This window comes from Pseudomonas sp. RGM2987 (genome assembly GCF_022952855.1).
Classification (GTDB): domain Bacteria; phylum Pseudomonadota; class Gammaproteobacteria; order Pseudomonadales; family Pseudomonadaceae; genus Aquipseudomonas.
Genome location: NZ_JALJDX010000215.1, coordinates 57,672 through 114,385, shown reverse-complemented (window position 1 = coordinate 114,385; position 56,714 = coordinate 57,672). Strand labels below are relative to the sequence as shown.

The window sequence follows — 56,714 nt, the reverse complement described above, 5'->3', positions numbered from 1 at the left end:
TTCGCTGATCACCATCGTGGCGATGCTGGCCCTGGGGTTCCTCACGCGATACTCCGGCCTGGATGCCACCATGGGCCTGGCCTTCGCCGCGACGGGGATTTTCTATCCGATGTTTGGCACCCTGCTGGGCTGGCTGGGTGTGGCACTGACCGGGTCGGACACAGCCTCCAACGTGCTGTTCGGCGGTTTGCAGCGGGTGACTTCCGAGCAGATGGGCCTGAGCCCGGTGCTGATGGCGGCGGCGAACAGTTCCGGTGGGGTAATGGGCAAGATGGTCGATGCCCAATCGATCGTGGTCGCCTCCACCGCGACCCGGTGGTACGGCCATGAAGGGGAAATCCTGCGCTACGTGTTTTTCCACTCGGTGGTGCTGGCGATTCTGGTGGGCGGCCTGGTGACGTTGCAGGCGTACGTGGCGCCGTTCAGCCATATGGTGGTGGGCGGTCGCTAATAGGCTTTTGTGGCGAGGGAGCTTGCTCCCGCTGGGACGGTCCGACGCCTCGGGCGGAAGCGGCCCCAAAAAAAGCGGTGAGCGCTTCGCACTCAAGCGGGAGCAAGCTCCCTCGCCACAGGTTTCAGCCGGGTATTACTGAACGCTTTTCAGCTTGATCACATCACCGGACACCGAGGTGGTGTAGCCGTTCAGGACCCAGGCCCAGAACCAGCTTTCCTGTACCTGGGTGTTGATCATCGCGTCGCCGCCCTTGGCCTGGATCGCGGCGGTCTGCGCGCGGACGAAACGGCTGTTCTGGCGGATCGGGATCAGGCCGAACAGCATCAGGCCGGTGGCCGACGCTTCACTGTGGCCGACAACGGTGTATTGGCTGCTGTCGTACTGCTGGGATTTCATCGGGGCGCCGGTGCAACCCGCCAGGGCCAGGCCGAACAGTGCAGAAGCGACAACTTTGGTGAGGTGATTCATTGAATACTCCATGGATAAACGCCCGGGATCCATTTCTCGGGCGGCGCGTACTCTAACCGATCAGCATCAGATTGACATCAACCCCCTGGCGACCGCCCGTCAGCCTGAAGGGCTCGGCCCAGAGCCATCCGTCAGTTGCTCCTGCAGCGAAACACCTCCCTGTCGATAACCCAGTCACTGCGCCACGGAAGGCAGAATTGTCCCTTGCCGGCTGAGAGCCGATAAACAACGGCCGCCCCGTTGGAGCGTTTGACCATGATTGATATGACTGTCTGGAACATTACCCTGCCCATCCAAACCCCAGCGTTGACCGTGGTTACCAAAGCCATGCCAACCCTGCAGAATGCGTACTTCAACCGCACCGGCGAACGGATCATCTTCTGGGCGCCGGTCACCGGTTCCCACACCGGCAAGAGCGACTACCCGCGTTCCGAGCTGCGCGAGACCAGCAAGGACGGCAAGTTGCGCAACTGGCGCTACAACAGCGCGATCAATGCCCTCAACGGCACCTTGTCAGTGAACCAGGTGCCCTCGGAAGGTCGCGTGGTGGTGGCGCAGATCCACGCCAAGGATGCCCCTGCCCCGCTGCTCAAACTGGTGTATCGCTACGCCAAGGGCAGCGGCAACATCGACGTGGAATACCGGGTCAAACCCAAGGATGTGAAGAGTCCGGTGCTGTTCAGCGTGCCGAACATGGCCCTGAACAAGACCTTCACTTATTCCCTGGTGATGGACAAGCAGGGCAAGCTCACGGTGCTGATCAACAACCTCGGCAAGCAGGTGAAGGTCGACCCGTCGTGGTACGCGTACGACTTCTATTTCAAGGCCGGCGTCTACACCCTGGACAACGTCGGGTATGCCAGCGAGGGTGGAAAAGTGACCTACACCAAACTGGACGTCAGTCATAAATGACCGACGCCCAGACTGGCGCAAGCTTCAGGCCTTTGCCGCCGTGGCAGCCGGCTGCCGACCGCTGAAGCTGAACAGGAAGCAGACGAATACCAACAGGGCGAAACCGGCGGGGAATAACCAGATGCTGTGCCAGTCGTGACCTGCATCCAGGGCAAAATGGTCGGTCACCTTGCCCGCCACCCAGAAGCCCACCAGCATGCCCAGGCCATAGGTCGCCAGCGTGATCAAGCCTTGGGCCGAGCTGCGCAAGTGCCCCGGTGCCTTGGCGTCCGTGTAGATCTGGCCCGAGACAAAAAAGAAGTCGTAGCAGATGCCGTGCAACGCAATGCCGGTGAACAGCATGAACGCCAGGTCGCCGTTATTGCCATAGGCGAACAACAGGTAGCGCAACGCCCACGCCAGCATACCCACCAATAGCGCCAGCTTGATGCCGAGGCGCTGGATGAACAGCGGCAACAGCAACATGAACAACACTTCGGACACCTGCCCGATGGCCATCTTCGCCGTCGGGTTGGTCATGCCGGCCTCGGCCAGGAACGGGTTGGCATTCTGGTAATAGAACGCCAGGGGTATGCAGATCAGGATCGAGGCGATGAAGAACACCAGGTAGCTGCGGTCCTTCAATAAACCCAATGCATCCAGCCCCAGCAGCTGCTTCACCCCGCCACCGCTCGCCTGTGCCTTGAGCGGCGCCGTGGCCGGCAACGTGAAGCTGTAGATGCCCAGGGCCAGGGAGGCGATGGCCGCCATCAGGAAGGTGTTGCGCAAGCCGCCCGCCGCGATCGCTTCGCGCGAATCCCAGGCAAATACGAAGCTGATCACCAGCCCCGCCACAATCCAGCCGACGGTGCCCCACACCCGGATACGCGAAAACTCCAGCGCCGGGTCGCGCATCTGCCGGAACGCCACGGAATTGACCAACGCCAGCGTCGGCATGTACACCACCATGTACGCCAGCACATAGGGGTAGAACACGCTGAAATCCGCCGCCGCGTACAGCTGATAGAGCAACACCGCGCCCACCAGGTGCAACACCGCGAGAATGCGTTCGGCGTTGAAGAAACGGTCGGCGATCAGGCCGATCACGAACGGCGCAATGATCGCGCCCCACGACTGGGTGGAGAACGCCATGCCAACCTGCCCACCGCTGGCGCCCAGCGTGCTGGAGAGAAAAGTCCCGAGGGTGACGAACCAGCCGCCCCAGATAAAGAACTGCAGGAACATCATCACGCTCAGGCGTGCGTTCATCGTGGTCATGACAGTCACCGTTTTGATTGTTGTTTTTGAGTCGCTGACACCTAGTGGCCTGCGTAGCGAGGGAGCTTACCTGTGGCGAGGGAGCTTGCTCCCGCTTGAGTGCGAAGCGCTCATCGCTTTTTTGGGGCCGCTTCGCGCCCCAGCGGGAGCAAGCTCCCTCGCCACAAGCAAGCTCCCTCGCCACAGGGTCTGGCGTTACTTCAAAAGTCCCAGCAGTCGTCGATTGGAGTCTTCGTCCGCCGTCACGCTGGCGAAATCATCGAACGCCTTGCGGCTCTTGTTGATCATGTGCCGCTGGATGAAGGCCGCGCCTTCGGCCGCGCCTTGCTGCGAATCCTTCAGGCAGCATTCCCATTCCAGCACCGCCCAACCGTTGAAATCGTATTGGGTCAGTTTGCTGAAGATCGACTTGAAATCGATCTGCCCATCGCCCAGTGAGCGAAACCGGCCGGGGCGCTCGACCCAACCCTGGTAACCGCCATACACGCCGGAACGGGCGTCGGGCCGGAACTCGGCGTCCTTGACGTGGAACATGCGGATGCGCTCGTGATAACGATCGATGAAACCCAGGTAGTCCATCTGTTGCAGCAGCAAATGGCTGGGATCGTAGAGGATCGCCGCCCGTGGATGGTGATCGACCGCGGCCAGGAAGCGCTCGAACGAAGCGCCGTCGTGCAGGTCTTCGCCGGGGTGGATTTCGTAGCACAGGTCCACGCCGGCTGCGTCGAAGCAATCGAGAATCGGCCGCCAGCGCCGCGCCAGTTCCTCGAAGCCCTGCTCCACCAGGCCCGCCGGGCGCTGCGGCCAGGGGTACATGTACGGCCATAACAGCGCCCCGGAAAACGTCGCATGAGCCGTCAGCCCCAAGCGCTGGCTGGCACGCGCGGCAAGCTTCAATTGCTCGATGGCCCACTCGGTCCGCGCCTGGGGCTGGCCGCGCAGATGGGCCGGGGCGAAGTCATCGAACAGCGCATCGAATGCCGGATGCACCGCCACCAGTTGCCCTTGCAGGTGCGTCGACAGTTCACTGATCTCGACTCCGGCCTGGGCGCAGGTGGCCTTGAGTTCATCGCAATAGGCCTGGCTTTCGGCGGCCCGGGCCAGGTCGATGTATTGGGTGCCGCAAGTCGGCAATTGAATTGCCTTGTAGCCCTGGGAAGCAGCCCACTGGGCGATGCTGGCGAGGCTGTCGAACGGCGCCTCGGCGGACATGAACTGCGCCAGGAAAATACCCGGGCCGCGCAGGCCACCGGTGGTTGAGGAAATGGAAGTCACAGGATTCTCCGGATTCATGCCGTGCAGACCAGTTCGGTCCATTTGGCGTCGCCACGATGGTTGGCGATAGCGGCCTCGATGAACGCCATGCCGCGCAGGCCGATTTCGATGCCGGGCACGCCGGGCGCGTCGTGGCCTTCGACCTTGCCGCGAATGGCCCGGGCGAAGTCGCCGTAGAGGTTGGCCATGGCCTCCAGATAACCTTCGGGATGCCCGGCCGGCAGGCGCATGCGTTGGCGGGCCGCCTCACACAGCCACGGCTGGCCGACACCCGAGCGCAGCACGCGCAGCGGTTGGTCGACGGATCGATGGATCAGGCTCGCCGGATCTTCCTGGCGCCACTCCAGCGCGCCCTTGTCGCCGTAGACCCGGATCTTCAGCGGGTTTTCTTCGCCGGCGCAGACCTGGCTGGCAATCAGCACACCACTGGCGCCCTGGCTCATCTGCAACAACATCGCAGCGTCGTCGTCCAACTGGCGACCACTGACATGGGTACCCAACGCAGCGCATAGCCGCTCGATGGACTGGTCGGCGACGAATTCCGCCAGGGAAAAAGCGTGGGTGCCGATGTCACCGATGCAGCCGCCGATCCCGGATTGCCGGGGGTCGTCACGCCAGCCGGCCTGTTTGTTGCCCTGGGCGGCGACGTCCTGGCTGAGCCAGCCCTGGGGGTATTCCACCAGCACTTTGCGCACCGCGCCGATCACGCCGCTGCGCACCATGTCCCGGGCCTGCCAGACCATGGGGTAGCCCAGATAGGTGTGGGCCAGGCCGTAGAGTCGCTGGCTGCTTTGAACCACGGCCTTGAGGGTCAGCAACTCATCCAGGTTCAACGCCGCGGGCTTTTCACTGAACACATGGAACCCAGCCTTCAGCGCCTGCCCGGCAATCGGTGCATGCAAGTGATTGGGGGTCACGATGACCAGCAACTCCATGCGCTGGTCCGCCGGCAACGCCGCCTCGCTGTCCAACATGCGCTGCCAGTCGCTGTAGCAGCGCGATGCGGCAAGCCCCAGGGCCGCGCCGGTCTGCCGATTGTTTGCGGCATCACGGCTGAACGCGCCACAGACCAGTTCAAAACCCCCGTCCAGGCCGGCGGCCTGGCGGTGGGCCTGGCCGATGAACGCGCCCTCGCCTCCGCCGACGAAGCCCATTCTTATTTTTGGTGCTACTGGTTTCATCGCGATTGTCTTCCCGTCAGGATGATGATGTAACCGGTTACATCATGGCGAGAATCTAGGCTCATGTTTCCTGGGTGTCAAACCCCGCCGAGCATTTGTCAGTGGCTCGACCTGCGGTAAGCTCCCCTTCCATGCCACCGTTTCCTGGCGATTTATCGAGGTGATTTTGTCCAATATCCGTGAAGTGGCCCGGCTGGCCGGTGTGTCGGTGGCCACGGTTTCCAGAACGCTGAAATCGCCCGAGCGCGTACTGCCCGAAACCCGCGATAAGGTCAACGCGGCGGTGGAACAGGCCGGCTATCGACCGAACCTGATGGCGGTGCAGTTTCGCTCCCGCCGCACCGGCAACCTGGTGATCCTGGTGCCGGCCATCGCCAACACATTCTTCGCCCGGGTCATCAGTGGCGCGCAACAGGCGGCCCAGGCGGCGGGCTATCGCTTGCTGCTGTGCGACACCCAGGGCCGTGACGCCATCGAGCGCGAATTTGCAGCGCTGGTCTATGCCCACCAGGCGGACGGGGTGATTCAACTGCGCGCCAGCGACCCGTTCGAATCGATCGCTCCAGGCGTCGAACCGCTGCCGCTGGTCAACGCCTGCGAAGTGGTCAAGCACGCTCCCTACCCGACCATCAGCCTCGACAACCGAGCTGCAGCCCGGGCCATGACCGAGCATTTGATCGAATTGGGTCACCGGCGCATCGGCATCATCAAGGGGCCACGCAGCAGCCCGTTGACCCTGGACCGTGTGGCCGGTTACGAGGATGCGCTGCGCCTGGCCGGCATCGCCATCGACCCGAGCCTGATCTGCCATGGCGACTTCACGTTGAAAGCCGGTTACGACGGTGCCGGCGCGATGCTGGAATTGGCGGAGCGTCCCAGTGCGCTGTTTTGCGAGAACGACGAGATGGCCATCGGCGCGCTCAAGTGCATCAAGCAGATGGGCTTGCGCGTGCCTGAGGACATTTCCCTGGTGGGCTTCGATGACATTCCGTTCGCCGCGTACTGCGATCCACCGTTGACCACCATCTCCCAGCCCGCCGAGACTTTTGGTCAAAAAGCGGTGGAGATGTTGATCGCATTGATCGAGAAGAAACCGGTCGAGCAACGGCATGTGTTGTTGCCGTTTGAGTTGACGGTGCGGGGGAGTTCGGCGGCGGTGGCGAGGGAGCCTGTTGTCGCTGGGCGGGAAGCGGACGCAAGAGGAATCAAGACAACCTGACACACGGCGGTGTCAGGTTTTAGGGCTGCTGCGCAGCCCAGCGGGAGCAAGCTCCCTCGCCACAGGGGATGGTGTTGGTGGTTGATCAGACGAAGGTTGCACCGCGGGTGTTTACGAACAGCGAGTAGAGCGAATGGCTGCTGGCCATGAACAGCCGGTTGCCCTCGCGTCCGCCAAAGCACAGGTTAGGGCAACGCTCCGGCAGGGAGATGTGCCCGATGGCCTTGCCTTCGGGGTTGAACACCCGCACGCCGTCGAGCTTTTCCAGGTCGGCCTTGGGGTCGCCATTGCCGCCCCAGCCGCACCAGAGGTTGCCGCTTTCGTCGCATTTGATCCCGTCGAGGGCAGCGTAATCCAAGCCTTCAATGTGCTTGCGCCGCTCGCCCAGGGTGCCATCGTCCTTGACGGTGATGGCCCAGACCAGCCGGTTAGGCTTGGCCCGGCCTTCGACCACGTAAAGGATTTTCTCATCCGGGGAAAAGCACAGCCCGTTCGGCCCGGCCAGGTCATCGATCACGCGGGTCACCTTGCCGCTTTCGCCGTCGATGCGGTACACCGCGTGAGGTTGGACAGGCGTGACTTTGTGCCCTTCGTAGTTGTTGCCGGTCTGGAACGGTGGATCAGTGAACCAGACCGAACCGTCGCGTTTGCAGACGATATCGTTAGGCGAATTGAGTGGCTTGCCCTCGAAATTGTCGGCGAGCACAGTGATGCTGCCGTTGTGCTCGGTGCGGGTCACCCGCCGGCCTTCGCTGGCAGTGGTCGAGCCTTCGCACACCAGCAACCGCCCCTGGCGGTCACGGCACATGCCGTTGGAGAAGTTGGAGTTCTCGCGGTACACCGACAGGCCGCCGGTGATCTCGTCCCAGCGCACGATGCGGTTATTGGGAATGTCACTGACCAGCAGGTAACGACCGTCACCGACCCACACCGGCCCTTCTGCCCAACGCAGGCCCGTAGCGAGCTTCTCGACGCTGGCGTTGAAAATGCGCAAATCCATGAAGCTGGGGTCGAGGATATTGATCAGCGGATCCGGGTAACGCTGGCTCAAGGGCTCGGCCTGGGCGAGCCCGGGCAGGTTGCCTAAAGTGGCGGCCGCAGCCGAGACCACCAGGGATTTTTTCAGGAATATCCGACGGCCTTGATCGGCGGCGGTTGCAGATTGCGAAGCATCCATCGTGCGTCTCCGTTAATTTTATTATTGGACGGGACGACAGTTTTACTCCGTGATAAGACATCGTACAAGTTAGGCGCTGTTCTTTTGGGTTCCACCCTCAAAGCGGCTCAAGGGGAATGCGCACGCTGAACGTGGTGCCAGAGGTGGCGTCAGATCGAACCCCAATGGTGCCTTGATGCGCAGAGACAATGGCCGAGGCGATATACAGACCCAGCCCCAACCCAGCCCCAGCGCCATACTTGGCGTCATCATTGCCCACCCCTCGGACCATGGGATCGAAAATGTTGGCGAGTACCGCTTGCTCGATCGGCTGGCCTTGGTTGTTGACCGTGATGATCGCCATATTGCCTTGCGTCTCGAGGGATACGGTGATTGGCGTATTACTGTCGCCATGCTGCACGGCGTTGCCGATCAGGTTGGTAAACACTTGTTCCATCCGCGCCTGGTCGAACTGCCCCCTCAAGGTGCCGGTCGTTTCGAAAATGATCTGGCTGTCCGGATGATAGGCCCGGGCTTCCTCGACCATGCCTTCGCAGATCTTCACCAAATCACCTTTGACCCGCTGGACCGGAATGCCCGTGCCCAACTGAGTGCGGGTGAAGTCCAACAAGTCCCCGGCAATCTTCGTAGCTCGCTTGACACTGGTGTAGATGCGCGAGGCGATCTTGGTGGTCCTGGCCGGCAGGTCAACGGCGCGCAACAACACTTCAGAACTGAGCAAGATTGCGCCCAATGGACTGCGCAGATCGTGCCCCAGGATCCCGAGAAAGATATTGCGCGCCGCGTCTACCGCAGCCGAATAACTGACGACAGACTCCGCCAGGGCCTGGTCCACCGCTTCGTTGAAACGCATGATGTCGCCGATGGCGTGCTCGTCGGCCAGCGAGGTCCGGGGCATCCAGAGCATCAGCACGCTGGTGCGCAGCGCGCGGTATTCCGACACCATCTGGTCGACCGTAAAGCCCGACGACTGGCGAATGATCGCATGGGTTTCGGCGGCGCTCTCACCCTCCGTCGCCGGCGCCGCTCCATGGGACTTGGCAATGCGTTGCTGGCGAGTCTGGTCCGTACGCAGGTCAGCGGCAATGGTGCGCAGCATCTGCTCGGCATGGTCGCGCAGTGCCTCGGCGTCCATGTTGTCGGAAGCCGGCGCCAGGGTGCGGGCAAAATCCTCCCAGGCCTGGAGGATCGATTCGAGATTCTGCTCAATGAAGTCAGCCAGCCGCATGGAGTGCTCCGCAAGGAAAGAGGAGAACCAAGGGCGCAGAAGCTGTGAAACAACGCAACGGTCTGCCGGCCCGTCGGTTCAGATGAAGTTGTTGTACAGCAAACGGGGCCAACAAGCGCGCGCCATTTTCACACCAGGGCCATGCGCCTGATGCCGGTCAATCAAGCCTCCATTTCAGGAGCAACGCTTGCTCGCGATGAGGCAAGTCAGTCGATCTGTATTGGCTGGTCACCGCTGTCGCGGGCAAGCCTTGCTCCCACGGCGGCTTCGGGGATCCGCTTGTCCCTGAGGATCATATGCGGTACAAATTTCGATGTTGTACGACAACCGATAATTAAAACCACACCGAGGATGACCTTGGTGGCTTGCCTTAGAGAAACCCTGCCATGAATCAATCCCCTGCTGCGCCCACCCCATTGCCCCGCCATCTCGCGGTGCTTGTCCTGCTCTGCATGGGCTGCGCCTTCGCCGGTAATCATGTCGCCGCCCGGGCGGCGTTCGATGATGGCGCGGGTGTGCTGCTGGCGATTCTGCTGCGCTCGGGGGGCACGCTGCTGGTGCTGGCGGCGTTGGTATTGTGGCAACGCCAGAGCCTGCGTCTGCCGGCCGGTGCCTGGCGCTGGCAATTGACCCTGGGGCTGTTGATCGGTGCGCAAAGCCTGTGTCTGTACTCCGCCGTGGCGAGGGTGCCGGTGGCCTTGGCATTGCTGGTGGGCAACGTCTTCCCGATCCTGCTGGCCCTGTTGACCTGGGCGTTGGGCGGGCCGCGACCGACCGCTCGCACCGCCGCGTTGATGGGTATGATCCTGGTGGGCCTGGTGTTTGTGCTGGAGGTGCCGGACCGGCTGTCGTCCGAGCAGCAGGTCGGCCCGCAATGGCTGCTGGGCGTCGGCCTGGCGTTCTGCGCCGCCTGCGTATTCGCCTGTGCACTGTGGATCACCGATCATAAGTTGTCCCAGGTACGCGGCTCGGTGCGCAGTCTGTTGACGATCTTCATCGTATTCAGCAGCGTCAACCTCGCCGGCCTGACCGGCGCCCTCCCCGGCGGCTTCGACCTGCCGGCCAGCAGCACCGGTTGGTTCGCCCTCGCGACACTGGTGGTGCTCTACGGCACCGGGTTCATCGTGCTGTTCATTTCCGTGCCGCGCCTGGACATGCCCCGCAATGCCCCGGTGATGAACATCGAGCCGCTGGCAACGCTGCTGATCGGTTGGCTGGTGCTGGACCAGATGCTCAACCCGGGCCAGGTGCTCGGCGGCGCGATTGTGATCACCGGGATCGTGTTGCTGACTTATCGCAAGGCTGAACGGGTTGAGATGCCTGCTGCGGGAGCGGCTGCGGGTAACTGACCTGACTGAACACACCCCTGTGGCGAGGGGATTTATCCCCGTTGGACTGCGCAGCAGTCCCAAATTGTCTGACGCGGTACGCCAGGTTTATCGAGTTGACTGGCTTTGGGGCTGCTTCGCAGCCCAGCGGGGATAAATCCCCTCGCCACAAAAGCGGGCCGGCGAAGGCTTCGAGATAAGTATCAGCCCTGCTGAAACTTGTTTTCAAAGCCACAGTCCTACCCCAGCCGCAACACCTCGCCGATCCAGGCGATGCGTCTTGCGGTTGATCGGCGCCATGCCTGGCGCCATGGCAACTCCCCCTCCCGAGCCGTTCGTCCATGCGCCACAGTGTTCGCTCCTGCCGTCTCGCTTCGCTTTGCCTCATCACCCTGCTTCCCTTGTTTGCCAGCCCCGTCCAGGCCCGGGGCGAAGGGCAACTGCTGGAGGCGATCAACGATTACCGCAGCCAATCCCGGCGTTGTGAATGGCGCACGATGCGCGCCACGCCGCCCCTGGCGCTACGCTCCAGCCTGGCCTTGCCGATCGGCTTTCGCGGCGGCCTGCGGGAAACCTTGAAGGACGCCGGCTATCAAGCCCGGGCCGTGCGCAGCATTCGCCTGACCGATGCCCGGGACGCCGAGGAAGCTTTCGACCTGCTGACGGACGAGCACTGCTCAGCCCTGCTGGACAACCAGTACGCTGACATTGGCATCAACCGAGTCGGTGACGAATGGCGGGTGGTCCTGGCACAGCCCATGGGCGGTGCCCGGGCGAGCGATGTGGCCTCTTCGGATAAATCGTTGTTGGCCCAGGTCAACGCCGCCCGGGCCCGATCACGGATGTGTGGTGGTCAACGCTTCGCCGCCGCCCGCCCACTGAGCTGGAATGCCGCACTCGGAACCGCCGCCCAGGGGCACAGCCGGGCAATGGCGCGGGACAACTATTTCGCCCACCGCGACCCGGACGGCCGCTCCGTCGCCGATCGGGCCAAGGGTGCCGGTTTTCGTGGACGCAAGATCGGCGAGAACATCGCCGCCGGGCAAGGCTCGCCGAACCAGGCGATGCGCGACTGGCTCGCCAGCCCCGGCCACTGCGCCAACCTGATGAACCCGATGTTCACCCAAATGGGCGCGGCATCCGCCAGCGATTCGCGCAGCGATGCGGGGATTTACTGGACGATGGTGTTTGGGGCGCCTTGAGATTGGGCCACGGGGCCCCTTTGTGGCGAGGGGATTTATCCCCGCTGGCTGCGGAGCAGCCCTTACCAGACGCCTCGCTATGCCTGGTAAACCACAGGGGCGAGTATTGGGGCTGCTTCGCAGCCCAACGGGGATAAATCCCCTCGCCACAGGGGTTGCGGGGATCCAGGTTAGAGACGAATCTCAGCCGCCGGCACCACATCAATCCGCGACACCGCGCTGCTCAGGCGCCCCAACCGATTGTTGTGGTTGGCGATGATCTGCTCCGCCGTCATGCCGTTGTCCACGGTGGAGTGGGCATCGGCCGCCAGCACCACGTCGTACCCCAGGGCATGGGCCTGACGCACCGTGGCATTGACGCAGTAGTCGGTTTGCAGCCCGCAGACCACCAGCCGATCGATCTCGCGGGCTTGCAGCAGCGACAGCAGGTCGGTCTGGTAGAACGCGTCCGGCGTGGTCTTGCGCACCCGCAAGTCATCGGCAGCGGTGAGCAAGCCGTCAGCCAGTTGCCAACCGGTCGTGTTGTACTGCAGCGAGCCCTCCAGCTCTTCATGCTGGATCAGGATCACCGTTGAATCGGCGGCTCTGGCCCGGGTGCTGAGATCGTTGATGGTGCGGATCACGCGCTGAATGTCGAAGCAGGCCTCTTCTCCCGCGCACAGTGCGCTCTGGACGTCGATGATCAGCAAGGCAGCGTTCATGAATTCCCTCTCCGAAGTGGGCGTGGATTACGCCTTCCATCAATACCCCAACGACAGCCCGGTGCTGCGACGTGGATCGTTGGCCCCGTAGAAACGATTCTTGCCCACCGGCTTGCCACCCAGCGACGGCGCGCCGACCAGGATCGCGGCAATGTGGTTGGGGTCCTGTGGGCCGGCAAACTTATGGCCCCAGCTTTCCAGGATCTTTTGCGTGTCCGGGCTGGCCGCGAAAGTTTCCAGGTTGGTCTCCTCGGGCATCCACTGTTGGTGGAAACGCGGCGCATCCACCGCTTCCTGCAGGTTCATGCCATAGTCGATCACGTTGAGGATGGTCAGCAAGGTCGCGGTGATGATCCGGCTGCCACCCGGGGTGCCGACTACCATGACCGTCTTGCCGTCCTTGGTGACGATGGTCGGGCTCATCGACGACAGCGGCGCCTTGCCCGGAGCAATGGCATTGGCCTCGCCCTGCACCAGGCCATACATATTCGGCACGCCGACCTTGGCGGTAAAGTCGTCCATTTCATCGTTGAGGATGACCCCGGTCTTGCTCGCCATCACGCCGGCACCGAACCAGTCGTTGAGGGTGTAGGTGACGGACACCGCGTTACCCCACTGGTCGACGATCGAGTAATGCGTGGTGTTGCTGCCCTCATGGGGGGCCACGCCGGGCTTGATCTTCTGCGAATCGCCCGCCTTTTGCGGGTCGATGGCCGCGCGCAGCTTGGCGGCGTAGTCCTTGTCCAGCAGATGGTCGATGGGATTCGTCACGAAATCCGGGTCACCCAGGTAGCTGTTGCGGTCCACGTAGGCGTGGCGCATGGCTTCGATCTGGTAGTGCATGCCCTGGGCCGAATGAAACCCCAGGTCCTTCATCGGGTAACCGTCGAGGATGTTCATGATCTGGCACAGCACCACCCCGCCGGAACTGGGCGGCGGCGCGGAAACGATGTGGTAGCCGCGATAGTCACACTCCACCGGGGCCAGTTCGCGAGTCTTGTACTTGTCCAGGTCGGCCTGGGTGATGATGCCTTTGTTGGCCTGGCTGGACGTCACCAGCGCATCGGCGACCCAACCTTTATAGAAGCCATCGGCGCCCTTGCTGGAGATTTCCCGCAGGGTCTTGGCGAGGTCTTTCTGCACCAGTTTCTGGCCGACCTGCATCGGCTCGCCGTTGTGCAGGAAGATGGCGCCGGAGTCGCGCATGTCCTTCTTGAACACATCGGTGGCGGTTTCCAGCAGGTCGACATCACCCTGCTCCAGGGTGAAGCCTTCCTCGGCCAGACGGATGGCCGGGGCGATCAGTTCCGCCCGTGGCTTGCTGCCGTACTTCTGCAACGCCAGTTCCATGCCGGACACAGTGCCGGGTACGCCCACTGCCAAGTGCCCGCGAGTGCTGAGGTCGGGGACGACGTTACCGTCCTTGTCCAGATACATGTTGGCCGTGGCGGCCAGGGGCGCTTTTTCGCGGAAGTCCAGGAAGGTCTTGCGGCCGTCGGCCAGTTGCAGCGTCATGAAGCCGCCGCCTCCCAGGTTACCCGCCGCTGGATACACCACCGCCAGGGCATACCCCACCGCCACCGCCGCATCCACGGCGTTGCCGCCGTTCTTGAGGACATCGACGCCGACGTGGGTCGCCAAGTGCTGCGCGGTGACCACCATGCCATTCTCGGCAGCCACTGGCGCCTGGGAGGCGGCCTGGGCGTTAAGGCAACTGAGGGTCAGGGACGTGGCGATGAGGGTCCGGGCCAAGTATTCGAACTTCATGAGTCAGGTCTCTTCTTGTTTTGGGACCTAGGCAGTATGGCCGGGTTTGCCGAATGTGCCTGTTGCGATAGTCTCGCGCAGATCATTCCCCCGCATATGGATAATGCCGATGACGCTACGAATCGAACGTACGGACGCTCCAACCGACGAAGAACGCCAGGCCATTCTCGCGCCGCTGCGCGCCTATAACACAGCCAAGACCGGCGGTACGGTACCCGAACTCGTCGCCTGGCTGGTGCGGGACGAACGGAGCGATGAAGTGGTCGGCGGCCTCTACGGGCGGGTGTTTTTCCGTTGGCTGTATATCGAGTTGCTGGTGGTGCCGGAGCAGGCCCGGGGCCAGGGGACTGGTTCGAGCCTGATGCAAATGGCCGAGGAGTACGCCCGTGAGAAGGGCTGCGTGGGCATGTGGTTGGACACCTTCGATTTCCAGGCGCCGGTGTTCTACAGAAAACACGGTTTTACGGAAATCGGCCAGATCGACGATTACCCGCCGGGCCATCAGCACTTTTTCTTCCAGAAGCGCCTGTAAATGTCTAACTGAAACACCATCCCCTGTGGGAGCGGGCTTGCTCGCGAAAGCGGTGTATCAGCTTGCAAATGGACTACTGACACACCGCATTCGCGAGCAAGCCCGCTCCCACATTCGATCGTGTTGCTCCGAGCTGTTTACAAACAAGTCGCCAACGCCGCCAACCGGCGCTTGGCGACGAAGTCGTCATGCTGGGCGTAGTAGTTCAACGTGGTGCCGTTGGCACCGGCTTGAACATCGACAAACGATTCGGCCGAGCGGGTGTACACCGTCAGGCCACCTTTCTCACCGGGTTGCAGGTAGGCGGCGGCATCGACGCCGAACACGGCTTCGTCCTGCCAGGAAAACTGCACGCACTGGGCGACGACCTGTTCGGTTTTGTCCGAGGTCAGGGTCTTGTAAGGGGCCTGGGTCCGGGCCTGGTTCATCGCCGAACCGGCGCAGCCGACCAGCAGGGTCGCGGCCAGGGCCACCGTCAACATTCGCATTGCGTTCTCTCACCGAAAAAAACCGACTGTAGCATTGCGACCCGAACCATCGCGCTGCTTTACTGAAAATTACCCGCGACAGCAGCCGGCGATTCGCGCAACCTGTGGGTCTTCAATCAAGGAGTCACCATGGCGGCAACCGAACAGCAACACGAACGGGCCCTGGAAAAATTTCTCGATGAGCGCCCACAACTGCGCCTCGAACTGGATAACCTCAACCCGCTGCTGGCCCAGGCCAAGGGTGAGACCGCCGCGCAGTACCGCGCCGAGCGCCTGCACGAAGCGTTCGAAGCCGAGGCCGAACGCCAGGGCCTGTTTGCCTGGGAACTGACCCTGCAACTGACCGCCGCCTCTGCCCAGGAGTACCAGGCCCAGCGCCTGGAAGTGCACAAGGAAGTGGCGGAAATGGCCGGGATGGATTGGGCAGAGTATTGCGAGTTGCACGGCCTCAAAACCGAACACTGAGCCCTTTTGAGAACACTGGGCCTCTGTGGCGAGGGAGCTTGCTCCCGCTGGGCTGCGAAGCAGTCCCCAATTCATATTGTCTTAAGAGGTTTTGGGGCCGCTGCGCGCCCCAACGGGAGCAAGCTCCCTCGCCACAGAGCCCCCTCGCCACACTAGAACATCATCCCAACCTCCCCGGCAATCGCCCCACCGTCCATAAAGCTTTATCATGGCCGCAGTTTTGCTGATCGGGTCTGTCATGAAGTTCGCCATCGCGCTGTTTTCCGCCGCCCATGCGCCCTCCTCGCGCCGTGCCTTGCTGTTTGCCCAGGCGGCGTTGGCGGGTGGGCATGAGATCGTGCGGCTGTTTTTCTATCAGGACGGCGTCTATAACGCCTCGGCCAGCGTCGTAACGCCCCAGGATGAACAGGACCTGCCCCAGCAGTGGCGCACGTTTGTCAGCGACCACCAGCTCGACGGCGTGGTCTGCATCGCGGCGGCGTTGCGCCGTGGCGTGCTGAACGGCGAAGAAGCCCAGCGCTACCAGCGTTCGGCCGTCAGCGTCGAAGCCCCCTGGGCCCTGTCCGGGCTGGGCCAACTGCACGATGCGATCCAGGACGCCGACCGTTTGATCTGTTTTGGAGGCGCATGATGGCCAAGTCTTTATTGCTGATCAGCCGTCAGGCACCCTGGTCCGGCCCCGGTGCCCGTGAGGCACTGGACATCGTGCTGGCCGGTGGTGCGTTCGACTTGCCCATCGGCCTGTTGTTTCTCGATGACGGGGTGTTCCAGTTGCTGGCGGGGCAAAACGCCAAGGCCTTGCAGCAAAAGGACCTGAGCGCGAACCTGCAGGCGTTGCCCATGTTCGGTGTCGAGGACCTGTTTGTCTGCGCCGACAGCGCCAGGGAACGCGGCGTCGCCACCGATACGCTGGCGCTGGACGCCATAAAAGTACTGAGCGCGGCGCACATCACCCAACTCATTGACCGTTACGACCAGGTGATCACCCTCTGATGTCGACTCTGCACGTGTTGTCTCATTCCCCCTTCGGCGACAGCCGCCTCGCCAGTTGCCTGCGGGTCCTGGGCGAGCAGGATGCCCTGCTGCTGTGCGGCGATGCGACGTATGCCCTGCAACCTGGCAGCGTGCCGTTTGACACACTGCAAGGCAGCGGACTGAAACTGTTCGTAATGGCCGAAGATATTCAGGCCCGGGCCTTGCAAGCGCCCGACTGGGCCGAAGCCATCGATTACCCGGCCTTCGTCGAGTTGTCGATCCGCCATGACAAGGTCAACACCTGGCTATGAACACGCTGAACGTAGGCGACCGTGCCATCGCGCTGGACAAGGACGGCTACCTGGCCGACCTGGAGGACTGGTCCGCCGAAGTCGCCAGCGCCCTGGCGGCCGCCGAAGACATCGAGTTGAGTTCCGAGCACTGGGAAATCCTCGAACTGCTGCGCGGCTTCTACGATGAATTCCAGCTCTCCCCCGCGACCCGGCCGCTGATCAAATACACGGCGCTGAAACTGGGCGCGGACAAGGGCAACAGTCTGCACCTGAACCGCTTGTTCAAAGGCACTCCCGCCAAACTCGCCGCCAAACTGGCCGGCCTGCCCAAACCGACGAATTGCCTATGACCGACTTCCCATCGCTGACCCTTGAAACCCCGGCCGAACATCCATTTGCCCAATTCGTGCGCATCCTTGGCAAAGGCAAGCGCGGCGCCCGCGACCTGACCCGCGACGAAGCCCGCGAAGCGATGGGCCTGGTCCTCGACGACAAAGTCGAGGACACCCAGCTCGGTGCATTCCTGATGCTGTTGCGGCACAAGGAAGAAAGCGCCGAGGAAATGGCCGGCTTTGCTGAGGCCCTGCGCGAACGCCTGGCCGTGCCGACGCTGAACGTGGACCTCGACTGGCCGACCTACGCCGGCAAGAAGCGCCATCTGCCGTGGTATCTGCTGGCGGCCAAGTGCCTTGGGCAGAGCGGCGTGCGGATCTTCATGCACGGCGGCGGCGCCCATACGGCGGGTCGGCTCTACACCGAACAGTTGCTGGGTTTTCTGCAAATCCCGCTGTGCCGCGACTGGCAGCAAGTCGGCAGCGCCCTGGACCACGGCGGCCTGGCCTTCATGCCGCTGGTGGATTGGGCACCCCGGATGCAGCGGATGATCGACCTGCGCAACACGCTGGGTCTGCGCTCGCCGATCCACTCCCTGGCGCGGATCCTCAACCCGCTGGGCGCCCGTTGCGGCTTGCAGAGCATCTTCCATCCGGGCTACCAGGCCGTGCACCGCGAAGCCAGTGGCTTGCTGGGCGACACAGCGATTGTGATCAAGGGTGACGGTGGCGAAATCGAGATCAACCCGGATGCCGACAGTCACCTTTACGGCACCCGCGGCGGCGTCAGTTGGGACGAAGAATGGCCGCGACTGTCCGAGCAGCGCCACGTCAAGCCGGAAAGCCTCGACCCCGAACACCTCAAAGCCATTTGGCGCGGTGACGTGCAGGACAGCTACCCGCAACTGGCACTGATCGCCACCATGGCGTTGGCCCTGCGTGGCCTGGGCGATACCCGCGACGAAGCGTTCGACAAAGCCCGGCAGTATTGGGACGCCCGAGACCGTTCGATTTAACCGATCATTAACCCCTAACCTTTGCGCTTTTTGTTCGAACCTATCGGAATAGACTCGCCTCCAACGTTTACGGGTCGAGGAGATCGAGATGGGTTTATTGGTCGAAGGCCGCTGGCAGGACCAGTGGTACGAAAGCAAGGACGGCACCTTCCAGCGCGAACAGGCGCAACGCCGGCACTGGATCACCGCCGATGGCAGTGCCGGACCGTCCGGCGAGAGTGGCTTTGCCGCCGAGGCCGGGCGCTACCATTTGTACGTGTCCCTGGCCTGCCCCTGGGCCCACCGCACGCTGATCTTTCGCAAGCTCAAAGGCCTGGAAGACCTGATCGACGTCTCTGTGGTCAGCTACCTGATGCTGGAAAACGGCTGGACCTTCGACAAGGCCCACGGCTCCACCGGCGACAAACTGGACGACCTGCGCTTCCTGCACCAGCGCTACACCGCCGACACCCCGGACTACACCGGCCGCGTCACCGTGCCGGCGCTGTGGGACAAGCACCAGCAGCGCATCGTCAACAATGAATCGGCGGAAATCATCCGCATGTTCAACAGCGCGTTCAACGACTTGACCGGCAACGACCTGGACTTGTACCCCGAACATTTAAGCAGTGAAATCGACACACTGAACGCACGGATCTACCCGGCGGTGAACAACGGTGTCTACCGCGCCGGATTCGCCACCACCCAGGCAGCCTACGAAGAAGCGTTCGACGGACTGTTTGCCGAGCTGGACCGGCTCGAAGCATTGCTCGCGACCCGACGCTACCTGGCCGGCGAATACCTGACCGAGGCCGACATCCGGTTGTTCACCACGCTCATCCGCTTCGACGCGGTGTATTTCGGCCACTTCAAATGCAACCTGCGACGCATCGCCGACTACCCGAACCTGTCGAACTGGCTGCGCGAGCTGTATCAATGGCCGGGCATTGCCGAGACCGTGGATTTCACCCATATCCAGCGGCATTACTACGGCAGCCACAAGACCATCAACCCCAACGGGATCGTGCCGAAGGGGCCGCAGCAGGATTTCACCGGGGCCCATGATCGGGAGCGGTTGAGTGGGAAAGGAATCTGGCAGCATCAATGAGATCGTTCCCACAGGGGATCTTCAGTGTGCCAAAGATCCCTGTGGGAGCCGAGCTTGCTCGCGATGGCGGTGGATCAGTCGACGACGATGCTGCTGATCTGGAGCGTTCGCGAGCAAGCCCGCTCCCACATTGGATCGTTGTTCAACCATGAATCTGTGGCTATACACGGCCCAGTGTGGGAGCGGGCTTGCTCGCGAAGGGCCCGACGCGGTCTTCAGGCCTGCCCCTGCGCCCCCTCGAACCACGCCAGTTTCTCGCGCAACTGCACCACTTCCCCAACGATCACCAAAGTCGGCGCGTGGACTTCATGCTCGGCCACCAACTGAGGCAAATCCGCCAGGGTGCCCGTGAACACTCGCTGATTGGACGTCGTGCCTTGCTGGATCAACGCCGCCGGGGTATCCGCCGCGCGACCATGCTTGATCAACTCCTCGCAGATCATCGGCAACCCCACCAACCCCATGTAGAACACCAAGGTCTGGGCAGGCGAGACCAGGTCTGCCCACGGCAGGTCGCTGCTGCCGTCCTTGAGGTGGCCGGTGATGAAGCGCACCGATTGGGCATAGTCGCGATGGGTCAGCGGAATCCCGGCGTACGCCGCGCAGCCACTGGCGGCGGTGATGCCCGGGACCACCTGGAAAGGAATGCCATGGGCCGCCAGTTCCTCGATCTCCTCCCCGCCACGACCGAAGATGAACGGATCGCCGCCCTTCAACCGCACCACGCGCTTGCCTTGCCGGGCCAGGTCCACCAGTTGCTGGTTGATCTGGTCCTGAGGCACGGCGTGTTCGGAGCGACGCTTGCCGACATAGACCCGTTCGGCGTCACGCCGGCACAGCTCGAGAATCGCCGGCGCCACCAGACGATCGTAAAGCACCACATCCGCCTGCTGCATCAAGCGCAGGGCGCGGAAGGTCAGCAGGTCCGGATCACCCGGCCCAGCGCCCACCAGATAGACTTCGCCCGGTGCTTGCGGCGCCTGGCCGGCAATTTTTTCCCGTAGCAGGCGCTCGGCCTCGGCGCCCTGCCCAGCCAACTGCCGGTCGGCAATCGGGCCTTGGAACACGTCTTCCCAGAATGCCCGGCGCTGCTGCACATCGGGAAACAGGCTTTTGACCTGACTGCGAAAACGCGCCGCCAACCCGGCCAGTTGGCCATAGGTCGAAGGAATCCAGGTTTCCAGCTTGGCCCGGATCAACCGCGCCAGCACTGGCGCATCACCGCCGCTGGACACAGCGATCACCAATGGCGAACGGTCGACAATCGCCGGGAAAATCACACTGCACAGCGATGGCGCGTCCACCACGTTGACCGGCACGCAGCGCTTGTGGGCGTCGGCCGAGACCTGGGCATTGAGGGGCTCGTCGTCGGTGGCGGCAATGATCAGGCCGCAGCCATCGAGGTCCGCTTCACAGTAACCGCGCAGCAGGCACTCGCCGCCGCTGCCACTGACCAGTTCCCGCAGTTGCGGCTCGATGTCGGGTGCAACCACCCGCAGCAACGCACCGGCGTCGGCCAGCAGGCGGGACTTGCGCAAGGCAATTTCCCCGCCGCCAACCACCAGCACGCGGCTGCCGCGCAAGTTGTGGAACAGTGGCAAGTAGTCCATTCAGCCGATGACCTCGATTCCGCCCATGTAGGGTTTCAACACCTCGGGCACGCGGATCGAGCCGTCGGCCTGCTGGTAGTTCTCCAGCACCGCCACCAGGGTGCGGCCCACCGCCAGGCCGGAGCCGTTGAGGGTGTGGACCAGCTCCGGCTTGCCGGTCTCCGGGTTGCGGAAACGCGCTTGCATGCGGCGGGCCTGGAAGTCGCCGCAGTTGGAGCACGAGGAAATCTCGCGGTACTTGTCCTGGCTCGGGACCCAGACTTCCAGGTCGTAGGTCTTGACCGCGCTGAAGCCCATGTCGCCGGTGCACAGCGCCAGGGTGCGATATGGCAGTTCGAGCAGTTGCAGGACCTTCTCGGCGTTGGCAGTCAAGCTTTCCAGCGCTTCCATGGATTTGGAAGGCTCGACGATCTGCACCATCTCGACCTTGTCGAACTGGTGCTGACGGATCATGCCACGGGTGTCGCGGCCCGACGCCCCGGCTTCACTGCGGAAGCACGGCGTGTGGGCGACGAATTTGATCGGCAACTGCTTGGCGTCGACGATCTCGCCGGCGACGATGTTGGTCAGCGAGACTTCGGCAGTCGGGATCAGGTACAGATCGGCTTCACCGTCGCGGCCGATCTTGAACAGGTCTTCCTCGAATTTCGGCAACTGACCGGTGCCTTGCAGCGCCGGCGCCTGGACCAGGTACGGGGTGTAGGCTTCCTCGTAGCCGTGCTCGGTGACGTGCAGGTTGATCATGAACTGCGCCAGGGCGCGGTGCAGACGGGCGATAGGCCCACGCAGCAAGGCGAAGCGGGCACCCGACAGCTTGGCGGCGGTTTCGAAGTCCAGCCAGCCGAACTTCTCGCCCAGGGCAACGTGGTCCTGCACCGGGAAATCAAAGGCCTTCGGCGTGCCCCAGCGACGTACTTCGACGTTGCCGTCTTCGTCTTCGCCGACCGGCACCGACTCGTGAGGCAGATTCGGAATGCCCAGCAGGATCGCATCCAGCTCGGTCTGGATCCGGTCCAGTTCGATCTTGCCGTTATTGAGCTCGGTCCCCATGTTCTCGACATTCGCCATCAAGGGCGCAATGTCTTCGCCGCGCTGCTTGGCCTGGCCAATGCTTTTGGAGACCGCGTTACGCTCGGCTTGCAGCTTTTCAGTCTGGGTCTGGACGGTCTTGCGCTGTTCTTCCAGCGCTTCGATGCGCGCGACGTCCAGGGCAAAGCCACGGGATGCCAGGCGGTCCGCTACGTCCTGAAGGTTGCTACGTAACAGTTTGGAATCGAGCATGTCGTTCTCTCGTAATCAAAGTTTGGTCAGGGACAGGCCGACCCAGGTGGCGAGCAGCCCGCCGAATACGCTGATGGCCGCATAGCCCAGGGCCAGCGGCACCTGCCCGCTTTCCAGCAGGCGCACCGTATCCAGTGAAAAGGATGAAAAAGTCGTCAGGCCGCCGAGAAAGCCGACCATCAGCCCCGCGCGCACCTCGATGGGCACTTCCGGGCGAATCAAAAACAGACCGTATAGAACGCCGATCAGCAGACAGCCCACGATATTAACGGCCAGCGTCGCGGTATAGAAGTACCGCGGCCAATTTGCATTGATCCAGTTGCCCGTGGCGAAACGCAACAACGTACCGGCAACGCCGCCGGCGGAGACTGCAACGATCAAGGGGATCAAGGTTTTCTCCGCTGGCGTGGGCTCAGGCGATCGAGTTGGGCCAAATGATTGAGCTTTTCGCCGATCTTCAGCTCAAGGCCCCGGGGCACCGGCTGGTAGAAGCGCTGGGGTTCCAACTCATCCGGAAAATAGTCTTCACCGGCGGCATAGGCATCGGGCTCATCATGGGCATAGCGGTATTCCTCGCCGTAGCCCAACTGCTTCATGAGCTTGGTCGGCGCGTTGCGCAGGTGCAACGGTACTTCAAGGGAGCCGTGCTCGGCGGCGCTGCGCATCGCGGCTTTGAAGCCCATATACACCGCGTTGCTCTTCGGCGCACACGCCAGGTAGGTGATGGCCTGGGCCACGGCGAGTTCGCCTTCCGGGCTGCCGAGGCGCTCCTGCACGTCCCAGGCCGACAGGCACAGGCCCAGGGCCCTGGGGTCGGCGTTGCCGATGTCCTCGCTGGCCATGCGCACCACCCGCCGTGCCAGGTACAACGGGTCGCAACCGCCATCGATCATTCGTGCAAACCAGTACAGGGCCGCATCGGGATTGGAGCCGCGAATGGATTTGTGCAGCGCCGAGATCTGGTCGTAGAACGCTTCGCCCCCCTTGTCGAAACGACGGCGCGTGTCGCCCAGTAGGCTTTGCAGCAGCTCGACATCGATCTCGCTGTTGTCTTCAGCCAGGTCCGAGGCGTTTTCCAGCAGGTTGAGCAGGCGCCGGCCATCACCGTCAGCGGCAGAAAACAGCATCTGGAAACCTTCGTCGCTGAGGCTCAACTGACGCTTGCCCAGGCCACGCTCCTCGGTCAGCGCCCGGTGCACCAGTTTGCGCATCGCGGTCTCGTCGAGGCTCTTGAGCACATAAACCCGCGCCCGGGACAGCAAGGCATTGTTGAGTTCGAACGATGGGTTCTCGGTGGTCGCGCCGATGAAAATCAGCGTGCCATCCTCGACGTACGGCAGGAAGGCGTCCTGTTGAGACTTGTTGAAGCGGTGCACTTCGTCAACGAACAGGATCGTGCGCTTGCCGTACTGGCCTGCCTGTTGCTTGGCGACTTCCACTGCCTGGCGGATTTCCTTGACCCCCGCCAGTACCGCCGAAACCGTTTCGAAGTGCGCATCCGAAACTTCCGCCAGCAGCCGCGCCAGGGTGGTCTTGCCCACACCCGGCGGCCCCCAGAAAATCATCGAGTGCAACGCGCCCTGCTCCAGCGCTTCGCGCAGAGGCTTGCCGCGAGCGAGCACATGCTCCTGACCGACGTACTCATCCAGGTTGGTCGCACGCAAGCGCGCGGCCAATGGCTGGGCAATCGGGGCGATTCGAAACAGGTCCATCACTGCTTATGCAACCTCATTTGGTCCTGCTGCCGGAGATCCATGTGGGAGCGGGCTTGCTCGCGAATGCGATGTAACATTCAACATCAATGCTGACTGATATACCGCATTCGCGAGCAAGCCCGCTCCCACAAAGGGGTCGGTGTTTATTCCTGGATCACATCCGCACCCTTTGGGATGTCGAACTTGAACTTGGACGCTGCGATCGGCTCGTTGGCCTTGACCCCGGTAAACAGGATATTGGTGCGCTGGCCGACGCTGTCGATCAGTTGCATGTCATTGACCAGGCCGTTGCGAAACGACAGGCGCAGGCTGTCGAACAGGCTGTCCTTGGTCTTGGGCTTGAGGGTGAAGTCGATTACCCCGCCCGCTTCCTTGGCGCTGATGTCGAAACTCTCGCTGATCTTGGAAATATCACCAGACAGCAGCAGCGCCGGGGTCTGGGTCAGGCGCTGGTCGAGTTTCTTGATGGTGACCTGTTCCAGGTCCGGGTCCCACAGGGAGACTTTCTGGCCGTCGGACACCATCAACTGCTCGGCCGGTGCGTCGGTGTGCCAGTAGAACAGGCCGGGACGCTGCAAGGCCATGTCGCCGGCGGTTTCCTGCAATTGGGTGCCGCTGCCGTCCAGGGTCAACTGGGAAAAGCGTGCGGTCAGGGTCTTGGAGCCGTCCAGTAGCTGGGTCAGGCGAGCCACGTCCTTTTCGTTGGCTTGAGCCGACAAAGTGGTCAGGGCCAGTACGGGCAACAGCAACATGCGAATCAGGCGCATGGGAGTCCTCATGAAGTCGTGGGGGTCGAGCGGCCAGGCCACCCGGTCGTTAATCGCGCATCGGGCCCGGCGCGAGAACTTCGCGCGAACCGTTGGTGTTCATGGCCGTCACGACCCCGGCCATTTCCATGGCTTCGATCATGCGTGCGGCGCGGTTGTAGCCGATCTTGAGCTTGCGCTGGACGGCGGAAATCGAGGCCCGGCGGCTTTCCAGGACGAACTGCACCGCTTCGTCGTAGAGCGCATCGGTTTCGGCATCGTCTTCACCGCCGCCGCCGCTGCCCTCGAAGCCGCTGCCAGCCTCTTCGACACCGTTGAGGATGTCGTCGTTGTATTCCGGGGCGCCACGCAGTTTCCAGGCTTCCACCACGCGATGCACTTCATCGTCGGAGACGAACGCGCCGTGGACCCGGATCGGCAGGCTGGTGCCCGGCGGCATGTAGAGCATGTCACCGTGACCCAGCAGTTGCTCGGCACCGCCCTGGTCGATGATGGTCCGCGAGTCGATCTTGCTCGACACCTGGAACGCCATCCGGGTCGGAATGTTGGCCTTGATCAGGCCGGTGATCACATCCACCGACGGCCGCTGGGTCGCCAGGATCAGGTGGATCCCCGCCGCCCGGGCCTTCTGGGCGATACGGGCGATCAGTTCTTCAACCTTCTTGCCGACGATCATCATCATGTCGGCGAATTCGTCCACCACCACCACGATGGTCGGCAGCTTGTGCAGCAGCGGCGCTTCGTCGTGGATGTTCTCGCGGTGGTACAGCGGGTCGCTCAAGGGCGTGCCGGCCTCTTCGGCCTCCTTGACCTTGGCGTTGAAGCCCGACAGGTTGCGCACGCCCATCTTCGCCATCAGCTTGTAGCGGCGCTCCATCTCGGCGACGCTCCAGCGCAGGGCGTTGGCGGCGTCCTTCATGTCGGTGACGACCGGGCACAGCAGGTGCGGGATGCCTTCGTAGATCGACAGTTCGAGCATCTTCGGATCGATCATGATCAGCTTGGCGTCTTCCGGGCCGGACTTGAACAGGATCGACAGGATCATTGCGTTCACCCCCACCGACTTACCGGAACCGGTGGTACCGGCCACCAGCAGGTGGGGCATCTTCGCCAGGTCGGTGATGACCGGCTTGCCGCCGATGTCGTGGCCCAGGGCCAGGGTGACCGGCGACTTGTGGTTGTCATACTCGGGCGTCGACAGCACTTCGGAGAAGCGCACGATCTGCCGGTCTTCGTTGGGGATCTCGATACCCACGGTGGTCTTGCCGGGGATCACTTCCACCACGCGCACGCTGGTCACGGCCAGGGACCGCGCCAGGTCCTTGGCGAGGTTGGCGATGCGGCTGACCTTCACGCCGGCGGCGGGCTGGATCTCGTAACGGGTAATGACCGGACCCGGGTGGATCGAGTCCACCGAGACCTCGACCCCGAACTCCTTGAGCTTGATCTCGAGCAGGTGACCGACGGCCGCCAGGGATTCAGGGGAATAATTGAGCTGTTTCTTCTCGGCCGGGTCCAGGATCGAGATCGGCGGCAAGGTACCTTCCACCGCACTGTCGACGAACAGCGGCGCCTGTTTCTCTTTCTGCACGCGCTTGCTCTGCTCCGGCGCCTTGGCCGGGGCCATGGTGATGACCGGCGGCACCTGCTTCTCGCGCTCGGACATGTGCTTGCTCAAGGCCTGCTCACGCTCGATCAGGCGCTCCTTGACCTTGGCCTGCTCACGCTTGTCCGGCACCGTCGGCGCAACCACATCATGGACGCGATCATCGACTTCACGCAGTTGCGCCACCAGCTGCTTGCGCTCGGTGCGCGCCGCCCACCAGCGATTCACGGCGCCCTGGATCAATTCGAACAGGTCGAGGGTGATCTTGCCGGTCACGTCCATGACCTTGAACCACGACAAGTCGGTGAACACCGTCAGGCCGAACAAAAACAGTGCGATGAACAGCAGCGTGCTGCCCTGGATGTTCAGGGCATTGCGGGCCAGGTCGCCGAGGCTTTCCCCCAGCGCACCGCCCGCCCCGGCCGGCAGGCCAGTGGGCGCGTGGAAATGGATATGGGCCAGCGCGGCCCCCGACAACACCAGGAACACCAGGCCGATCAAGCGCCAGGAAAACAACCAGCCGCTCCACTGCCAGGGCTCGTGGCGCTGGCGGAAGATCTGGTAAGCCTTGATCGCCAGCAGCAGCGGGAAGATGTAGGCGAAGTAGCCCAGCACCATGAACAGGATATCGGCGCTGTAGGAACCGGCCGGACCGCCGAAATTCTGCACGTCGTCGATCTTGCTGTTATGGCTCCAGCCCGGATCGTCCTTGCCATAGGTCAGCAAGGCCATCATCAGGAACAGGCACAAGGCCCCGATGGCGATCAACGCACCTTCCTTGAGCCGGTAGTGCAATTGCTGGCGCCAGAGCGGAACGACTGTTTTGGGTGCTGCGGTGGATTTCTTCAAAACGCTTCTTTTCCTGCGCCAAAGGCGCGTCCATCTGTTGAATGACATAAAAAACTGCCCATCACGAGCAGGTAAAAAAGTGAATGTGCACAACCGGTACTACTTTTACCACTGTGAGGTGCATCCAGAAAACCGCAGGTGTTGCCGAAGATTTGGATCTTTAGCCGATCCTGCGTTCAAAACTCAAGCATTGTACGGGTTTGTCCGTCTCCAGGCATTGCCCGTACGCTGGGTTACAGCATAGCCGGGAACAGGGTGCACAAGCGCCAATTGGAGCATGCATTGTCTTTTGTGACAAAGGCTTATGAGGTGTTTTTATGAGCGAAGTGAAGCATTCACGCCTGATCATTCTCGGTTCCGGCCCTGCGGGGTACAGCGCGGCGGTCTATGCTGCCCGCGCCAATCTCAAACCCGTTGTCATCACTGGCCTGCAGGCCGGTGGCCAGCTCACCACGACGGTGGAAGTCGATAACTGGCCCGGCGATGTCGAAGGCCTGACTGGCCCGGTCCTGATGGAGCGCATGCAGCGGCACGCCGAGCGCTTCGACACGCAGATCGTCTACGACCATATTCACACCGCCAAGTTGCAACAGCGCCCTTTCGAGTTGATCGGCGACAGCGGCACCTACACCTGTGATGCACTGATCATCGCCACCGGCGCTTCAGCCCAGTACCTGGGGCTGCCATCGGAAGACAGTTTTGCCGGCAAAGGGGTTTCCGCCTGCGCGACTTGCGATGGATTTTTCTATCGTAACCAAGTGGTGGCGGTGGTTGGTGGCGGCAATACGGCGGTCGAGGAAGCCTTGTATCTGTCGAACATCGCCAGGGAAGTCCACCTGATCCACCGTCGCGACAAGCTGCGCTCAGAGAAGATATTGCAGGACAAACTCTTCGAGAAAGCCGCCAACGGCAATATAAAGCTGCACTGGAACCAGAACCTGGACGAAGTACTGGGCGATGCCAGTGGCGTGACCGGTGCCCGCCTGCGCCACAGCGAGACCGGCGAAACCAGCACACTGTCCCTGGCCGGCGTGTTCATCGCCATCGGGCATAAACCCAACACTGAGCTGTTTCAGGGCCAGTTGAACATGCGCGACGGCTACCTGCTGGTACGCGGCGGCAGCGAGGGCAATGCCACCGCAACCGATATCGAAGGCGTGTTCGCCGCCGGCGATGTCGCCGACCACGTGTATCGCCAGGCAATTACCTCCGCCGGGGCCGGTTGCATGGCGGCTCTCGATGCGGAAAAGTATCTCGATGACATTCCGACCGTTTGACGGTTAACCTTGTGGCGAGGGGATTTATCCCCGCTGGGCTGCACAGCAGCCCCAGCAGTCGACTCAATCTGTCTGACCCACCGGGTTGTCTGGTTTTAGGGCTGCTTCGCAGCCCAGCGGGGATAAATCCCCTCGCCACAGTACATCTGTGCTCGAACCCGCCCTCCCCTTCTGCTAGTGCGGATAACAATGCTGACCTGGTTACAACGCAACTCCCTTGATTTCCCTCCACTGGAAAAAGCCATGCGCGACCCCAACGGGTTGCTGGCCGCCGGTGGCGACTTGTCCGCCGACCGGCTGATCCAGGCTTATCGTCATGGCTGCTTCCCCTGGTTTTCCGAGGGCCAGCCGATCCTGTGGTGGTCGCCGGACCCTCGTACCGTGTTGTTTCCCGACGAGCTGCATGTTTCCCGCAGCCTGGGCAAACTGTTGCGCAAGCAACGCTACCAAGTGACGTTCGACCAGGACTTCGCTGCGGTCATCCAGGCCTGCGCCGCACCACGGGAGTACGCCGACGGCACCTGGATCACCGAGGCCATGCAGACCGCTTATCTGGAACTGCACCGGCGCGGCTTCGCCCATTCGGTGGAAGTCTGGGACCAAGGTCTATTAGTGGGTGGCCTGTATGGCCTGGCGATGGGACAGCTGTTCTTTGGCGAATCCATGTTCAGCCGGGCCGACAATGCCTCGAAATTCGGCTTCGCCGCCCTGGTCCAACACCTCAAGACGGCCGGTTTCGTGCTGATCGACTGCCAGATGCCCACCGAACACCTGCATAGCCTCGGCGCCCGCTCGATTCCACGGGCCGCGTTTGCCGGCTATCTCCGGGCGCACCTGGACCAGCCCAACCACGCAACCTGGGTTTGCTGAGCGACATTGGCGCTCGTGGCTTACACTTAACCGAAAGCTTATCCCGAGGGTTGATCATGACCGAGTTGGCGCGCTTGAAGTTCTATGCCACTCAACCCCACTCTTGCAGTTACCTGCCCGAAGAGCAGGCCACGACGCTGTTCCTCGACCCTAGCCAGCCCATGGATGTGCATGTCTATGCAGACCTGTCGGAGATGGGCTTTCGCCGCAGTGGCGATCACCTCTACCGGCCCCATTGCCAAAACTGCAACGCGTGCGTCCCAGCGCGAATCCCTGTGACTCGCTTTACCCCCAATCGCCAGCAGAAGCGTATTTTCAAGCGCAACGCCGACCTGCAGGTCCGGCCAGCCAAGCCGCAGTTCAGCGAGGAATACTTCAACCTGTACCAGCGCTACATTGAGCAGCGCCACGCCGACGGCGACATGTACCCGCCCAGTCGCGATCAATTCTCGACCTTCCTGGTGCGCGACCTGCCGTTTTCCCGCTTTTATGAATTCCGTCTCGACGGGAGACTGGTGGCCATCGCCGTCACTGACCTGCTGCCCAATGGACTTTCAGCGGTGTACACCTTCTATGAGCCGGATGAAGAACGGCGCAGCCTGGGACGCTATGCCATCCTGTGGCAGATCAACGAATGCCTGCGCCTGGGGCTCGAAGCGGTATACCTGGGCTACTGGATCAAGAACTGCAAAAAAATGAACTACAAGACGCAATATCGGCCCATTGAGCTGCTGATTAACCAGCGGTGGGTTGTCCTTAACTAGAACCCCTTGGCTTGAACCCTCTTTTTCGGGCACAATGCACGCCGCTTTTGCCTGGCGCAGTTGCACCGGGCCATTCACTGGATACCGAGGGCTTTACTGCATGTCGAAAGAAGACAGCTTCGAAATGGAAGGCACTGTCGTCGACACCCTGCCCAACACCATGTTTCGTGTGGAGTTGGAAAATGGGCACGTCGTAACCGCGCATATCTCCGGCAAGATGCGCAAGAACTACATTCGTATTCTTACCGGTGACAAAGTGCGCGTCGAGCTGACGCCCTATGACTTGAGCAAAGGGCGCATCACTTACCGCGCTCGCTAACAAGTCAATACAAGACGCCCGGCTAACACCGGGCGTTTTTGTTTGTGAGAGCCAAGCTTGCTCGCGATAGCGGTGGGTCAGTTTGCATAAGTGCCAAATGGACCGCCGCCATCGCGAGCAAGCTCGGCTCCCACAAGGAATTGGCGGTGAGACTCAATCTTGTGCCTTGCCGAAGACAAACTGTGGGAGCGGGCTTGCTCGCGATAGCGGCAGGTCAGCTTGTATAGATGTTGAATGTAAAAACGCATTCGCGAGCAAGCCCGCTCCCACAGGGGTTCAGTGTGCTTCCTGAAGACAGCAAAAAGGCGCCTTTCGGCGCCTTTTGCTTGTTACCCGTCGCGATCAGGCCATTTCGGCCGTGGTTTCGAAGTCGAAGGTCAGTTCGCCGTCCTTGATGTCGATATGGACCACACCGCCATGCTCGGCCAGTTCGCCAAAGAGGATTTCCTCGGCCAGCGGACGCTTGATCTTGTCCTGGATCAGGCGAGCCATCGGCCGTGCCCCCATCGTCACATCGTAGCCACCCTCGGCCAGCCAGCTGCGAGCCGCATCGGTGACTTCCAGCAACACACGCTTGTCTTCGAGCTGCGCCTGGAGTTCGGTAAGGAACTTGTCCACCACGCTTTTGATGACCTCATGACTGAGGCGACCAAACTGGATAATGGTGTCCAGGCGATTGCGGAATTCAGGCGTGAAGCTCTTCTTGATCACTTCCATCGCATCGGACGAGTGGTCCTGATGGGTGAAGCCGATCGAAGCGCGAGCAGCGGTTTCGGCACCGGCGTTGGTGGTCATGATGAGGATCACGTTGCGGAAGTCCGCCTTGCGCCCGTTGTTATCGGTCAGCGTACCGTGGTCCATGACCTGCAGCAGCAGGTTGAAGACTTCCGGATGCGCCTTCTCGATTTCATCGAGCAGCAACACACAGTGGGGTTGCTTGGTAATCGCCTCGGTCAACAGACCACCCTGGTCGAAACCGACATAGCCCGGAGGCGCCCCGATCAGGCGCGACACGGTGTGCCGCTCCATGTACTCGGACATGTCGAAGCGAACCAGCTCGATTCCCATCGCCTTCGCCAGTTGCCGGGCCGCCTCGGTCTTGCCGACACCGGTAGGACCTGCGAACAGGAAAGACCCCACTGGCTTGTCCGGCGACTTCAGACCGGCGCGAGACAGCTTGATGGCGGTCGACAGCGAATCGATGGCCGCATCCTGGCCAAATACCGTCAGCTTCAGGTCACGCTCCAGGTTACGCAGCAGCTCCTTGTCGGAACTGGTGACGTGCTTGGGCGGAATCCGGGCGATTTTCGCCACGATGTCCTCGACCTGCGGCACCTCGATGCGCTTGACCCGATTTTCCAGCGGTTGCAGGCGCTGATAGGCACCTGCCTCGTCGATCACGTCGATGGCCTTGTCCGGCATATGCCGGTCATTGATGTAGCGCGAGGCCAGTTCAGCCGCGGCGCGCAGGGCTTCATCGCTGTATTCGATGTTGTGGTGCAGCTCGAAACGCCCCTTCAGGCCGCGCAGGATGCCAATGGTGTCTTCCACCGAAGGCTCCGACACGTCGACTTTCTGGAAGCGCCGTGCCAGGGCGCGGTCTTTCTCGAAGATCCCACGAAACTCCTGGAACGTGGTCGAGCCAATGCAGCGGATATCACCCGACGAAAGCAGCGGCTTGAGCAGGTTCGAGGCATCCATGACCCCGCCCGACGCAGCCCCGGCACCGATAATGGTGTGGATTTCGTCGATGAACAGGATCGCCTGCGGGCGTTTCTTCAGTTCGCCGAGCAACGCCTTGAAGCGCTTCTCGAAGTCACCGCGGTACTTGGTACCGGCCAGCAAGGCACCCAGGTCAAGGGAATACACCACGCTGTTGGCCAGCAGGTCCGGCACCTGGTTGTCGACGATGCGCTTGGCCAGGCCTTCGGCAATCGCGGTCTTGCCCACGCCTGCCTCGCCCACCAGCAACGGGTTGTTCTTGCGGCGCCGGGCCAGGATCTGCGCGACACGCTCGACTTCCGCCTCGCGCCCGACGAGCGGGTCGATGCGGCCCTGGCGCGCCAGTTCATTCAGATTGCTGGCATAGGCATCCAGAGGGTTGCCTGAAGAAGAAGACTCACCACCCTCGTCGTCCTGCATCTCCTGCTCACCCTCGGAATGATCGCCATGCCCCGGCACCTTGGAAATGCCATGGGCGATGTAGTTGACGACATCGATACGCGCAACGCTCTGCTGCTTGAGCAGGAAAACCGCCTGGCTCTCCTGTTCACTGAAGATCGCAACCAGCACGTTGGCGCCGGTGACTTCGCGTTTGCCCGAGCTCTGTACATGAAAGACAGCACGTTGCAGGACACGCTGGAAGCCCAGGGTTGGCTGGGTTTCCCGATCCTCGTCATGCACGGGGATCAATGGCGTGGTGGAGTCGATGAACTCCTGCAGGTCGTGCTTGAGCTTATCGAGGTTTGCGCCGCAGGCACGCAAAACGGTGGCGGCAGCCTCGTTATCCAGTAAGGCCAGCAGCAGGTGTTCGACGGTCATGAATTCATGACGCTTCGAACGAGCCTCCTTGAAGGCAAGATTGAGGGTGACTTCGAGCTCGCGGTTTAACATGGCTTCACCTCATACCCAAGTGGTCGGCGTTAACCGTCCTTCTCGATTTCACAGAGTAGCGGATGCTGGCTTTCCCGGGCGTACTGGTTGACCTGCATGGCCTTTGTCTCGGCGATGTCGCGGGTAAACACTCCACACACTGCCCGTCCCTCTGTATGAACGGCCAGCATGACCTTGGTCGCCAGCTCGCGATTCAGGTTAAAAAACACCTCGAGCACTTCGACGACGAAATCCATCGGTGTGTAGTCATCGTTGAACAAAACCACCTTGTACATCGGTGGCGCCTGTAATGCTGGCTTCGCTTCCTGAACAGCAAGGCCGGCGGAATCGTCGTCGTGTAGATCCGGGCGATCCTGATTGAATGTTAGTCGAATCTGGCTGACTGCATGCATGGAAAGAAAGGTTCGTTTAGTTGGCGAATACAGTGATGGGGGCGCTTATGGGTGATTTCAACCACGACCACCCGGCCACCTTGACTATCGGCAAAACGGTGTTACAACCAATAGAGCCCATCGTGGGTTAAAAAGGTCCGTGGAATCTATCCTGTTTCAAGATTAGCCTGCGGATGGACTGGATGATACTCCAGTGATGGAGTGCGTTGCAGAGGGATATGGTTTATGTCGGTCGTCAAAATGAGTGGCAAGGTGAAATGGTTCAACAATGCCAAGGGCTTCGGCTTCATCATCGCAGCCGGAATGCCCGATGAAGACCTTTTCGCCCACTTCTCGGCCATCCAGATGGATGGCTACAAGACCTTGAAAGCCGGGCAACCTGTGACGTTCCAGGTTATCCAGGGCCCCAAGGGCCTGCACGCCGTCAACATAGAGCCGGTCAAAGTCGAAGAAGCACCTGTCCCGGTCATCGCCAGGGTCACCGAGACCCATTGACCGGCGGTCGCCGCCCGGCCCACGAAAAATGCCCGGTTCGATCACTCGAACCGGGCATTTGTGATGCGCGCTGATCCCGCTTACATGTGCTCGATCAATGCCTTGCCGAAGCCCGACGATGACACCAGCGTGGCGCCCTCCATCAAGCGTTCGAAGTCATAGGTCACGGTCTTGGCCGAAATCGCACCGTTGGTGCCCTTGATGATCAGGTCGGCCGCTTCGGTCCAGCCCATGTGACGCAGCATCATTTCAGCCGACAGGATCAACGACCCTGGGTTGACCTGGTCCTTGCCCGCGTACTTGGGCGCAGTGCCGTGGGTCGCTTCGAACATCGCCACGGTGTCGGACAGGTTGGCACCCGGCGCAATGCCGATACCCCCCACTTCCGCCGCCAGGGCATCGGAAAGGTAGTCGCCGTTGAGGTTCAGGGTCGCAATCACGTCATATTCGGCCGGGCGCAGCAGGATCTGCTGGAGCATCGCATCGGCGATGGCGTCCTTGACCACGACATTCTTGCCGGTCTTCGGGTTCTTGAACTGCATCCATGGACCGCCGTCGAGCAGGGTCGCGCCAAACTCCTCGGCCGCCACTTCGTAGGCCCACTCCTTGAAGGCACCTTCGGTGAACTTCATGATGTTGCCTTTATGCACGATGGTCAGCGAATCGCGATCATTGTCGACCACGTATTGCAAGGCCTTGCGCGCCAGGCGCTGGGTGCCCTGCTTGGAAACCGGCTTGACGCCGATGCCGCAATCCTCGTCGAAACGGATCTTGGTCACGCCCATTTCTTCTTTCAGGAACTTGATGACCTTAGTGGCTTCGGCCGAACCGGCTTTCCACTCGATGCCCGCGTAGATGTCCTCGGAGTTCTCGCGGAAGATCGTCATGTCCACGTCGCCAGGTTTCTTGACCGGGCTCGGCACGCCTTCGAACCAGCGCACCGGACGCAGGCACACGTAGAGGTCCAGTTGCTGGCGCAGGGCCACGTTCAGCGAGCGAATGCCGCCACCGACCGGAGTGGTCAGCGGGCCCTTGATGGACACCACGTAATCCTTGACCGCGTCCAGTGTTTCCTGGGGCAGCCAAGTGTCCTGGTCGTAGACCTGGGTCGCTTTCTCGCCGGCGTAGACTTCCATCCAGGAAATCTTGCGCTTGCCTGCGTAGGCTTTCTGCACCGCAGCGTCCACCACCTCGATCATCACCGGGCTGATATCAACGCCAATCCCGTCGCCTTCGATGAAGGGGATGATCGGGTTATCGGGAACATTAAGAGAATGGTCTGCATTGACGGTGATTTTTTCACCGACGGCTGGAACCTGAATCTTTTGATACCCCATGCTGAACTCCATTGCTTGGATTGAACATCTGGCTGCGTTCGAGCGTACCCCAGTTGAATCGGCACGCAAACCCTACGTTCGGCCCATCACGACCAAAGAGATGCAGTTGGCCGCGTACAAGCCTGAAAACCAAGGGAAAAGTGCCAAACATGAGCATAGCCCACCCCCTCGGGAGTGCGACGTTTAGACCAATGGACGACTACGAACGTCTATGAACCATCGGCAGATTGCCAGCTACCTATGTATAATGCCGCCGCTGACCACAGGGTCACGCCGGCTGACTGCTCTACGACAAGACTTTCCGCCAATGAAAGCCGGTCCGTTACCGCGGCCCGACCGCTTGACGCTCGACTGATGCAACCCAACATCACCGCGAAGAAACCTCGACATTCGGCTCACGGATGACTTTGAACGAACGCGCTTACCCGGCGCCCCTCGAGTTTCTGCGCATGCTTTAGCAAAGAAGAGAGTTAATCCGAATATGCCCACCCGCTCGAAGATCATCTATACCTTCACCGACGAAGCGCCTGCCCTCGCCACCTATTCCCTGTTGCCGATCATCGAAGCCTTTACCGCTTCGGCCGATATCGCCGTGGAAACCCGCGATATCTCCCTCGCAGGGCGGATCCTGGCCAGCTTCCCCGAGCAACTGGGTGACAAAGCCGTAGCCGACCACCTCGCCGAACTGGGCGACCTGGCCGTTACGCCCGAAGCCAACATCATCAAGCTGCCGAACATCAGCGCCTCGGTTCCGCAACTGCAAGCCGCCATCAAGGAATTGCAGGCCCAGGGCTACGCTCTGCCGGACTACCCGGAAACCGTGACCACCGAGGCCGAGAAAGACGCTCGCGCCCGTTACGACAAGGTCAAGGGCAGCGCCGTGAACCCGGTCCTGCGCGAAGGCAACTCTGACCGCCGCGCGCCGCTGTCGGTCAAGAACTATGCTCGCAAGCACCCGCACAAAATGGGCGCCTGGGCCGCTGACTCCAAGTCCCACGTCGCCCACATGAGCACCGGCGATTTCTACGGCAGCGAGAAAGCTGTCCTGATCGACGCCGCTGACGCCGTGAAAATCGAGCTGGTGGCCCAGGACGGCACCACCACCGTGCTGAAAGAAAAAACCAGCGTCCAGGCCGGCGAGATCCTCGACTGCGCCGTGATGAGCAAGAACGCCCTGCGCGCCTTCATCGCCGCTGAAATCGAAAGCGCCAAGCAACAAGGCGTGCTGCTGTCGGTTCACCTCAAGGCCACCATGATGAAGGTCTCCGACCCGATCATGTTCGGCCAGATCGTCGCCGAGTTCTATAAAGACGCCCTGGCCAAGCACGCCGACGTGCTGGCGCAGATCGGCTTCAACCTGAACAACGGCATCGGCGACCTGTACGCTCGCATCAAGGCCCTGCCGGCCGAGCAGCAGGCGCAGATCGAAGCCGACATCCAGGCGGTCTACGCGGCGCGCCCAGCCCTGGCGATGGTCAACTCCGACAAAGGCATCACCAACCTGCACGTGCCGAGCGACGTCATCGTCGACGCCTCGATGCCGGCCATGATCCGTGACTCCGGCAAGATGTGGGGCACAGACGGCCAGTTGCACGACACCAAGGCCGTGATCCCGGATCGTTGCTACGCCACCATCTACCAGGCGGTAATCGAAGACTGCAAGGCCAACGGTGCGTTCGATCCGACCACCATGGGCAGCGTGCCGAACGTCGGCCTGATGGCCAAGAAAGCCGAAGAGTACGGTTCCCACGACAAGACCTTCCAGATCAAGGCCGACGGCGTGGTTCGCGTCACCGACGGCAAGGGCGCCCTGCTGATGGAACAGGCTGTCGAAGCCGGCGACATCTTCCGCATGTGCCAGACCAAGGACGCGCCGATCCAGGATTGGGTCAAGCTGGCCGTCAACCGTGCCCGCGCCAGCGCCACCCCGGCCATCTTCTGGCTGGACCCGATGCGCGCCCATGACGGCGTGGTGATCGAGAAGGTCCAGGCTTACCTGAAGGACCACGACACCAGCGGCCTGGACATCCGCATCATGGCCCCGGTCGAGGCGATGAAATTCACCCTGGCCCGCACCCGCGAAGGCAAGGACACCATCTCGGTGACCGGCAACGTGCTGCGCGACTACCTGACCGACCTGTTCCCGATCATGGAACTGGGCACCAGCGCCAAGATGCTGTCGATCGTGCCGCTGATGAACGGCGGTGGCCTGTTCGAAACCGGCGCCGGCGGCTCGGCGCCCAAGCATGTCCAACAGTTGCTGGAAGAGAACTTCCTGCGCTGGGATTCGCTGGGCGAGTTCCTGGCCCTGGCTGCATCCCTGGAACACCTGGGCGTGACCTACGACAACCCGAAGGCTCTGGTCCTGTCCAAGACCCTGGACCAGGCCACCGGTGAGTTCCTGGACCGCAACAAGTCGCCTTCGCGCAAAGTCGGCGGCATCGACAACCGTGGCAGCCACTTCTACCTGACCCTGTTCTGGGCCCAGGCACTGGCCGCACAGAACGACGATGCAGCCCTCAAGGCGCAGTTCACTACCCTGGCCAAGACGCTGACCGACAACGAAGAGAAAATCGTTGCCGAGCTCAACGCCGTCCAAGGCAAACCCGTGGACATCGGCGGCTACTACTTCGCCAATCCGGAACTGACCAGCAAGGCCATGCGCCCGAGCAACACCTTCAACGCGGCGATTGCTGCGCTGGTATAAGGTTGCAAGGCAACGCCACAAACCCCGGCCATGCGCCGGGGTTTGTGTTTCTGGACACACACCTTTGTCGGGTGCAAGTCGCAGTTACCGCATTCACCGTAATCCCCTGTGGGAGCGGGCTTGCTCGCGAAAACGGTGTATCAGCTAACGGACATGTCGACTGACACACCGTATTCGCGAGCAAGCCCCGCTCCCACAGAGGTCGCATCCAGACTGAAAGATCGAGGACGCTACATGGACTGGAAACCCCACATCACCGTCGCCACCATCGTCGAAGACAACGGCCGCTTCCTGATGGTGGAAGAATCCAAGGGCGGGCGCGCAGTGCTCAACCAGCCCGCCGGGCACCTGGACCCGGACGAAACGCTGATCGACGCCGCCGTGCGCGAGACCCTGGAGGAAACCGGCTGGGACGTCGAGCCCACCAGCGTGGTCGGCATCTATCTGTACACCGCGCCAAGCAATGGCGTGACCTACCAGCGGGTCTGTTTCGCCGCCAAGGCGCTCAAGCACCACCCCGACTATCAACTGGACGACGGCATCCTCGGCGCCAAGTGGCTGAGCCGCGACGAACTGCTCGAACAACGCGACCATTGGCGCAGCGAGCTGATCATCCGCTGCATCGACGATTATCTGGCCGGCCATCGCCACAACCTGACGCTGATCCGTCCTTCTGTTTAGCCTTGCGCGCCCGGGCCTGATAGAATCGCGTCCTTTTTCAAGACACTCATTGAATTCCTATGCGTGATCCAGCCCCTTCTGCCACACAAAAGAAGCGCGTCATTGTCGGCATGTCCGGCGGCGTGGACTCTTCCGTTTCCGCCCTTCTGCTGATCGAGCAGGGTTATGAGGTGGAAGGCCTGTTCATGAAGAACTGGGAAGAAGACGACGGAACCGAATACTGCACCGCCATGGACGACCTCGCGGACGCCCAGGCCGTGTGCGACAAGATCGGCATCAAGCTGCACACCGCCAACTTCGCCGCCGAGTACTGGGACAACGTGTTCGAGCACTTCCTGGCCGAATACAAGGCCGGCCGCACGCCGAACCCGGACATCCTCTGCAACCGCGAGATCAAGTTCAAGGCGTTCCTCGACTACGCGATGATGCTCGGCGCCGACCTGATCGCCACCGGTCACTACGTGCGCCGCCGCGACATCGACGGTCGCACCGAGCTGCTCAAGGGCCTTGACCCGAACAAGGACCAGAGCTACTTCCTGCATGCCGTCGGCGGCGAGCAGATCGCCAAGACGCTGTTCCCGGTGGGCGAACTGGAAAAGCCTGAAGTGCGGGCAATCGCCGAAAAGCACGACCTGGCAACCGCGAAGAAAAAGGACTCCACCGGCATCTGCTTCATCGGCGAACGCCGGTTCAGCGACTTCCTCAAGCAATACCTGCCGGCCCAGCCAGGCGAGATCAAGACCACCGAGGGCGAAGTCATCGGTCGCCACCACGGCCTGATGTACCACACCATCGGCCAGCGCCAGGGCCTGGGCATCGGCGGGCTGAAAGACGCTGGCGAAGAGCCGTGGTACGTGCTGGTCAAGGACCTGGAGCACAATGAACTGATCGTCGGCCAGGGCAACGACCATCCCTGGCTGTTCTCCCGCGCCCTGCTCGCCTCCGAGATCTATTGGGTCAACCCGATCGACCTCAGCGAACCGCGCCGGCTGACGGCCAAGGTCCGCTACCGGCAGAGCGACCAGCCTTGCACTCTGGAAAAAACCGCCACGGGCTACCGCGCCACGTTCGATGATCCGCAGCGAGCGGTCACACCCGGGCAGTCCGTGGTGTTCTACGACGGCGAAATCTGCCTGGGCGGCGGCGTGATCGAAGTCGCAGAGCCGTGGAGCAGCAAGGCATGACCCCGATCCAGGAGCAATTGACGGCACTGGGCGGCGTATTCCTGGCTGCGGTGCTGGTGGACCGGATCGCCAAGACCGGTCAGGCCACCGAAGCGGGCGTCGCCTGCATGCTCGGCAGCCTGCTGGTGCGCGACCCCAAGGACACTCTCGAAGTCTACGGCGGCGACGACCTGAACCTGCGCGAAGGCTACCGTGCACTGATCGGCGCCCTGGAGCGCGACCCCAGCGCCCTGCAACGCGAGCCGCTGCGCTATGCCCTGTCGATGCTCGGCCTGGAACGCCAGCTCGCCAAGCGTGACGACATGCTGGAAACCATCGGCAAGCGCCTGCCGCAGATCCAGTCCCAGGTCGAACACTTCGGCCCGTCCCACGAAAACGTGGTTGCCGCCTGCGGCGCGCTGTACCAGGACACCCTGAGCACCCTGCGCCAGCGTATCCAGGTGCACGGCGACATGCGCAACCTGCAGCAACCGAGCAACGCCTCGAAGATTCGCGCCCTGTTGCTGGCCGGGATTCGCTCGGCCCGCCTGTGGCGGCAACTGGGCGGCCACCGCTGGCAACTGGTGATCAGCCGGCGCAAATTGCTTAAAGAGCTTTACCCATTGATGCACAACGAATAAGTCGCCTCCCTCGTTGCTGTTGTGGCGAGGGAGCTTGCTCCCGCTGGGGCGTGAAGCGTCCCCAAGAAAGGGCCTGCTACGCAGCGCAGCGGGAGCAAGCTCCCTCGCCACAGGTAATAAATAGTATTTCGTTACGCGTAATACGCCGGTCAGTTGGCGACGGATCGGCGATTGTTTTCATGTATGATACGCGCCCCATTTCGTTGCCCGACTGTCCGAGAACACCCCATGCAGCTCTCTTCGCTCACTGCGGTTTCCCCTGTTGACGGCCGCTATGCCGGCAAAACCCAGGCCCTGCGCCCGATTTTCAGCGAGTACGGCCTGATCCGTGCCCGCGTCCTGGTTGAAGTGCGCTGGCTCCAGCGCCTGGCCGCCCTCCCCGCCATCGGCGAAGTCCCGGCGTTTTCCGCCGAAGCCAACGCGGTGCTGAACGCCCTGGCCGACAACTTTGCGCTGGAGCACGCCGAGCGCGTCAAAGAGATCGAGCGCACCACCAACCACGACGTCAAGGCCATCGAATACCTGCTCAAGGAGCAGGCGGCCAAGCTGCCGGAACTGGCCAACGTCAGCGAATTCATCCACTTCGCCTGCACCAGCGAGGACATCAACAACCTGTCCCACGCCCTGATGCTGCGCGAAGGCCGTGATGACGTGATGCTGCCGCTGATGCGCCAGGTCGCCGAGTCCATCCGCGAGCTGGCGATCCGCTTCGCCGACGTGCCAATGCTGTCGCGCACCCACGGTCAACCGGCTTCGCCGACCACCCTGGGCAAAGAGCTGGCGAACGTGGTGTATCGCCTGGAGCGCCAGATCGCTCAGGTCGCCGCCGTGCCACTGCTGGGCAAGATCAACGGCGCGGTGGGCAACTACAACGCCCACCTGTCGGCCTACCCGGACATCGACTGGGAAGCCAACGCCCGCGCCTTCATCGAAGACGAGCTGGGCCTGAGCTTCAACCCGTACACCACCCAGATCGAGCCGCACGACTACATCGCCGAGCTGTTCGACGCGATTGCGCGCTTCAACACCATCCTGATCGACTTCGACCGTGACATCTGGGGCTACATCTCCCTGGGTTACTTCAAGCAACGCACCATTGCCGGCGAAATCGGTTCCTCGACCATGCCGCACAAGGTCAACCCGATCGACTTCGAAAACTCCGAAGGCAACCTGGGGATCGCCAACGCGCTGTTCCAGCACCTGGCGAGCAAACTGCCGATCTCCCGCTGGCAGCGCGACCTGACCGACTCCACCGTGCTGCGCAACCTGGGCGTGGGTTTTGCCCACAGCGTCATCGCCTACGAAGCCAGCCTCAAGGGCATCAGCAAGCTGGAACTGAACGAGCAGAAGATTGCCGCCGACCTGGACGCCTGCTGGGAAGTCCTCGCCGAGCCGATCCAGACCGTCATGCGTCGCTACAACATCGAAAACCCCTACGAAAAGCTGAAAGAACTGACCCGTGGCAAGGGCATCAGCCCTGAAGCGTTGCAGACTTTCATCGATGGCCTGGACATGCCTGTCGACGCCAAGACCGAACTGAAGAAGCTGACCCCGGCCAGCTACATCGGCAACGCGGCGGCGCAAGCCAAGCGCATCTGATCACGCTTTGCCCTGAGACGCCCGGCCGAGCGCCGGGCGTTTTTATTCGCGTCTGAAAAATACTTTTTTTCAATAGGTTACACATGAATCCTGATATTCCTCTGCAACTCCTGGGCGGCATCACGGCACGGGAGTTCCTGCGCGACTACTGGCAGAAAAAACCGCTGCTGATCCGCCAGGCGATCCCTGACTTCGAAAGCCCGATCGACGCCGACGAGCTGGCCGGCCTGGCCCTGGAAGAAGAAGTCGAATCGCGCCTGGTGATCGAGCATGGCGAGCGTCCGTGGGAATTGCGTCGCGGCCCGTTCGCCGAAGACGAATTCAGCAAGTTGCCGGAGCGCGAGTGGACGCTGCTGGTGCAAGCCGTCGATCAGTTCGTGCCGGAGGTCAGCGAACTGCTGGAGCACTTCCGCTTCCTGCCGAGCTGGCGCATCGACGACGTGATGATCAGCTTCGCCGCCCCAGGCGGCAGCGTCGGTCCGCACTTCGATAACTACGACGTGTTCCTGCTGCAAGGCCACGGCAAGCGCAACTGGAAGATCGGCCAGATGTGCGACTCCGACAGCCCGCTGCTGCAGCACGCCGACCTGCGGATCCTTGCCGACTTCGAGGCCACCGACGAGTGGGTCCTGGAACCGGGCGACATGCTCTACCTGCCGCCGCGCCTGGCCCACTGCGGCGTGGCCGTGGATGACTGTATGACCTACTCGGTCGGTTTCCGTGCACCGAGCGCCGCTGAAGTGCTGACCCACTTCACCGATTTCCTCAGCCAGTTCCTGCCGGACGAAGAACGCTACACCGACGCCGACGCGCGCCCGGTGGCCGATCCGCACCAGATCCAGCACGACGCCCTCGACCGCCTCAAGGGCCTGCTGGCCGAACACATGAGCGACGAGCGCCTGCTGCTGACCTGGTTCGGCCAGTTCATGACCGAGCCGCGCTACCCGGAACTGGTGGTCGGCCCTGAGCTGGAAGAGGAAGACCTGCTGGCCGGCCTGGAACAAGGCGCAGTGATCATTCGCAACCCGAGCGCCCGCCTGGCCTGGTCGGAAGTCGATGACGACCTGCTGCTGTTCGCCAGCGGCCAGAGCCGCTACCTGCCGGGCAAGCTGCGCGAGTTGCTGAAAATGATCTGCGCCGCCGACGCCCTGCACATCGAGAATCTCGGCCCATGGCTGGCCGATGAGGACGGTCGCGGGCTGATCTGTGAGCTGGTCAAGCAAGGCAGCCTGGGGTTCGCCGATGAATAAAATTCACGTACGTGTCGCAGACTGGCAAAAGGACAACGCCGAGATCCGGCGCATTCGTGAAACCGTGTTCGTTGTCGAGCAGTGCGTCCCGCCTGAGCTGGAATGGGACGCCGACGACCAGGGCGCGGTGCATTTCCTGGCTTATGAAGGCGACTTTCCCATCGGCACCGCCCGCCTGTTGACCGACGGTCATATCGGCCGGGTTTCGGTCCTCAAGGACTGGCGCGGCCTGAAGGTCGGCGACGCACTGATGCACGCCGTGATCGCCGAGGCCGAGAAACGCGGGCTCAAGCAACAGATGCTCAGCGCCCAGGTGCATGCCACGCCGTTCTACGAGCGACTGGGCTTTGCCGTGGTCAGCGAGGAATTCCTGGAAGCCGGGATTCCCCATGTGGACATGGTGCGGCGCTCGGCCTGACCCCGTGGCAAGGGCATTTCTCTGTGGCAAGGAGATTCTGTGGCGAGGGGATTTATCCCCGCTGGGCTGCGCAGCAGCCCCAATGAATCTGATTGCATTACCCTGACACTCCGCAGTGACTGGTTTGGGACTGCTGCGCAGCCCAGCGGGGATGAATCCCCTCGCCACAAGAGCACTCTGCATCACCAACACGCCCCGCCATCCACCGATGCCGGGGCGTTTTGCCGTCTATCATTCAACTTGCCCCACCCGGAGCCGACAAACTGGCAATATCAAGCCTTTGTCTCGCGGAGAAATGGAATGTCCTTACGCACCCTCCTGGTCACCCTGCTGCTCGGCTGCAGCCTGTCGGTGCTGGCCGACACGCAGATCGTGCCACTGAACTACCGCACCAGCGCCGACCTGCTGCCGGTGGCGCAGAACTTCATCGGCAAGGACGGCCAGGTCAGCGCCTACGGCAACCAACTGATCGTCAATGCCGACCCGGGCAAGATCGAAGAGCTGCGGCAATTCCTCGCCCAACTCGACACCGCGCCCAAGCGCCTGCTGATTACGGTGGATACCAACGAAAACAACCTGCAAGGCGACCAGGGCTACTCCATCAACGGCGCCGCCCCGAGCCAGACCCGCATCATCAACCGCAGCACCGCCAGCCGTGACGGTGGCGTGCAGCAGGTGCAAGCCAGCGAAGGCCAGCCGGCACTGATCCAGGTAGGTCAGAGCGTGCCGTTCACCAGCAGCCAGACCGACAACTACGGCCGCCTGCAAAGCCAGACCGAATACCGCAACGTCACCCAGGGGTTTTATGTCACGGCCAGCGTTACCGGCGAGACCGTTCATCTGAGCATCAGTACCAACCGTGACCGCATGAGCCAGGAGCGTCCCGATGTAGTGAATGTGCAAAGTACCGACACAACCGTCAGCGGACGACTGGGTGAGTGGATCACCCTGGCCGGGGTCAATCGCCAGACCCAGGCCGATAAACAGGGCCTGACCCGCAGCTACTCGACCCAGGGCCGCGATGACATGATTCTGCGGGTCAAGGTCGACACCCTGAACTGAAGCACCGAAAACTGACTGACGAGTCTTATTAGACCAAAGATGTAGTGCTGGAAAAAAAGCACTACAAAACGTTTGACGAGCCAAAAAACCGAAGGCATGATGGCCTCGCTCCCGCTAATCAGGGGCCCTGGCAAGGGCCTTCGGGTCGACGCTTGCAACTACCCTGCGAGCCGATTCGTGTCTGTACCGCCCACAAGGTGTGTTTGACGAGGTTGCGACTGGAACGAAGTTGTCCCGAGGGACGGAAGCGTAACTAGGTAACCCGGCATCACTCTGAGTCCGTATAAAGGCCCACGACGCCTGCATGCGCCCGCAGCTCGCCCCTACCTGCTCACTTTCCCCTCGAGCCCATCGTTCATCCCGTCGCCGCCCCGCCTCAACCGACTTGTGCGCCCGGCCCCCTGGCCAGCGAGCAGCCTGCTTCGCCAATGATTGGCGCCGTAGGCAGGAGTAGGAATAGTTCACCCCGAATGATTTTTTCTACAAGACGCGACGAGGTTTATCTCCATGGCACTGACACGCGAACAGCAAATTGCAGCCCTTGAAAAAGACTGGGCTGAAAACCCGCGCTGGAAAGGCGTGAAGCGCAATTATTCGGCTGCTGACGTCGTCCGTCTGCGTGGCTCGGTTCAACCTGAGCACACCTTTGCGAAACTGGGCGCCGAAAAGCTCTGGAACCTGGTGACCCAAGGCGCCAAGCCGTCCTTCCGCCCTGAGAAAGATTTCGTCAACTGCATGGGTGCCCTGACCGGCGGCCAGGCTGTGCAGCAAGTCAAGGCCGGTATCCAGGCGATCTACCTGTCGGGCTGGCAAGTGGCTGCGGACAACAACTCCGCCGAGTCGATGTACCCTGACCAGTCGCTGTACCCGGTGGACTCGGTTCCAACCGTGGTCAAGCGCATCAACAACTCGTTCCGTCGCGCCGACCAGATCCAGTGGAAAGCCGGCAAGAACCCGGGCGACGAAGGCTACATCGACTACTTCGCCCCGATCGTGGCTGACGCCGAGGCCGGTTTCGGCGGCGTACTGAACGCCTACGAGCTGATGAAGAGCATGATCGAAGCAGGCGCCGCCGGCGTTCACTTCGAAGACCAACTGGCTTCGGTGAAGAAATGCGGCCACATGGGCGGCAAGGTATTGGTACCGACCCAGGAAGCCGTGCAGAAGCTGACCGCTGCCCGCCTGGCCGCTGACGTTGCTGGTGTCCCGACCATCATCCTGGCCCGCACCGACGCCAACGCCGCTGACCTGCTGACTTCGGACTGCGACCCGTACGACCAACCGTTCGTAACCGGTACCCGCACCCAGGAAGGCTTCTATAAAGTGCGCGCCGGTCTCGACCAGGCCATCGCTCGCGGCCTGGCCTACGCACCGTACGCCGACCTGATCTGGTGCGAAACCGCCAAGCCGGACCTGGACGAGGCGCGTCGTTTCGCCGAAGCCATCAAGAAGGAATACCCAGACCAGCTGCTGTCGTACAACTGCTCGCCTTCCTTCAACTGGAAGAAAAACCTGGACGACGCGACCATCGCCAAGTTCCAGCGCGAACTGTCCGCCATGGGCTACAAGCACCAGTTCATCACCCTGGCCGGCATTCACAACATGTGGCACAGCATGTTCAACCTGGCGCACGACTACGCCCGCAACGACATGACCGCCTACGTGAAGTTGCAAGAGCAGGAATTCGCCGACGCCGCCAAGGGCTACACCTTCGTGGCTCACCAGCAGGAAGTGGGCACCGGCTACTTCGACGACATGACCACCGTGATCCAGGGCGGCACCTCATCGGTCACCGCACTGACCGGTTCGACCGAAGAAGAGCAGTTCCACTGATCCATTTGATAAACGGCCCTTGCGGACCGAATAAAAGCTAACCGCAAGGCCGACGATCTGAAGCCCCGACTGGTTCGTAATGCTGTTCACTTAAGGATGTCACCGCTCCGTGGCGGGGGTGCATGCTCCAGCAGGCGCGCGCAGCGGTCCCAAGCTTTTGGGGCTGCTACGCAGCCCAGCGGGAGCAAGCTCCCTCGCCACGACAAGTGATAAACCTTAAGTGAAAGGTATTGCGACTGGTTCGGGGCTTTTTTTCGCCTACAGTATTTCAAGAACACTGCCGAACCCTCCCACAGGATCTGCAGCATGACTGAATGGCATTGGGCACAAGAAATCGAAGACTCTTCAAAAAAATTGATCGAACGCAGTATCAGGCAGTCTGAAAAAGAGTAAAACGGCCGGCGCTGACAATTACAGTCTCTGCCATGTAAGAAAAGTTCGTGGCGACTGCATGAAAATGGCTGAGTGAAAGTCACCACAAACAATAATAATTATCATTTGAAAGCCATTATCATTGTCACATCCGGCACGAAATACATTTGACGAATAAGGGCCCAATGCCCGCGTGGCCGGGGCCGGGGGGTCGTGGAGTTGGTCTATGTCCTTATTCCTATAAATAATTTCGCTATAGGAATTTTACTTGCCCAGTGTTTAGCCCTAAAATCACCGCGATTAATTGCTGCGACATATCGTCACTGCGTTATTTCTTTTCAAGCTCAGAGGCCCTTGCCCTCTGTTAAGGATTTCCAGCATGCCCGAAGCGACAGGACTCATGGCCCACAACTGGGGCTTTGCCATTTTCCTTCTGGGCGTTGTCGGCCTGTGTGCCTTCATGCTCGGCGTGTCGAGCCTTCTCGGGTCACGAGCCTGGGGCCGCAGCAAAAACGAACCGTTCGAGTCCGGCATGCTACCCACCGGTGGCGCCCGCTTGCGGCTCTCAGCCAAATTCTATCTGGTCGCGATGCTTTTCGTGATCTTCGATATCGAAGCCCTCTTTCTCTTTGCCTGGTCTGTGTCCGTCCGCGAAAGCGGCTGGACCGGATTCGTCGAAGCTCTCGTTTTCATAGCAATTCTGTTGGCAGGTCTTGTCTACCTTTACCGGGTGGGGGCACTTGATTGGGCTCCGGAAGCTCGGCGCAAGCGGCAAGCGAAGCTGAAACAATGAGGCTTTGGCAATGCAATACAATCTCACCAGGATCGACCCCGATGCTCCTAACGAGCAGTATCCGATCGGCAAGCGGGAAACCGTTGCTGATCCGTTAGAAGATCAAGTCCACAAGAACATCTTCATGGGCAAGCTCGAAGACGTGCTGAACAGCACGGTCAACTGGGGTCGCAAGAACTCCCTGTGGCCGTACAACTTCGGCCTTTCGTGCTGCTACGTGGAAATGACCACCGCCTTCACGGCGCCCCACGACATCGCGCGCTTTGGCGCCGAGGTGATCCGGGCATCGCCGCGCCAGGCGGATTTCATGGTTATCGCCGGTACGCCGTTCCTGAAAATGGCCCCTATCATCCAGCGCCTGTACGAACAGATGCTGGAACCCAAGTGGGTCATTTCCATGGGCGCCTGTGCCAATTCCGGCGGCATGTACGACATTTATTCCGTGGTCCAGGGAGTCGACAAGTTCCTCCCGGTGGATGTCTATGTGCCCGGCTGCCCGCCCCGCCCCGAAGCGTTCCTGCAAGGCCTGATGCTGCTGCAGGAATCCATCGGACAGGAACGTCGCCCGTTGTCCTGGGTGGTCGGTGATCAAGGCGTCTACCGCGCCGATATGCCGTCGACCAAGGAAGAGCGCCGCGAACAGCGAATCGCAGTCACCAACCTGCGCAGCCCCGACGAAGTCTGATCCAGCTCTGTTCTGCCCAAGAAACGAGACACTGGCTTCATTCTTTACGTTGACCGAAAGCGATAAATAACCATGACTACAGGCAGTGCTCTGTACATCCCGCCTTACAAGGCAGACGACCAGGATGTGGTCGTCGAACTGAACAACCGTTTTGGTCCTGACGCGTTCACCGCCCAGGCGACCCGCACCGGCATGCCGGTGCTCTGGGTGGCCCGCGCCAGGCTCGTCGAAGTCCTGACCTTCCTGCGCAACCTGCCCAAGCCCTACGTCATGCTCTATGACCTGCACGGCGTGGACGAGCGCCTGCGCACCAAGCGTCACGGGCTGCCCGACGGTGTCGATTTCACCGTGTTCTATCACCTGCTGTCGGTAGAACGTAATAGTGACGTAATGATCAAGGTCGCCTTGTCCGAGAGCGACCTCAGCGTGCCGTCCGTGACCAGCATCTGGCCGAACGCCAACTGGTACGAGCGCGAAGTCTGGGACATGTTCGGCATCGACTTCCCCGGCCACCCGCACCTGACCCGCATCATGATGCCGCCGACCTGGGAAGGTCACCCGCTGCGCAAGGACTTCCCGGCCCGCGCCACCGAATTCGATCCGTACAGCCTGTCCCTGGCCAAGCAGCAGATCGAGGAAGAAGCCGCGCGCTTCAAGCCCGAAGACTGGGGCATGAAGCGCTCCGGGGCGAACGAGGACTACATGTTCCTCAACCTCGGCCCGAACCACCCTTCGGCCCACGGTGCGTTCCGTATCATCCTGCAACTGGATGGCGAAGAAATCGTCGATTGCGTCCCGGACATCGGCTACCACCACCGTGGTGCCGAGAAGATGGGCGAGCGTCAGTCCTGGCACAGCTACATCCCGTACACCGACCGTATCGACTACCTCGGCGGCGTGATGAACAACCTGCCGTATGTGCTCTCGGTCGAGAAACTGGCCGGCATCACCGTGCCGGACCGGGTCAACGTGATTCGCATCATGATGGCCGAGTTCTTCCGCATCACCAGCCACCTGCTGTTCCTGGGCACCTACATCCAGGACGTCGGCGCCATGACCCCGGTGTTCTTCACCTTCACCGACCGCCAGAAGGCCTACACCGTGATCGAAGCGATCACCGGTTTCCGCCTGCACCCGGCCTGGTACCGCATCGGTGGCGTCGCCCACGACCTGCCCCGCGGTTGGGAAAAACTGGTCAAGGACTTCGTCGAATGGATGCCCAAGCGCCTGGACGAATACACCAAGGCCGCCCTGCAAAACAGCATCCTCAAGGGTCGTACCATCGGCGTTGCCGACTACAACACCAAGCAGGCGCTGGAATGGGGCGTCACCGGCCCGAGCCTGCGTGCTACCGGCCTGGACTTCGACCTGCGCAAGGCCCGCCCGTACTCGGGCTACGAGAACTTCGAATTCGAAGTGCCACTGGCGGCCAACGGCGATGCCTATGACCGCTGCATGGTGCGCGTGGAAGAAATGCGCCAGAGCGTCAAGATCATCGAACAATGCATGCGCAACATGCCGGAAGGCCCGTACAAGGCGGATCACCCGCTGACCACGCCGCCGCCGAAGGAGCGCACGCTGCAACACATCGAGACCCTGATCACGCACTTCCTGCAGGTTTCGTGGGGCCCGGTCATGCCGGCCAACGAATCCTTCCAGATGATCGAAGCGACCAAGGGCATCAACAGTTATTACCTGACGAGCGATGGCGGCACCATGAGCTACCGCACCCGGATTCGCACCCCAAGCTTCCCACACCTGCAACAGATCCCTTCGGTGATCAAAGGCAGCATGGTCGCGGACATGATTGCGTACCTGGGTAGTATCGATTTCGTTATGGCCGACGTGGACCGCTAAGCATGAACAGCACGCTTATCCAGACTGACCGTTTCGCCCTGAGCGAAACCGAGCGCTCGGCCATCGAGCACGAGCTGCATCACTACGAAGACCCGCGCGCGGCGTCGATCGAAGCCCTGAAGATCGTCCAGAAGGAACGTGGCTGGGTGCCCGATGGCGCGCTCTACGCCATCGGCGAGATCCTCGGCATCCCGGCCAGCGACGTCGAAGGTGTCGCGACCTTCTACAGCCAGATTTTCCGCCAGCCAGTGGGCCGCCACATCATTCGCGTCTGCGACAGCATGGTCTGCTACATCGGCGGCCACGAGTCAGTGGTCAGCGAGATCCAGGGCAAACTGGGGATCGGCCTCGGCCAGACCACTGCCGACGGCCGCTTCACCCTGCTGCCGGTGTGCTGCCTGGGCAACTGCGACAAGGCCCCGGCGCTGATGATCGACGACGACACTTTCGGTGACGTCAAGCCAGACGGCGTCGCCAAACTGCTGGAGGGCTACGTATGACCCTGACTTCCTTCGGGCCCGCCAACCGCATCCAGCGCTCGGCCGAAACCCACCCCCTGACCTGGCGTCTGCGTGACGACGGCGAAGCGGTTTGGCTGGACGAGTACCAGGCCAAGAACGGCTACGCCGCTGCGCGCAAGGCGTTCACCCAGATGGCCCAGGACGACATCGTCCAGACCGTGAAGGATTCCGGCCTCAAGGGGCGCGGCGGTGCGGGTTTCCCCACAGGCGTGAAATGGGGCCTGATGCCCAAGGACGAATCCATCAACATCCGCTACCTGCTGTGCAACGCGGATGAAATGGAGCCCAACACCTGGAAGGACCGCATGCTGATGGAGCAACTGCCCCATCTGCTGATCGAAGGCATGCTGATCAGCGCCCGTGCGCTGAAAACCTACCGTGGCTACATCTTCCTGCGCGGCGAATACACCACCGCCGCCAAGCACCTCAACCGTGCCGTGGAAGAAGCCAAGGCCGCTGGCCTTCTGGGCAAGAACATCCTCGGTTCGGGTTTTGATTTCGAGCTGTTCGTGCACACCGGTGCCGGGCGCTACATCTGCGGTGAAGAAACCGCACTGATCAACTCCCTGGAAGGCCGTCGTGCCAACCCACGCTCCAAGCCGCCCTTCCCTGCCGCCGTCGGCGTGTGGGGCAAGCCGACCTGCGTGAACAACGTCGAGACCCTGTGCAACGTGCCGGCGATCATTGCCGACGGCGTGGACTGGTACAAATCCCTGGCCCGCGACGGCAGTGAAGACATGGGCACCAAGCTCATGGGCTTCTCCGGCAAGGTCAAGAACCCGGGCCTGTGGGAACTGCCGTTCGGCGTCACCGGCCGCGAGCTGTTCGAGGACTACGCCGGCGGCATGCGCGATGGCTACAAGCTCAAGTGCTGGCAGCCCGGCGGCGCCGGTACCGGTTTCCTGTTGCCCGAACACCTGGACGCCCAGATGTACGCCGGCGGCATCGCCAAGGTCGGCACCCGCATGGGTACAGGCCTGGCCATGGCGGTGGACGACAGCGTCAACATGGTCTCGCTGCTGCGCAACATGGAGCAGTTTTTCGCCCGCGAATCCTGTGGCTTCTGCACCCCTTGCCGCGATGGCTTGCCCTGGAGCGTCAAGCTGCTGATGGCCATCGAGAACGGCGAAGGCCAGCCCGGCGACATCGAGACCCTGCTGGGCCTGGTGGGTTTCCTCGGCCCAGGCAAGACCTTCTGTGCTCACGCACCGGGTGCCGTGGAGCCGTTGGGCAGCGCAATCAAATACTTCCGCCCTGAATTCGAGGCCGGCATCGCGCCAACCCGCGCGGGCGATCTCAATCAGGTGGTCTCGCCGACCATGGTCGGCGCGTAACGACGCTTAAACAGGCGAAGGGTCCGTGCCCTTCGCCTTTCGTCCGATGACGCCTTTTCACCGAGGCTGTTTGGATTCGGACGAATAACAAGATTCCATTAGCCACGCCCGCTGACACCGGGCCAACGAAGAACTTTGAACCATGGCCACTATCCACGTAGACGGCAAAGCGCTCGAAGTCGACGGGGCAGACAACCTGTTACAGGCATGTCTGTCGCTGGGCCTCGACATCCCTTATTTCTGCTGGCACCCCGCGCTTGGTAGCGTCGGGGCCTGCCGCCAGTGCGCGGTCAAGCAGTACACCGACGAGAACGACACCCGTGGTCGGATCGTCATGTCCTGCATGACGCCTGCCACCGACAACACCTGGATCTCCATCGACGATGAAGAATCCAAGGCCTTCCGTGCCAGTGTCGTCGAATGGCTGATGACCAACCACCCTCACGACTGCCCGGTCTGTGAGGAAGGCGGTCATTGCCACCTGCAAGACATGACCGTGATGACCGGTCACAACGAGCGCCGTTATCGCTTCAAGAAGCGCACCCACCAGAACCAGCAACTGGGCCCGTTCATCTCCCACGAGATGAACCGCTGCATCGCCTGCTACCGCTGCGTGCGTTTCTACAAGGACTACGCCGGCGGCACCGACCTGGGTGTGTTCGGCGCCCACGACAACGTGTACTTCGGTCGCGTTGAAGACGGCACCCTGGAAAGCGAGTTCTCCGGCAACCTCACCGAGGTCTGCCCGACCGGTGTGTTCACCGACAAGACTCACTCCGAGCGCTACAACCGCAAGTGGGACATGCAGTTCTCGCCGAGCATCTGCCACGGCTGCTCCAGCGGTTGCAACATTTCCCCGGGCGAGCGCTACGGCGAACTGCGTCGCATCGAAAACCGCTACAACGGTTCGGTGAACCAGTATTTCCTCTGCGACCGCGGTCGTTTCGGCTATGGCTACGTCAACCGCAAGGACCGTCCGCGCCAGCCGCTGCTGGCCGACGGCACCAAGCTGAGCCTGGACGCCGCCCTGGACAAAGCCGCCGAACTGCTGCGCGGCCGCAACATCGTCGGCATCGGTTCGCCCCGGGCCAGCCTGGAAAGCAACTACGCACTGCGTGAGCTGGTCGGCGCCGAGCACTTCTACAGCGGCATCGAAGCCGGTGAGCTGGAGCGCATCCGCCTGGTCCTCGACGTGCTCAATAACAGCCCGCTGCCCGTGCCGACGATGCGTGATATCGAAGACCACGACGCGGTGTTCGTCCTTGGCGAAGACCTGACCCAGACCGCCGCTCGCATGGCCCTGGCCCTGCGTCAGTCGGTCAAGGGCAAGGCCGAAGCGATGGCCGACGCGATGCGCGTCCAGCCATGGCTCGACGCCGCGGTGAAGAACATCGGCCAGCATGAGCTGAACCCGCTGTTCATCGCCAGCCTCGCCGAAACCAAGCTCGACGACGTGGCCGAAGAATGCGTCCACGCCGCCCCTGACGACCTGGCGCGCATCGGTTTCGCCGTGGCCCACGCCCTGGACGCCAGCGCCCCGGCCGTCGAAGGCCTGGACAGCGAAGCAGCCGCCCTGGTGCAGCGCATCGCCGACGCGCTGCTGGCGGCCAAGCGTCCATTGATCATCGCGGGCACCTCGTTGGGTTCCAAGGCGCTGATCGAAGCCGCCGCCAACATCGCCAAGGCCCTGAAGCTGCGCGAGAAGAATGGCTCCATCAGCCTGGTCGTACCGGAGGCCAACAGCCTCGGCCTGGCCATGCTCGGTGGCGAATCGGTCGATGCCGCGTTGCAAGCAGTGATCGACGGCAGCGCCGACGCTATCGTAGTGCTGGAGAACGATCTGTACACCCGTACCGACAAGGCCCGCGTCGACGCGGCCCTCAGCGCGGCGAAAACCGTGATCGTCGCCGACCACCAGAAAACCGCCACCACCGACCGCGCCCAGCTGGTGCTGCCGGCGGCGAGCTTCGCCGAAGGCGACGGTACGCTGGTCAGCCAGGAAGGCCGCGCCCAGCGCTTCTTCCAGGTCTTCGACCCGCAATACCTGGACGCCAGCATCCTGGTCCACGAAGGCTGGCGCTGGCTGCATGCCCTGCGCGCTACCCTGCTGAACCAGCCGATCGACTGGACACAACTGGACCATGTCACCGCCGCCGTGGCGTCGAGCACCGCGCAACTGGCCGGTATCGTCGACGCCGCGCCGTCCGCCGCGTTCCGCATCAAGGGCTTGAAACTGGCCCGTGAACCGCTGCGCTATTCCGGCCGCACCGCGATGCGCGCCAACATCAGCGTCCACGAACCGCGCACCCCGCAAGACAAGGACACCGCGTTCGCCTTCTCCATGGAAGGTTACTCGGGCTCCGCCGAACCGCGCTCGCAAGTGCCGTTCGCCTGGTCGCCGGGCTGGAACTCGCCGCAGGCCTGGAACAAGTTCCAGGACGAAGTCGGCGGTCACCTGCGCGCCGGTGACCCGGGCACCCGCCTGATCGAAAGCCAGGGCGATGGCCTGAACTGGTTCGCCAGCGTGCCGCGTGCCTTCAACCCGGCGCCGGGCACCTGGCAGGTCGTGCCGTTCCATCACCTGTTCGGCAGCGAAGAGAACTCTTCCAAAGCCGCGCCGGTGCAAGAGCGCATTCCGGCCGCCTACGTGGCGCTGGCCAAGTCCGAAGCCGATCGCCTGGGCGTCAACGACGGTGCCCTGCTGAGCCTGAACGTGGCCGGCCAGACCCTGCGTCTGCCGCTGCGCATCAACGAAGCATTGGGCGCCGGCCTGGTTGCACTGCCGGCCGGCCTGGCGGGCATTCCGCCGGCGGTATTCGGTAAAACCGTTGACGGTCTGCAGGAGGCAGCGCAATGAGCTGGTTCACCCCTGATGTGATCGCCGTGATCCTGACGGTTCTCAAGGCCATCGTGATCCTGCTGGCCGTGGTGGTCTGCGGCGCCTTGCTGAGCTTCGTCGAACGACGCCTGCTGGGCTGGTGGCAGGACCGCTACGGTCCTAACCGCGTCGGCCCGTTCGGCATGTTCCAGATCGCCGCCGACATGGTCAAAATGTTCTTCAAGGAAGACTGGACGCCGCCGTTTGCCGACAAGGTGATCTTCACCCTGGCACCGGTGGTGGCCATGAGCGCCTTGCTGATCGCCTTCGCGATCATCCCGATCACCCCGACCTGGGGCGTGGCGGACCTGAACATCGGCCTGCTGTTCTTCTTCGCCATGGCCGGCCTGTCGGTGTATGCGGTGCTGTTCGCCGGCTGGTCGAGCAACAACAAGTTCGCCCTGCTGGGCAGCCTGCGGGCCTCGGCCCAGACCGTGTCCTACGAGGTGTTCATGGGTCTTGCGCTCATGGGCATCGTGATCCAGGCCGGCTCGTTCAACATGCGCGACATCGTCGAGTACCAGGCGCAGAACCTGTGGTTCATCATTCCGCAGTTCTTCGGCTTCTGTACCTTCTTCATCGCTGGCGTGGCCGTGACTCACCGTCACCCCTTCGACCAGCCGGAAGCGGAACAGGAACTGGCCGACGGTTACCACATTGAATACGCCGGCATGAAATGGGGCATGTTCTTCGTCGGCGAGTACATCGGCATCATCCTGATCTCGGCGCTGCTGGTGACGCTGTTCTTCGGTGGCTGGCACGGTCCGTTCGGCATCCTGCCGCAACTGTCCTTCGTCTGGTTCGCCCTGAAGACCGCGTTCTTCATCATGCTGTTCGTCCTGCTACGCGCCTCGATCCCGCGTCCGCGCTACGACCAGGTGATGGATTTCAGCTGGAAATTCTGCTTGCCGCTGACCCTGATCAATATGCTGGTGACCGCTGCGATCGTTTTGATGAACGCGCCCGCGGCCGCGGTTCAGTGAGGATTTGACCCATGTTCAAATATATTGGCGACATCGTTAAGGGTACCGGTACCCAGCTGCGAAGCCTGGTCATGATCTTCGGCCATGGCTTTCGCAAGCGCGACACCCTGCAATACCCGGAAGAGCCGGTCTACCTGGCGCCACGTTATCGTGGCCGCATCGTGCTGACCCGCGACCCCGACGGCGAAGAGCGCTGCGTAGCGTGCAACCTGTGCGCCGTGGCCTGCCCGGTGGGCTGCATTTCGCTGCAGAAAGCTGAAACCGAAGACGGTCGCTGGTACCCGGACTTCTTCCGCATCAACTTCTCGCGCTGCATTTTCTGCGGCCTCTGCGAGGAAGCATGCCCGACCACCGCGATCCAGCTCACGCCGGATTTCGAAATGGCGGATTTCAAACGTCAGGACCTGGTGTACGAGAAAGAAGACTTGCTGATTTCCGGTCCAGGTAAAAACCCTGATTACAACTTCTATCGTGTTGCAGGCATGGCCATTGCCGGTAAGCCAAAAGGCGCCGCGCAGAATGAAGCCGAACCGATCAACGTGAAGAGCTTGCTGCCTTAAGGAAGAAAGATGGAATTCGCTTTCTATTTCGCATCGGGTATCGCTGTGGTCTCCACGCTTCGCGTGGTGACCAACACCAATCCCATACATGCCCTGCTCTACCTGATCATTTCGCTGATCGCCGT

At 61.8% G+C, this 56,714-nt stretch carries 54 protein-coding genes (2 of these 54 cut by a window edge); 36 read left to right on the top strand and 18 right to left on the bottom strand.

Translation table 11 applies throughout. The features are described 5' to 3' along the window. A protein-coding gene (locus RGM2987_RS21715; RefSeq protein ID WP_245144872.1) for an L-lactate permease crosses the window boundary here: on the top strand, positions 1-451 show its end. Its footprint begins 1,313 nt before the window's first position; only the last 451 of its 1,764 coding nucleotides appear in the window; the start codon falls outside the window, past its left edge; the stop codon is at positions 449-451. A gap of 135 nt (positions 452-586) precedes the next feature. On the opposite strand, the gene RGM2987_RS21710 is transcribed toward RGM2987_RS21715, so the two are convergent. After that, positions 587-922: a hypothetical protein gene (locus RGM2987_RS21710; protein ID WP_245144871.1), complete on the bottom strand. Its 336-nt coding sequence runs from the start codon at positions 920-922 to the stop codon at positions 587-589. A gap of 255 nt (positions 923-1,177) precedes the next feature. On the opposite strand from RGM2987_RS21710, the gene RGM2987_RS21705 reads away from it, so the two are divergent. Next, positions 1,178-1,834, top strand: a complete 657-nt coding sequence (locus RGM2987_RS21705; RefSeq protein WP_245144870.1) for a polysaccharide lyase family 7 protein — start codon at positions 1,178-1,180, stop codon at positions 1,832-1,834. Positions 1,835-1,858: 24 nt separating this feature from the next. Here the strand turns inward: RGM2987_RS21705 and RGM2987_RS21700 are convergent, their stop codons facing one another. The 3 genes from RGM2987_RS21700 to RGM2987_RS21690 form a co-directional block, all read right to left on the bottom strand. Next, positions 1,859-3,091: a nucleoside permease gene (locus RGM2987_RS21700; protein WP_245144869.1), complete on the bottom strand. Its 1,233-nt coding sequence runs from the start codon at positions 3,089-3,091 to the stop codon at positions 1,859-1,861. A gap of 195 nt (positions 3,092-3,286) precedes the next feature. Beyond that, positions 3,287-4,384 (bottom strand): sugar phosphate isomerase/epimerase family protein, encoded by a 1,098-nt coding sequence (locus RGM2987_RS21695; RefSeq protein WP_245144897.1) that lies wholly within the window; start codon positions 4,382-4,384, stop codon positions 3,287-3,289. Beyond that, the gene (locus tag RGM2987_RS21690; protein WP_245144868.1) at positions 4,381-5,547 is read right to left on the bottom strand and encodes a Gfo/Idh/MocA family oxidoreductase; all 1,167 of its coding nucleotides are present in this window, start codon (positions 5,545-5,547) and stop codon (positions 4,381-4,383) included. The genes RGM2987_RS21695 and RGM2987_RS21690 overlap by 4 nt, the downstream gene beginning before the upstream one ends. A 166-nt stretch (positions 5,548-5,713) precedes the next feature. On the opposite strand from RGM2987_RS21690, the gene RGM2987_RS21685 reads away from it, so the two are divergent. After that, positions 5,714-6,766, top strand: coding sequence for a LacI family DNA-binding transcriptional regulator (locus RGM2987_RS21685; RefSeq protein WP_245144867.1), 1,053 nt, complete (start codon positions 5,714-5,716; stop codon positions 6,764-6,766). 85 nt (positions 6,767-6,851) lie between these two features. On the opposite strand, the gene RGM2987_RS21680 is transcribed toward RGM2987_RS21685, so the two are convergent. Further along, complete coding sequence (locus tag RGM2987_RS21680; RefSeq protein ID WP_245144866.1) at positions 6,852-7,943, bottom strand: SMP-30/gluconolactonase/LRE family protein; 1,092 nt, start codon at positions 7,941-7,943, stop codon at positions 6,852-6,854. 97 nt (positions 7,944-8,040) lie between these two features. Beyond that, positions 8,041-9,171, bottom strand: a complete 1,131-nt coding sequence (locus RGM2987_RS21675) for a sensor histidine kinase (RefSeq protein WP_245144865.1) — start codon at positions 9,169-9,171, stop codon at positions 8,041-8,043. Positions 9,172-9,557: 386 nt separating this feature from the next. Here RGM2987_RS21675 and RGM2987_RS21670 point away from each other — a divergent pair, with 386 nt between their 5' ends. Then, on the top strand, positions 9,558-10,520 hold the full coding sequence (locus tag RGM2987_RS21670) for a DMT family transporter (RefSeq protein ID WP_280640019.1): 963 nt from the start codon (positions 9,558-9,560) through the stop codon (positions 10,518-10,520). A gap of 320 nt (positions 10,521-10,840) precedes the next feature. Then, positions 10,841-11,701 carry a CAP domain-containing protein gene (locus RGM2987_RS21665; protein ID WP_245144864.1) on the top strand — a complete coding sequence of 287 codons (861 nt, stop codon included), beginning with the start codon at positions 10,841-10,843 and terminating at the stop codon, positions 11,699-11,701. A 170-nt stretch (positions 11,702-11,871) separates the two neighbouring features. Here the strand turns inward: RGM2987_RS21665 and RGM2987_RS21660 are convergent, their stop codons facing one another. Together RGM2987_RS21660 and ggt are read right to left on the bottom strand one after the other, a co-directional pair. Further along, positions 11,872-12,402, bottom strand: coding sequence for a cysteine hydrolase family protein (locus tag RGM2987_RS21660; protein ID WP_245144863.1), 531 nt, complete (start codon positions 12,400-12,402; stop codon positions 11,872-11,874). 39 nt (positions 12,403-12,441) lie between these two features. After that, positions 12,442-14,169, bottom strand: coding sequence for a gamma-glutamyltransferase (gene ggt, locus RGM2987_RS21655; protein ID WP_245144862.1), 1,728 nt, complete (start codon positions 14,167-14,169; stop codon positions 12,442-12,444). A gap of 109 nt (positions 14,170-14,278) precedes the next feature. Here ggt and RGM2987_RS21650 point away from each other — a divergent pair, with 109 nt between their 5' ends. Further along, entirely contained in the window at positions 14,279-14,701 is a 423-nt protein-coding gene (locus RGM2987_RS21650; RefSeq protein ID WP_245144861.1) for a GNAT family N-acetyltransferase, read from the top strand. Positions 14,702-14,838: 137 nt separating this feature from the next. Here RGM2987_RS21650 and RGM2987_RS21645 read toward each other — a convergent pair whose 3' ends face one another. Continuing rightward, entirely contained in the window at positions 14,839-15,189 is a 351-nt protein-coding gene (locus RGM2987_RS21645) for a hypothetical protein (RefSeq protein ID WP_245144860.1), read from the bottom strand. Positions 15,190-15,318: 129 nt separating this feature from the next. Here RGM2987_RS21645 and RGM2987_RS21640 point away from each other — a divergent pair, with 129 nt between their 5' ends. The 7 genes from RGM2987_RS21640 (at position 15,319) to RGM2987_RS21610 (ending at position 19,357) form a co-directional block, all read left to right on the top strand. Then, entirely contained in the window at positions 15,319-15,654 is a 336-nt protein-coding gene (locus RGM2987_RS21640; RefSeq protein WP_245144859.1) for a DUF6388 family protein, read from the top strand. Between the two features lie 238 nt (positions 15,655-15,892). Further along, positions 15,893-16,285, top strand: coding sequence for a sulfurtransferase complex subunit TusD (gene tusD, locus RGM2987_RS21635; protein WP_245144895.1), 393 nt, complete (start codon positions 15,893-15,895; stop codon positions 16,283-16,285). Next, a complete protein-coding gene (gene tusC / locus RGM2987_RS21630; RefSeq protein ID WP_245144858.1) occupies positions 16,285-16,647 on the top strand; it encodes a sulfurtransferase complex subunit TusC in 363 nt (120 codons plus the stop codon). Before tusD ends, tusC begins: the two co-directional genes overlap by 1 nt. Further along, entirely contained in the window at positions 16,647-16,940 is a 294-nt protein-coding gene (tusB, locus tag RGM2987_RS21625; RefSeq protein WP_245144857.1) for a sulfurtransferase complex subunit TusB, read from the top strand. Before tusC ends, tusB begins: the two co-directional genes overlap by 1 nt. After that, the gene (locus tag RGM2987_RS21620) at positions 16,937-17,272 is read left to right on the top strand and encodes a TusE/DsrC/DsvC family sulfur relay protein (protein WP_245144856.1); all 336 of its coding nucleotides are present in this window, start codon (positions 16,937-16,939) and stop codon (positions 17,270-17,272) included. Before tusB ends, RGM2987_RS21620 begins: the two co-directional genes overlap by 4 nt. Continuing rightward, on the top strand, positions 17,269-18,270 hold the full coding sequence (locus RGM2987_RS21615; RefSeq protein WP_245144855.1) for a glycosyl transferase family protein: 1,002 nt from the start codon (positions 17,269-17,271) through the stop codon (positions 18,268-18,270). Before RGM2987_RS21620 ends, RGM2987_RS21615 begins: the two co-directional genes overlap by 4 nt. 88 nt (positions 18,271-18,358) lie before the next feature. Next, positions 18,359-19,357, top strand: a complete 999-nt coding sequence (locus RGM2987_RS21610; RefSeq protein WP_245144854.1) for a glutathione S-transferase family protein — start codon at positions 18,359-18,361, stop codon at positions 19,355-19,357. Between the two features lie 215 nt (positions 19,358-19,572). Here RGM2987_RS21610 and cysG read toward each other — a convergent pair whose 3' ends face one another. The 6 genes from cysG to ftsK form a co-directional block, all read right to left on the bottom strand. Next, positions 19,573-20,967, bottom strand: a complete 1,395-nt coding sequence (gene cysG, locus RGM2987_RS21605; RefSeq protein WP_245144853.1) for a siroheme synthase CysG — start codon at positions 20,965-20,967, stop codon at positions 19,573-19,575. Next, entirely contained in the window at positions 20,968-22,248 is a 1,281-nt protein-coding gene (gene serS / locus RGM2987_RS21600; protein ID WP_245144852.1) for a serine--tRNA ligase, read from the bottom strand. It abuts the gene before it with no gap. 15 nt (positions 22,249-22,263) lie between these two features. Then, entirely contained in the window at positions 22,264-22,638 is a 375-nt protein-coding gene (crcB, locus tag RGM2987_RS21595; RefSeq protein WP_245144851.1) for a fluoride efflux transporter CrcB, read from the bottom strand. Further along, positions 22,635-23,960: a replication-associated recombination protein A gene (locus tag RGM2987_RS21590; protein WP_245144850.1), complete on the bottom strand. Its 1,326-nt coding sequence runs from the start codon at positions 23,958-23,960 to the stop codon at positions 22,635-22,637. Before RGM2987_RS21590 ends, crcB begins: the two co-directional genes overlap by 4 nt. A gap of 146 nt (positions 23,961-24,106) precedes the next feature. After that, on the bottom strand, positions 24,107-24,730 hold the full coding sequence (lolA, locus tag RGM2987_RS21585) for an outer membrane lipoprotein chaperone LolA (RefSeq protein WP_245144849.1): 624 nt from the start codon (positions 24,728-24,730) through the stop codon (positions 24,107-24,109). A gap of 49 nt (positions 24,731-24,779) precedes the next feature. After that, entirely contained in the window at positions 24,780-27,185 is a 2,406-nt protein-coding gene (gene ftsK / locus RGM2987_RS21580; protein WP_245144848.1) for a DNA translocase FtsK, read from the bottom strand. Positions 27,186-27,502: 317 nt separating this feature from the next. Between ftsK and trxB the strand changes: the two genes are divergently transcribed. From trxB to infA, 4 genes are all read left to right on the top strand, one after another. Continuing rightward, positions 27,503-28,462, top strand: coding sequence for a thioredoxin-disulfide reductase (trxB, locus tag RGM2987_RS21575; RefSeq protein ID WP_245144847.1), 960 nt, complete (start codon positions 27,503-27,505; stop codon positions 28,460-28,462). Between the two features lie 189 nt (positions 28,463-28,651). After that, positions 28,652-29,332 carry a leucyl/phenylalanyl-tRNA--protein transferase gene (gene aat / locus RGM2987_RS21570; protein ID WP_245144846.1) on the top strand — a complete coding sequence of 227 codons (681 nt, stop codon included), beginning with the start codon at positions 28,652-28,654 and terminating at the stop codon, positions 29,330-29,332. 56 nt (positions 29,333-29,388) lie between these two features. Continuing rightward, a complete protein-coding gene (locus RGM2987_RS21565; protein ID WP_245144845.1) occupies positions 29,389-30,096 on the top strand; it encodes an arginyltransferase in 708 nt (235 codons plus the stop codon). A gap of 100 nt (positions 30,097-30,196) precedes the next feature. Continuing rightward, complete coding sequence (infA, locus tag RGM2987_RS21560) at positions 30,197-30,415, top strand: translation initiation factor IF-1 (RefSeq protein ID WP_002553999.1); 219 nt, start codon at positions 30,197-30,199, stop codon at positions 30,413-30,415. 342 nt (positions 30,416-30,757) lie between these two features. Here infA and clpA read toward each other — a convergent pair whose 3' ends face one another. Both clpA and clpS read right to left on the bottom strand, forming a co-directional pair. Next, the gene (clpA, locus tag RGM2987_RS21555) at positions 30,758-33,028 is read right to left on the bottom strand and encodes an ATP-dependent Clp protease ATP-binding subunit ClpA (RefSeq protein WP_245144844.1); all 2,271 of its coding nucleotides are present in this window, start codon (positions 33,026-33,028) and stop codon (positions 30,758-30,760) included. A gap of 29 nt (positions 33,029-33,057) precedes the next feature. Further along, positions 33,058-33,420, bottom strand: coding sequence for an ATP-dependent Clp protease adapter ClpS (clpS, locus tag RGM2987_RS21550; RefSeq protein WP_245144843.1), 363 nt, complete (start codon positions 33,418-33,420; stop codon positions 33,058-33,060). Positions 33,421-33,660: 240 nt separating this feature from the next. Here clpS and cspD point away from each other — a divergent pair, with 240 nt between their 5' ends. Beyond that, complete coding sequence (gene cspD, locus RGM2987_RS21545) at positions 33,661-33,915, top strand: cold shock domain-containing protein CspD (protein ID WP_245144894.1); 255 nt, start codon at positions 33,661-33,663, stop codon at positions 33,913-33,915. Positions 33,916-33,995: 80 nt separating this feature from the next. On the opposite strand, the gene icd is transcribed toward cspD, so the two are convergent. Further along, on the bottom strand, positions 33,996-35,252 hold the full coding sequence (gene icd, locus RGM2987_RS21540) for an NADP-dependent isocitrate dehydrogenase (RefSeq protein WP_245144842.1): 1,257 nt from the start codon (positions 35,250-35,252) through the stop codon (positions 33,996-33,998). Between the two features lie 481 nt (positions 35,253-35,733). Between icd and RGM2987_RS21535 the strand changes: the two genes are divergently transcribed. The 18 genes from RGM2987_RS21535 to nuoJ form a co-directional block, all read left to right on the top strand. Further along, positions 35,734-37,959 (top strand): NADP-dependent isocitrate dehydrogenase, encoded by a 2,226-nt coding sequence (locus RGM2987_RS21535; RefSeq protein ID WP_245144841.1) that lies wholly within the window; start codon positions 35,734-35,736, stop codon positions 37,957-37,959. A gap of 234 nt (positions 37,960-38,193) precedes the next feature. Then, positions 38,194-38,640, top strand: a complete 447-nt coding sequence (locus RGM2987_RS21530; protein ID WP_245144840.1) for an NUDIX hydrolase — start codon at positions 38,194-38,196, stop codon at positions 38,638-38,640. A 59-nt stretch (positions 38,641-38,699) separates the two neighbouring features. Further along, entirely contained in the window at positions 38,700-39,824 is a 1,125-nt protein-coding gene (gene mnmA / locus RGM2987_RS21525) for a tRNA 2-thiouridine(34) synthase MnmA (RefSeq protein ID WP_245144839.1), read from the top strand. Next, positions 39,821-40,444 carry a high frequency lysogenization protein HflD gene (gene hflD, locus RGM2987_RS21520; protein ID WP_245144838.1) on the top strand — a complete coding sequence of 208 codons (624 nt, stop codon included), beginning with the start codon at positions 39,821-39,823 and terminating at the stop codon, positions 40,442-40,444. The genes mnmA and hflD overlap by 4 nt, the downstream gene beginning before the upstream one ends. Positions 40,445-40,672: 228 nt before the next feature. Next, on the top strand, positions 40,673-42,043 hold the full coding sequence (gene purB, locus RGM2987_RS21515) for an adenylosuccinate lyase (RefSeq protein WP_245144837.1): 1,371 nt from the start codon (positions 40,673-40,675) through the stop codon (positions 42,041-42,043). An 83-nt stretch (positions 42,044-42,126) separates the two neighbouring features. Continuing rightward, positions 42,127-43,293 (top strand): cupin domain-containing protein, encoded by a 1,167-nt coding sequence (locus tag RGM2987_RS21510; RefSeq protein ID WP_245144836.1) that lies wholly within the window; start codon positions 42,127-42,129, stop codon positions 43,291-43,293. Continuing rightward, a complete protein-coding gene (locus RGM2987_RS21505) occupies positions 43,286-43,711 on the top strand; it encodes a GNAT family N-acetyltransferase (RefSeq protein WP_245144835.1) in 426 nt (141 codons plus the stop codon). The genes RGM2987_RS21510 and RGM2987_RS21505 overlap by 8 nt, the downstream gene beginning before the upstream one ends. A 300-nt stretch (positions 43,712-44,011) precedes the next feature. Continuing rightward, entirely contained in the window at positions 44,012-44,773 is a 762-nt protein-coding gene (locus tag RGM2987_RS21500) for a secretin N-terminal domain-containing protein (protein ID WP_245144834.1), read from the top strand. A gap of 507 nt (positions 44,774-45,280) precedes the next feature. Next, positions 45,281-46,606: an isocitrate lyase gene (gene aceA, locus RGM2987_RS21495; protein WP_245144833.1), complete on the top strand. Its 1,326-nt coding sequence runs from the start codon at positions 45,281-45,283 to the stop codon at positions 46,604-46,606. A gap of 751 nt (positions 46,607-47,357) precedes the next feature. Then, complete coding sequence (locus RGM2987_RS21490) at positions 47,358-47,771, top strand: NADH-quinone oxidoreductase subunit A (protein ID WP_003180067.1); 414 nt, start codon at positions 47,358-47,360, stop codon at positions 47,769-47,771. A gap of 10 nt (positions 47,772-47,781) precedes the next feature. Next, positions 47,782-48,456 (top strand): NADH-quinone oxidoreductase subunit B, encoded by a 675-nt coding sequence (locus RGM2987_RS21485; protein ID WP_245144832.1) that lies wholly within the window; start codon positions 47,782-47,784, stop codon positions 48,454-48,456. Positions 48,457-48,528: 72 nt separating this feature from the next. Continuing rightward, the gene (gene nuoC, locus RGM2987_RS21480) at positions 48,529-50,313 is read left to right on the top strand and encodes an NADH-quinone oxidoreductase subunit C/D (protein ID WP_245144831.1); all 1,785 of its coding nucleotides are present in this window, start codon (positions 48,529-48,531) and stop codon (positions 50,311-50,313) included. Between the two features lie 2 nt (positions 50,314-50,315). Beyond that, positions 50,316-50,813 (top strand): NADH-quinone oxidoreductase subunit NuoE, encoded by a 498-nt coding sequence (gene nuoE, locus RGM2987_RS21475; RefSeq protein ID WP_003180060.1) that lies wholly within the window; start codon positions 50,316-50,318, stop codon positions 50,811-50,813. Next, complete coding sequence (gene nuoF, locus RGM2987_RS21470) at positions 50,810-52,168, top strand: NADH-quinone oxidoreductase subunit NuoF (RefSeq protein ID WP_245144830.1); 1,359 nt, start codon at positions 50,810-50,812, stop codon at positions 52,166-52,168. Before nuoE ends, nuoF begins: the two co-directional genes overlap by 4 nt. 142 nt (positions 52,169-52,310) lie before the next feature. Beyond that, positions 52,311-55,025, top strand: coding sequence for an NADH-quinone oxidoreductase subunit NuoG (nuoG, locus tag RGM2987_RS21465; protein ID WP_245144829.1), 2,715 nt, complete (start codon positions 52,311-52,313; stop codon positions 55,023-55,025). Continuing rightward, complete coding sequence (gene nuoH, locus RGM2987_RS21460; RefSeq protein WP_245144828.1) at positions 55,022-56,029, top strand: NADH-quinone oxidoreductase subunit NuoH; 1,008 nt, start codon at positions 55,022-55,024, stop codon at positions 56,027-56,029. The genes nuoG and nuoH overlap by 4 nt, the downstream gene beginning before the upstream one ends. A gap of 11 nt (positions 56,030-56,040) precedes the next feature. Continuing rightward, positions 56,041-56,589, top strand: a complete 549-nt coding sequence (gene nuoI / locus RGM2987_RS21455) for an NADH-quinone oxidoreductase subunit NuoI (protein WP_024779320.1) — start codon at positions 56,041-56,043, stop codon at positions 56,587-56,589. Positions 56,590-56,598: 9 nt separating this feature from the next. Then, on the top strand, positions 56,599-56,714 hold the 5' end (the start) of the coding sequence (nuoJ, locus tag RGM2987_RS21450; protein ID WP_245144827.1) for an NADH-quinone oxidoreductase subunit J. The gene runs 385 nt beyond the window's last position; only the first 116 of its 501 coding nucleotides appear in the window; the start codon lies at positions 56,599-56,601; the stop codon falls past the right edge of the window.

What these genes read in the sequence shown, in the direction of transcription:
- RGM2987_RS21565 (WP_245144845.1), top strand. Translation starts at nt 29,389, where the DNA reads ATGACCGAGTTGGCGCGCTTGAAGTTCTATGCCACTCAACCCCACTCT.
- nuoF (WP_245144830.1), top strand. Translation starts at nt 50,810, where the DNA reads ATGACCCTGACTTCCTTCGGGCCCGCCAACCGCATCCAGCGCTCGGCC.
- aceA (WP_245144833.1), top strand. Translation starts at nt 45,281, where the DNA reads ATGGCACTGACACGCGAACAGCAAATTGCAGCCCTTGAAAAAGACTGG.
- trxB (WP_245144847.1), top strand. Translation starts at nt 27,503, where the DNA reads ATGAGCGAAGTGAAGCATTCACGCCTGATCATTCTCGGTTCCGGCCCT.
- RGM2987_RS21620 (WP_245144856.1), top strand. Translation starts at nt 16,937, where the DNA reads ATGAACACGCTGAACGTAGGCGACCGTGCCATCGCGCTGGACAAGGAC.
- tusB (WP_245144857.1), top strand. Translation starts at nt 16,647, where the DNA reads ATGTCGACTCTGCACGTGTTGTCTCATTCCCCCTTCGGCGACAGCCGC.
- ggt (WP_245144862.1), bottom strand. Translation starts at nt 14,169, where the DNA reads ATGAAGTTCGAATACTTGGCCCGGACCCTCATCGCCACGTCCCTGACC.
- RGM2987_RS21615 (WP_245144855.1), top strand. Translation starts at nt 17,269, where the DNA reads ATGACCGACTTCCCATCGCTGACCCTTGAAACCCCGGCCGAACATCCA.
- RGM2987_RS21490 (WP_003180067.1), top strand. Translation starts at nt 47,358, where the DNA reads ATGCCCGAAGCGACAGGACTCATGGCCCACAACTGGGGCTTTGCCATT.
- hflD (WP_245144838.1), top strand. Translation starts at nt 39,821, where the DNA reads ATGACCCCGATCCAGGAGCAATTGACGGCACTGGGCGGCGTATTCCTG.
- clpA (WP_245144844.1), bottom strand. Translation starts at nt 33,028, where the DNA reads ATGTTAAACCGCGAGCTCGAAGTCACCCTCAATCTTGCCTTCAAGGAG.
- RGM2987_RS21500 (WP_245144834.1), top strand. Translation starts at nt 44,012, where the DNA reads ATGTCCTTACGCACCCTCCTGGTCACCCTGCTGCTCGGCTGCAGCCTG.
- RGM2987_RS21610 (WP_245144854.1), top strand. Translation starts at nt 18,359, where the DNA reads ATGGGTTTATTGGTCGAAGGCCGCTGGCAGGACCAGTGGTACGAAAGC.
- RGM2987_RS21690 (WP_245144868.1), bottom strand. Translation starts at nt 5,547, where the DNA reads ATGAAACCAGTAGCACCAAAAATAAGAATGGGCTTCGTCGGCGGAGGC.
- clpS (WP_245144843.1), bottom strand. Translation starts at nt 33,420, where the DNA reads ATGCATGCAGTCAGCCAGATTCGACTAACATTCAATCAGGATCGCCCG.
- cysG (WP_245144853.1), bottom strand. Translation starts at nt 20,967, where the DNA reads ATGGACTACTTGCCACTGTTCCACAACTTGCGCGGCAGCCGCGTGCTG.
- RGM2987_RS21530 (WP_245144840.1), top strand. Translation starts at nt 38,194, where the DNA reads ATGGACTGGAAACCCCACATCACCGTCGCCACCATCGTCGAAGACAAC.
- cspD (WP_245144894.1), top strand. Translation starts at nt 33,661, where the DNA reads ATGAGTGGCAAGGTGAAATGGTTCAACAATGCCAAGGGCTTCGGCTTC.
- RGM2987_RS21640 (WP_245144859.1), top strand. Translation starts at nt 15,319, where the DNA reads ATGGCGGCAACCGAACAGCAACACGAACGGGCCCTGGAAAAATTTCTC.
- RGM2987_RS21675 (WP_245144865.1), bottom strand. Translation starts at nt 9,171, where the DNA reads ATGCGGCTGGCTGACTTCATTGAGCAGAATCTCGAATCGATCCTCCAG.
- icd (WP_245144842.1), bottom strand. Translation starts at nt 35,252, where the DNA reads ATGGGGTATCAAAAGATTCAGGTTCCAGCCGTCGGTGAAAAAATCACC.
- RGM2987_RS21510 (WP_245144836.1), top strand. Translation starts at nt 42,127, where the DNA reads ATGAATCCTGATATTCCTCTGCAACTCCTGGGCGGCATCACGGCACGG.
- RGM2987_RS21680 (WP_245144866.1), bottom strand. Translation starts at nt 7,943, where the DNA reads ATGGATGCTTCGCAATCTGCAACCGCCGCCGATCAAGGCCGTCGGATA.
- lolA (WP_245144849.1), bottom strand. Translation starts at nt 24,730, where the DNA reads ATGCGCCTGATTCGCATGTTGCTGTTGCCCGTACTGGCCCTGACCACT.
- aat (WP_245144846.1), top strand. Translation starts at nt 28,652, where the DNA reads ATGCTGACCTGGTTACAACGCAACTCCCTTGATTTCCCTCCACTGGAA.
- tusD (WP_245144895.1), top strand. Translation starts at nt 15,893, where the DNA reads ATGAAGTTCGCCATCGCGCTGTTTTCCGCCGCCCATGCGCCCTCCTCG.
- RGM2987_RS21650 (WP_245144861.1), top strand. Translation starts at nt 14,279, where the DNA reads ATGACGCTACGAATCGAACGTACGGACGCTCCAACCGACGAAGAACGC.
- RGM2987_RS21535 (WP_245144841.1), top strand. Translation starts at nt 35,734, where the DNA reads ATGCCCACCCGCTCGAAGATCATCTATACCTTCACCGACGAAGCGCCT.
- RGM2987_RS21670 (WP_280640019.1), top strand. Translation starts at nt 9,558, where the DNA reads ATGAATCAATCCCCTGCTGCGCCCACCCCATTGCCCCGCCATCTCGCG.
- RGM2987_RS21590 (WP_245144850.1), bottom strand. Translation starts at nt 23,960, where the DNA reads ATGGACCTGTTTCGAATCGCCCCGATTGCCCAGCCATTGGCCGCGCGC.
- RGM2987_RS21660 (WP_245144863.1), bottom strand. Translation starts at nt 12,402, where the DNA reads ATGAACGCTGCCTTGCTGATCATCGACGTCCAGAGCGCACTGTGCGCG.
- RGM2987_RS21705 (WP_245144870.1), top strand. Translation starts at nt 1,178, where the DNA reads ATGATTGATATGACTGTCTGGAACATTACCCTGCCCATCCAAACCCCA.
- RGM2987_RS21665 (WP_245144864.1), top strand. Translation starts at nt 10,841, where the DNA reads ATGCGCCACAGTGTTCGCTCCTGCCGTCTCGCTTCGCTTTGCCTCATC.
- serS (WP_245144852.1), bottom strand. Translation starts at nt 22,248, where the DNA reads ATGCTCGATTCCAAACTGTTACGTAGCAACCTTCAGGACGTAGCGGAC.
- RGM2987_RS21700 (WP_245144869.1), bottom strand. Translation starts at nt 3,091, where the DNA reads ATGACCACGATGAACGCACGCCTGAGCGTGATGATGTTCCTGCAGTTC.
- nuoI (WP_024779320.1), top strand. Translation starts at nt 56,041, where the DNA reads ATGTTCAAATATATTGGCGACATCGTTAAGGGTACCGGTACCCAGCTG.
- RGM2987_RS21505 (WP_245144835.1), top strand. Translation starts at nt 43,286, where the DNA reads ATGAATAAAATTCACGTACGTGTCGCAGACTGGCAAAAGGACAACGCC.
- RGM2987_RS21645 (WP_245144860.1), bottom strand. Translation starts at nt 15,189, where the DNA reads ATGCGAATGTTGACGGTGGCCCTGGCCGCGACCCTGCTGGTCGGCTGC.
- nuoG (WP_245144829.1), top strand. Translation starts at nt 52,311, where the DNA reads ATGGCCACTATCCACGTAGACGGCAAAGCGCTCGAAGTCGACGGGGCA.
- RGM2987_RS21710 (WP_245144871.1), bottom strand. Translation starts at nt 922, where the DNA reads ATGAATCACCTCACCAAAGTTGTCGCTTCTGCACTGTTCGGCCTGGCC.
- tusC (WP_245144858.1), top strand. Translation starts at nt 16,285, where the DNA reads ATGGCCAAGTCTTTATTGCTGATCAGCCGTCAGGCACCCTGGTCCGGC.
- purB (WP_245144837.1), top strand. Translation starts at nt 40,673, where the DNA reads ATGCAGCTCTCTTCGCTCACTGCGGTTTCCCCTGTTGACGGCCGCTAT.
- infA (WP_002553999.1), top strand. Translation starts at nt 30,197, where the DNA reads ATGTCGAAAGAAGACAGCTTCGAAATGGAAGGCACTGTCGTCGACACC.
- mnmA (WP_245144839.1), top strand. Translation starts at nt 38,700, where the DNA reads ATGCGTGATCCAGCCCCTTCTGCCACACAAAAGAAGCGCGTCATTGTC.
- RGM2987_RS21695 (WP_245144897.1), bottom strand. Translation starts at nt 4,384, where the DNA reads ATGAATCCGGAGAATCCTGTGACTTCCATTTCCTCAACCACCGGTGGC.
- RGM2987_RS21485 (WP_245144832.1), top strand. Translation starts at nt 47,782, where the DNA reads ATGCAATACAATCTCACCAGGATCGACCCCGATGCTCCTAACGAGCAG.
- nuoH (WP_245144828.1), top strand. Translation starts at nt 55,022, where the DNA reads ATGAGCTGGTTCACCCCTGATGTGATCGCCGTGATCCTGACGGTTCTC.
- nuoC (WP_245144831.1), top strand. Translation starts at nt 48,529, where the DNA reads ATGACTACAGGCAGTGCTCTGTACATCCCGCCTTACAAGGCAGACGAC.
- nuoE (WP_003180060.1), top strand. Translation starts at nt 50,316, where the DNA reads ATGAACAGCACGCTTATCCAGACTGACCGTTTCGCCCTGAGCGAAACC.